Below are 54,345 nucleotides of genomic sequence, written 5' to 3'. Positions count from 1 at the left end.
GCTAGACGAGTTTCACGCCGTCGTGGGCGCGGACGGCCGGCGGGGACGCCGCGTCGAGTGCGTCAAGCACGCGGATCGCGTACGCCTCGTCGGCGAGTTCGATGACTTCTTCGCGGGTGGCCCAGCGCAACGCGTGGGTCTCGTCCCCCGTGGTGGGAGTGCCGTCGGCCGCCTGGCAGCGGAAGACGAGGGAGACGATCAGGCCCGTCATGTTCTTGTAGACGCCGGTCAGGGTTGCGGGAAGCTCGATCTTGATGCCGGTCTCTTCGAGGACTTCGCGCTGGAGGGCTTCGGGGATGGTCTCCTCGCGTTCGAGGACTCCGCCCGGGGGTTCCCAGTGGCCGTTGTCGCGGCGCTTGATCAGGAGGGCCCGGCCTTGGTCATCGACGATGACCCCGGCGACGCTCACGGAGTGCGGGCGTTCTGTGCTCACGTTCCTCGGCCCTCTCGGCTGACTAGGCTCTCCACCGTAGCAACAAGACTCGCCCACTCGTCTAGATACCTAAAGGAGTACGCATGGCGTCTCTACCGAGCATTCTCGGCGGCCTCGACCCGACCAGTGATCGCGCGGTCTTCCGGCAGATCGCCGACCAGCTGCGTGAGGCCATTGACCGTGGGCGATTCAAGGAAGGGGAGAAGCTGCCTTCCGAGGCCGAATTGGTCGAGCACTACGGAGTTTCCCGGATGACGGTCCGGAACTCCTTCTCGATCCTCCAGGGCGAGGGCCTGGTGCACGCCGAGCATGGCCGGGGTGTCTTCGTACGGCCCCGGCCTCCGGTGCGCCGCCTCGCCTCCGACCGGTTCGCCCGGCGCCATCGCGAGCAGGGGAAGTCAGCGTTCATCGTGGAGGCCGACGCTGCCGGCAGTCACCCCACCGTGGACAGTCTGGAGGTGAAGGAGGAGAAGGCCGGCCAGGACGTCTCCACCCGGCTCGGTTCCGTGCGGCGCGTGCTCGCCCGGCGTCGCCGGTACCTGCTCGACGGCCGGCCGGTCGAGTTCGCCACGTCCTACCTTCCGCTCGACATCGCCCGCGGGACGCAGATCGCCGAGCCCAACCCGGGCCCCGGCGGCATCTACGCCCGTCTCGAGGAACTGGGTCACCAGCTCGACCACTTCGAGGAGGAGATCCGGGCCCGGATGCCTTCGCCGTCCGAGGTGAAGACGCTGCAACTGGCCTCCGGTGTGCCGGTGATCCATCTGATTCGTACCGCCTTCGACATTGCGGGGCGGGCCGTGGAGGTCTGCGACACGGTGATGGCGGCGGACGCGTACGTCCTCTCCTACCAGCTTCCGGCGACCTGATCGGCGGTGCGCGAGGCCACTTCCCGGACTCGTACACACCGGCATGCATACTCGTATAGACGAGTGGGCAAGTTGTGTGGCAAGGTGATCCCGTTCCCGGCGTCGTCGGGTTCGAAGAATGCATCTTGTCTAGACGAGTAGATGGGAAGAAACCTTGCGCACCATCCGTGTGGAGACCTCGGCCGCGACGATCCTGCTGACCGAGGCGCCCGAGCCCAAGGTCCGCGACCGGCAGTCGGGCGAGATCGCGAAGGACGCCGTCAGCGGTGAGGCGCTGATGACGATCGGCGTCGTGTACATCGAGGAGGGGGAGTCGTCCCTGATCAAGGTGACCGTTCCGGAGAGCGGGGTGTCGGAAGGGCTCGCCCTCGGTGCCCCGGTCTCCCTGCCGGGCCTGGTCGCCCGGCCGTGGGAGAGCGTGTTCAACGGCCAGCAGCGGCACGGCATCGCCTTCCGGGCCGCCGCCGTCACTCCGGCCGCCTTCCCGGCCGCCGTGGGGGCGTCGGCCTGATGACCGACCTGGCAACGCTTCTGGAGGTGGGTGGTCCCGTCGCCGCGCTCGGCGGTGGGGCCGCCTACGCCCGGGCGCGACACCCGGGCGTCTACTGGTCCACGGTCGGCTTACCGGTGTCCATGGTCCGGCTGCTCGGCTCCTACGGCTCCGTCATGGAGGCGTGCGGGCTGACCGTGGCCCCCTCCCGGCTGCGGGTCCTGGCGGTCAAGGCCACCACTCGCCGTGAGGTCCATCCCGTACCGCCGCGCCGGGGGATCATCCGGCCGACCACGACGGGGCTGCGGGTCCGCCTGCGGCTCGCCCCGGGGCAGGAACCCGCCGACGTGGCCGCCTCCGCCGAACGACTGCGGCACGCCTGGGGCGTCCACGCCGTCTACGTGACCACGGTCAAGCCGGGCGTGGTCGAACTGCGGCTTGTCGGCTTCGATGTGCTGCGGCGGGTGCGTATGCCGCGCAAGCTCCGTCCGGATCTGCTCCGGGTGCCGGTTGCGCTGCGCGAGGATGCCACTCCGTTCGTGCGCGACTACCGCACCGTTCCGCACCAACTCACCCTCGGTGCCACGCTGTCCGGCAAGTCCATGTACCTGCGTCACCTCGTCGCCAGCCTCGCCCGCCAGCCCGTCGCCCTGGTCGGCATCGACTGCAAGCGGGGCGTGGAACTGGCGCCCTTCGCCCCGCGCCTGTCGGCACTTGCCACCGACCCGGAGCAAGCCGCCGAACTGCTACCCGCGCTGATCAGGGAAATGGAGGATCGGTACGACCTGATCAAGGCCCGGCAGGGCATCGCGCCGAGCACGCCGGACGAGGAGATCACCTCCGACATCTGGGGCCTGCCCGAGCACGAACGCCCGGTGCCCGTCGTGCTGTTCGTCGACGAGGTGGCCGAACTCTTCCTCGTCGCCACGAAGAAGGACGAGGAACGCCGGGACGAGATGGTCACCCAGCTCATCCGGCTCGCCCAGCTCGGCCGGGCCGCCGGCATCTACCTGGAGGTCTGCGGACAGCGCTTCGGCGCCGAACTGGGCAAGGGCGCGACCATGCTGCGGGCCCAGTTGACCGGCCGCGTCTGCCACCGCGTCAACGACGAAGCCTCCGCCAAGATGGCGCTCGGCGACATCGCCCCCGAAGCGGTCTCCGCCGCCTGCGCCATCGCCCCTGAACGGCCCGGCCTCGCCGTGGCCGGTGACACCTCCGGCGGCTGGTCCCGCATCCGCACGCCGTACCTCTCCCTCGGCGACGCCGCCGAGATCTGCCGCGAGTCGGCCCACCTGGTCCCCGACCTGCCCGCGCTCAAGCCCTTCCGGCCCGACGTGCCCGTAGGTCCGCCCGTCGAGACACCGGGCCCGGTCGTGCGGCCCCGCCCGGTGACCGACTGACCCGCGTCCGCGCTCACCCCCGGTCGGCGTGACCGCCTCACGCCATGTCCCTACCCCTCCCATGCCCGAACCCGGAAGGAGCCGCAGCATGCGCGCCCACCTGGCCCGTGTCGACGCGGTGCTCGTCCAAGCGGTCATCGCCGCCGCGCTGTCCTTCGCCCACCTGCACGACGTCGCCTCGGCGGCCGGACAGGACGGGTGGAAGGCGTGGGCCTATCCCGTCTCGGTCGACCTGCTGCTCGTCGCCGCCTGGCGCCGACTGCGGTCCGGCGAGGCGAAAGCGGCCGGGTGGTGCTGGTTCCTGATCGCCCTCGCCGCGTCCCTGGGCGCGAACGTCGCCACCGCCGGACTGCTCGACCTGGACCATGTGCCGGCCTGGCTCCGCATCCTCGTCGCGGGCTGGCCCGCGGTCGCCTTCCTCGGCGGAACCCTCCTCGTCCACTCGTCACCGACCACGCACAACGAGACCAGTAACGCCGTGGACCAGGAGACGCCCGAGGACATCGAGGACCAGGAGGACGCGCCCGATCCCGCACCGGAACCCCCGGCGCCTCCGGCAGTCGAGCCGGCACCGGCTCCGGCTCAGCCGCCGGTCACGGTCCCGGCCGCCCTGGTCGAGCACGCCCGCAAAGTCGCCGCCGAGCACCACGCCCGCACCGGAACGGCCATCGACACCCCGACCCAGCGCGCCCGCCTCGGCGTCCCACCGCCCATGGCCGACGCCATCGCCGCCCAGCTCACCTGACCGACAAAGGAGAACCATGCCTCTCTGCTTCAACACGGCCGCCGACTACCTCGAAGCGGCCCGCGAGATGGCCGTAAGCGGTCGGTCGGCGCTCGCTCGGCTCCTCGCCGAAGAAGCCGCCGACCGCACGTCGGACCCCGGGGAAGCCGCCCGGATCCTGCGCGAGTTCCCCGGCCCCAGCCTGCGACAGGAGAACTGACCATGCCCGCACCGAAGCGTTTCCGCAACGTCAGCCGCATCGGCCCCGTCCAGGTCGGCACGTCCTACGACGGGCGCGGCCGAGAGAAGCACACCGCCGCCTGCACGGCCCCGCGCTGCGGCTTCTCCGCCGACTACGACAGCCGCGCCGCCGCCGAGCTGGCCGCCCGTACCCACCGCTGCCCCGTCCGCTGAAAGGACCCGTACACCGTGACCGTCAGCCTGCCGCTCGTCGTCCTCCTCGGCTTCTTCGCCTGGGGAGCGGTCAAGTTCCTCGGCGTCCGCACCTGGATCGTCGTCCTGATCGCCCTCTTCGGCTTCTGGCTCTCGGACACCTTCATGGTTCCCGCCATCGAGTCCGGCACGCGCTCCGGCGTGGACATCGTCAACGGCTCACACGACTAGACGAGTAGATAAGGAGAGTTCCGCCGTGTTCCTGCCCAAATACCCCGACAGTCCGACACTGCCGCCCGCGCACCCCCACACTGTGGCCGACCAGGCTCCCGCTCGGAGGTCGGTCCCTCAGATCTCCGTCAGCACCGGAGCGGTCGCGGCCGTCCTCGTCGGCGGCGTCGTGCTGACCGCGCTCCTGGCCGCCGTCGCCGTCACGGCCGTCTCCGTGGCCGTCGCCGCCGTGGTCCTGCGCTCGCTGCTCCGCGACCAGCACCGCCGCTGACGCACCGGACCCCCGGGGCGGCCTCGATACCGCCAAGCATCCGCCGCCCCGGGGGCCGTCTCCCTCCAGCCGAACCAGAAGGAGAAAGCCATCATCACCCGCGCCACTCCGCCCCCGCTCCACGAACTCGGCGAACTGGCCGCCCTCGGCACCATGCCCGCACTCCTGCGCCAACTCGCCGGCCTCGGCGGCTGCACGCACCCGATCCGCCTCGATGGCCACCGCACTGAGTACGCCGTCGACACCCGCACCGGCGAGATCGGCACCGTCCTCCACCACCTCGACTCCGCCGGCCTCCCGGCCGGTCACCTCCTGGTCCGCTGCAACAACCGCCGCACCACCCGGTGCGCGGCCTGCGCCGAGGTGTACCGCCGCGACACCTTCCACCTGATCACCTCCGGACTGCGCGGCGGCAAGGGCGTCCCCGAACGCGTCGCCGCCCACCCGCGCGTCTTCGCCACCTTCACCGCCCCCGGCTTCGGCCCGGTCCACAACCGCCCCACCGGCCCGGCCGGCTCGGTCCGCCGCTGCCGCTGCGGCGCGCTCCACGACCAGGACGACCCCGCCCTCGGCACCCCGCTCGACCCGGACACCTACGACTACGAAGCGGCCGTCCTCTGGAACGCGCACGCCGGTCCGCTGTGGCGGCGCTTCTCCATCTACCTGCGCCGGGAAGTCGCCAAGCGCGCCGGACTCACACAGCGGGCCTTCCGCGAGCACGCCCGGGTGTCCTTCGCCAAGGTCGCCGAGTACCAGAAGCGCGGAGCCGTCCACTTTCACGCCGTCATCCGCATCGACGGCCCCGAGGGCGGCGACACCCCGCCTCCCGCCTGGGCCACCGCCGAGCTGCTGACCGACGCCATCCGGGCCGCCGCCACCGCCGCCCGCGTGGACGGCCCGGTCATCGACGGCCGGGCCCACACCTTCGCCTTCGGCCGTCAGCTCGACGTGCGCACCATCCGCTCGGCCGACTTCGACGGCGGCCAGGAACTGACCGAGCGGGCCGTCGCCGCGTACATCGCCAAGTACGCCACCAAGGGCGCCGAGACGGCGACGGGAGCTCTCGACCGGCCGCTGAGGTTCCTCGCCGAACTCGCCCAGCTCGACATCAGCGACCACGCCCGCCGGCTCATCCGCACCGCCTGGACTCTCGGCGCGCGTAAGGATCTCGAACACCTCCGCCTGCGGGCCTGGGCCCACATGCTCGGCTTCCGCGGCCACTTCTCCACCAAGTCCCGCCGCTACTCCACCACCCTCGGCGCCCTCCGCGACGCCCGCGCCGACTGGCGCCGCGCACAGGCCCTGACAGCGGCCGAGACCGACCCGGACACGACCCTCGTCCTCGCGCACTGGGTCTACGCCGGGACCGGCCTCACCGACGCCGAAGCCTGGCTCGCCGAAACCCTCGAACCCGCTCCCGGAACGGAAGGAGAACCCACCCATGGCTGACCGCTACCTGACCGTGGCGCAGGTGGCCGAACTCCTCGGCACCACGGAACGTTTCCCGCGCCGCCTGATCGCCGAGCGGCGCATCGTGTTCGTCAAGGTCGGCCGTCACGTCCGCATCCCGGAGAGCGCACTGAACGCCTTCATCGACGCCAACACGGTGCAGCCGATCGGCGACCGCCGTAGCTCCCTGCGGAGGGCTGCCTGATGGCCAACAAGAAGGGGAGGCGCCGGGACTTCGGCTCGGTCCGACAGCTTCCGTCCGGTCGTTGGCAGGTCCGCTACCGGGACCCGGAGACGGGGCAGCTGCGCCCGGCGGAGAAGACGTACGCGACTAAGACCGATGCCCAAGTTGCCCTGACGCACATCGAGTCGGACATCGCGCGCGGACAGTGGTCGGACCCGGACGCCGGAGCGGTGAACTTCGAGGAGTACGCCACCGCGTGGCTGCGGGACCGAAAGCTCGCCGACCGCACCCGTGAGCGGAACGAGTCGGTGATGCGGCTGCACATCCTGCCCACCTTCGGAACCGGGAGCGTGGCCGACGTGACGACGGCCCGGGTGCGAAGCTGGCGCGGCAAACTCCTCGCGGCCGGCGTCGGTGAGCCGTCGGTGGTCAAGGCGTACCAGCTGCTGCGCGCCCTGATGAACACGGCCGTGGACGACGAGCTGATCCGGCGCAATCCGTGCCGCATCAAGGGCGCGGACCGCTACGACGTGCCCGAGCGGCCGGTCCTCACGGTGGCGGAGGTCTTCGCCGTCGCCGACTCCATCGCGTCGCGCTTCCGGCTGCTCGTGCTCCTGGCGGCCTTCACCACCCTGCGGTTCGGGGAGCTGGCGGCCCTGCGGCGCCGGGACATCGACCTGGAGGGGCTGACCGTCACCGTGCGCCGTGCTCAGGCCGAGCTGCAGGACGGCCGGCTCTTCGACAAGGCGCCGAAATCCGCGGCCGGGGTGCGCTCCGTCTCCTTCCCCGCCGAACTGCTCGACGCGGTCACGCACCACCTGGAGCACTTCGCCGCTCCCGGCCGCGACGGACACGTCTTCGTCGGGCCGCAGGGCGGGCAGCTGCGGCGCAGCAACTTCCGAGACGACTGGGTCGAGGCCCGGAAGGCCGCGGGCGTCACGGCCGAGCTGCACTTCCACGACCTGCGGCACACGGGCAACACGCTGGCCTCGACGGCCGGGGCCAGCACGCGGGAGCTGATGACGCGGATGGGGCACAGCAGCTCCCGGGCCGCGTTGATCTACCAGCACATGACCAGCGACCGGGACCGGGCCATCGCCGACCGGCTCGGGGCCATGATCCGCGACGGCGGGGGAGGGGCCTCGGGGTAGAGGATGCGGCATCCGCGTGGCATTAGTGGCACGTGTGTGGCACGACCCCGGACACGACGAAGGGCCAACCCGGGAGGAAACCCCTCCTGAGCTGGCCCTTCTCGCTGTGCCCCCGGCAGGATTCGAACCTGCGACACCCGCTTTAGGAGAGCGGTGCTCTATCCCCTGAGCTACGAAGGCGGGGCCTGATCGTGAGACGGTGCCGGGCGGGTGTCTCTGTCAAGCCCTGAGCGCCTTGGGCCGGCGGTTGTGGTGCCTGCCAGGGCGCTCGATCCACAGGGTACCGGATCGGTGCTGCGGCGGGTGCTGGTGTGGGGGAAGGCGGGCCGGCCGGAGCGGCGCGGCCGGGTGGGGGCGGGGTGTTCGACCTCGTCGGCGTGCCCGCCGACTCGCGCCGGCCTCCCGTACCGCCGGGCGGTGCGTGGCTTCCGTCAGGCCTCGCCGAACAGCACCCAGAGTGCCATCAGGGTCAGGAATCCGGTCACCGCCAGTGCGGGGACCCCGAGGATCGCGGCGACCGTCCCCCATCGGGTCCGTCCCCTGGGCACCTCCGTCGTCCCGGGCTTCGGGGCGGCCGGCTGCGTCTCCGTCATGAAGCTCCCCTGTCGATGCGTGACTGTCGTACGGAGCATCTCAGTTGGAGCCGGTCCGGGGGCGCGGTCCGGTGATTGTCACCGGTCGTGTCGGGCCGTGTCGGATCGGGGCGGGTCGCGTCCTCTCCAGTGTCGGGGCGTCGGCGTCTAGGGGCCCGGCTTCCTCCGTGCCGGGGATCAGCCCGGTGACGTACGGGTCACCCGCACCCGGTACTCCTCCGCCTCCGCTGCCGTCACCGTCACCCGGACGCCCGCCCGGCGGTCCGCGAAGGTCTCGCCCGGTGCGAACGTCGCGTCCGAGAGCTCCGCGTGGACGTTGGGGGAGCGGGTGCAGCCGCCGCTGTCGCGGCGGGAGTCGTGGACGGTGACCGGGCCCATGCCGGTGTCCACGTTCGCGTCGACGCGGTAGACGAGGACGCCGGGGCGGCACACCGCCTCGTCGTTGCCGGCGCGGGTGCGCAGTTCGACGGCGTAGCCGGAGTGGCCGTTCAGGGGGATGAAGACGAGTTTCGGGCCGCCTGTCAGGGCGAGGGGGGTGAGGACGTACTCCCGCGTGCCCGGGGCCGCCGCGCAGCCGACCTGGGACGCGTCCAGCCAGCCCAGCTTCCACTTGTGCCAGGCGAGGAAGTCGTTGTTGGCGCCCCAGTCCTCGCTCATGATGTCCCAGTGGCCGACCGCGCCGCCGCCCTCGGCGGTGTAGAGGTCGGGCAGGCCGAAGACGTGGCCGTTCTCGTGCGGCAGCACGCGGTAGCCGGTGCGGTCGTAGGAGCCGGAGCCGTCGTCCTGGCGGGAGTAGACGAAGGACGCGTTGGCGACGGGGACGCCGTCCGCGCTCGGGGCCTCCTTGTTGCCGGCGAAGGTCACGGACAGGACCGTGTCGAGGGCGGCGGGGCCCGCGTTGGGGCTCACCAGCACGTTCAGCAGGTCGTACGACTGGAAGTCCACCTCGGGATCGGCCTCGGCCACGATGTCGCGGACCAGTTCGCGGTAACCGGGGTCGAAGGGGGCGCCGCGCTCTATGCCGTACGCGCGGAACGACTTGGGCATCCGGATCCAGTCGGGGACGGGGAGTTCGGGGCGGTAGTCGAGGCGGCCGTAGGAGCTGGTGGCGAACCACTGGCGGGTCTGGGGGAAGAACTCGCGGTAGCGGTCGAGGGCGTCGCCCTCGCCGGGCGCGTCGGAGAAGTCGATCATCAGGGTGAGGGCGCGGACGGTGCCGGTGGAGCGGGTGTAGCCGGGAGCCGTGGGGATGCCCTCGGACATCTGGGTCTCCCGGTCCGCGGTGATCGTGCAGGGGCCGTGCGCGGAGAGGGGGGACAGGGCGCTGGGGCCGGCACCGGCGGGGGAGGTGGCGGGGGAGAGGCGGCCGTTGCCGGCCGAGGTGCTGACCGCGAGGGTCAGGGCGGTCACCGATGCCAGGGCGGCCAGCCGGCGCGGAGATATCCGGCGTCGGCTCGGCTGCGGCTGCATGCGGGGACCTCCGCTCCACACGGCAGCCGCCGGTCTCCGGCTGCACCCTTGTGATCACCCTGCGTCGCCGGGTGTGCGGGCGCCTGCTGGGAAGTCCGATCGTGGGGCGGGCCGTAAGGCCCGAGTGGTGTGAGGCGGGTCACAGGAAAAGAGTCCGGGGGCGGGAAATAACCGGGGATCGTTTCCCCGTTTGAACCTGTGTCCGTGCGAAACGGGGATTCACTCCCCGGATTGCCGGGAGATGACGACAAGGCGAAGCCGCAACGACCTAGGAGTGCACCGTGCAGACCGCCACCCCCGTGCCGCGCAAGGCGCCCCGGCCCCGCGCCGACGCCCTGCGCAACCGGGAGCGGATCGTCACCGCCGCCCGGGAGATGTTCGTCGAGTTCGGGCCCGATGTGCCGCTCGACGACGTCGCCCGCCGGGCCGGCGTCGGCAACGCCACGGTGTACCGCAACTTCCCCGACCGCGACGCGCTGGTGCGCGAGGTCGTCTGCTCCGTGATGGACCGTACGGTGCGGGCGGCCGAGCAGGCGCTCAGCGAGAGCGGGGACGCCTTCGAGGCACTGGAGCGCTTCGCGCACACGGCCGCAGACGAGCGGATCAGCGCGCTGTGCCCGATGGTCTCCAGCACCTTCGACCAGCACCACCCCGACCTGGAGGACGCACGCCGGCGCGCCGAGAGCCTCGTCGCGCAGTTGATGGACCGCGCCAAGGCGGCCGGTCAGCTCCGCGCCGACGTGGAGTACGGCGATCTGATGGTGGGCGTCGCCCAGCTGAGCCGGCCCCCGGCCGGTACCGGCTGCGTCAGCGCCGACCGTTTCGTCCACCGCCATCTGCAGCTGTTCCTGGACGGGATGCGGGCCCCGGCCCCGACCGTTCTGCCGGGTACGGCAGTGACCGTGGAGGATCTGCGCTGCTGAGCGATCTCTGACGCGAGCAGGATTCCCGTACAGCGGCCGTCCCCGGGGCGAGTCGTTCCCTGACGACACCGATTTTTCATTACATCTTTCTTAATTTCCGTCACACACTTCCGAAGTGGGTACCCCCATGTCTCAGACAGCCTCGGCGGCCGGAAAGGCCCTGAGCGTCCCCGACGCCAACCGCTGGAAAGCGCTCGTCTTCATCGCGCTCGCCCAGCTGATGGTGGTCCTCGACGCCACCATCGTGAACATCGCCCTGCCCTCCGCCCAGCAGGACCTGGGCATCTCGGACGGCAACCGCCAGTGGGTGGTCACCGCCTACGCCCTCGCCTTCGGCGGACTGCTGCTGTTCGGCGGCCGGATAGCCGACCTGTGGGGACGCAAGCGGGCCTTCGTGCTCGGCCTGGCCGGGTTCGCCGTGGCCTCCGCGCTCGGCGGCGCGGCCACCAACGAGGCCATGATGTTCGGCGCCCGCGCCCTCCAGGGTGTCTTCGGCGCGCTGCTCGCGCCCGCCGCGCTGTCCCTGCTCGCGGTGATGTTCACCGACGGCAAGGAGCGCGCCAAGGCGTTCGGCATCTACGGCGCGATCGCCGGTGGCGGCGGTGCCGTGGGTCTGATCCTCGGCGGTTTCCTCACCGAGTACATGGACTGGCGCTGGACGTTCTTCGTGAACATCCCGTTCGCCGTGGTCGCCGCGGCCGGCGCGTACTTCGTCATCCGTGAGCCGGAGGGCGGCCGCAACCGCTCGCCGCTGGACATCCCCGGTGTGGTGCTGTCGACCGTGGGTCTGGTCGCGCTGGTCTACGGCTTCACCCGCGCGGAGTCCGAGGGCTGGAGCGACTCGCTGACGATCGGCATGTTCGTCGCCTCCGCCGTGCTGCTCGCCGCCTTCGTGGCCGTCGAGGCCAAGGTCAAGGCGCCGCTGCTGCCGCTGCGCGTGGTCACCGAGCGCAACCGTGGCGGGGTCTACCTCTCGCTGGGCCTGGCGATCATCGCGATGTTCGGCCTGTTCCTCTTCCTGACGTACTACCTGCAGGTCGTGAAGGGGTACTCGCCGGTCAAGACCGGCTTCGCCTTCCTGCCGATGATCGCGGGCATGATCACGGGCTCCACCCAGATCGGCACCCGGCTGATGACCCGGGTCGCGCCCCGGCTGCTGATGGGCCCCGGCTTCCTGGTCGCCGCGCTCGGCATGCTCTTCCTGACCCAGCTGGAGATCGACACCTCGTACGCGGGCGTCCTGCTGCCCGGCATGCTGCTGCTCGGTCTCGGCATGGGTACGGCGTTCATGCCGGCCATGTCGCTGTCCACGATGGGCGTCGAGCCGCGTGACTCCGGTGTCGCCTCCGCGATGGTCAACACCTCGCAGCAGGTGGGCGGCGCCATCGGCACGGCCCTGCTGAACACGATCGCGGCCTCGGCCACCACGTCCTACGTCACCGACCACATCGGCGGCGCCACGAGCCCGCCCCAGCAGCAGCTGGTCCAGCTCCAGGGGCAGGTGCAGGGCTACACCAGCGCGATCTGGTTCGCGGTCGGGATCCTGGTGGCGGCCGCGGCCATCGCCCTGGTCCTGATCAACGCCGGCAAGCCGGGCGGCACCGCGGTCGCCGGGTCCGCCGACGAGGCCGTCGGGGACGAGCTGGCGGTGCCGGTGGCCATGCACTGACGGCCACCCGCCGATCCCTCACTCCGTAGGGGAGAGGTCCTCACTCCGCACGGAAGAGGTCCTCACTTCATACGGAAGAGGTCCTCACCACCCGTACGGAAGAGGAGGGGACGCCTCCTCCGTACGGTTCCCCGGACCTGCCCCGGCTCCCGCCCGTCAGCGGAGCCAGGGCAGGTCCGCGCCCGCTCCGCTCGGCTGAAGTCCCTCGGCGACGATCCGCATGATCTCGCCGAGGGACTTCTGCTGCTCGGGGGTGAGCCGGTCGAAGACCGCCTGGCGTACGGCGTCCACGTGGCCGGGCGCGTGCCGGCGCAGCACCTCCAGGCCCTCGTCCGTCAGCACGGCGAACTGGCCCCGCTTGTCGGAGGGGCAGTCCTCGCGGCGTACCCAGCCGCTCTTCTCCAGGCGCGCGACGGCGTGCGAGAGGCGGGAGCGGGTGATCTTCGCGGACATCGCCAGTTCCGTCATCCGCAGCCGGCGGCGCGGGGACTCGGCGAGCTTGACCAGCAGGCCGTAGTAGACGTGCGGCATTCCCGCGTCGCGCTGGAGCTGGCGGTCGAGGTGGTCTTCCAGGAGGGTGGCGGCCTCGATGTACGAGCGCCAGACGCGCTGCTCCTCGTCGGTGAGCCAGCGGGGTTCCTCGGCGGATGCCGATGATGCTGCGGGTGCCGTGTTCATGTACTCCACTGTACGGCCGCTCTTCTTGAAGGTTAAACAAAATCGGCGTACAGTCGATGCTGGAAGTTGAGAGTTCAAGCAATGCTGGAAGCCCGCCGAAGGGAGCCGCCGTCATGACCGCCGCCACCCAGGAACGCATGCCCGCGCTCTACCTCAGCCACGGCGCCCCGCCCCTGGCCGACGACCCCGTCTGGCCCGGCGAACTGGCCGCCTGGTCGGCCGGGCTGCCCCGCCCGAAGGCGATCCTGGTCGTCTCCGCCCACTGGGAGGAGGCCCCGCTCGCCCTCGGCGCCACCGAGACCGTCCCCCTGGTCCACGACTTCTGGGGCTTCCCCGAGCACTACTACCGGGTCACCTACGGCGCCCCCGGCGCCCCCGCGCTCGCCGACTCGGTGCGGGGGCTGCTGCGCGCCCCCGGCACGCCCGTCCAGGACGTCCCCGACCGGGGCCTGGACCACGGGGCCTACGTCCCGCTGGTCGAGATGTACCCCGAGGCCGACATCCCGGTGCTCCAGGTCTCCATGCCCACCCTGGACCCGGTGCGGCTGATGGAGATCGGGCGCAGGCTCGCGCCGCTGCGCGACGAGGGCGTGCTGATCGTCGGCTCCGGGTTCTTCACCCACAACCTCGCCGCACTCCGGCAGGGCGGCATCCCCGCCTGGTCGGCGGAGTTCGACGCCTGGGGCCGGGAGGCCCTGGAGTCGGGCGACGTGGACGCACTGCTCGACTTCACCCGCAAGTCCCCGGCCGGCCTGCTCGCCCACCCGCGCACCGAACACTTCGCCCCGCTCTTCGTGACCATGGGTGCCGCGGACGCCGCCGGGGAACTCGGGGAACAGAAGTCCGTGATCGACGGGTTCTGGCTGGGGCTGGCCAAGCGGTCGGTGCAGTTCGGCTGACCCCTCCGGCGGCTACAGGGGCTTCTCGTACCAGGCCTCGTCCCACCAGCGGCTACAGGGGCTTCTCGTACCAGGCCACGTCCCACCAGCGGCCGAACTTCCGGCCCACCTCCCGGTACGTGCCGACGTGCCGGAAGCCGAAACGCTCGTGCAGCCGCGTCGAGGCGTCGTTCGGCTGGGCGACGCCGGCGTAGGCGCGGTGCAGGTCCTCGTCCGCCAGGGCCTCGAAGAGGGCCTTGTAGAGGAGGGTGCCGATGCCGCGCCGGCCGGAGTCCGGGGCGACGTAGACCGTCGTCTCCACCGAGGTCGCGTAGGCGGGCTTGGGGCGGAAGGGGCTGGAGGTGGCGTACCCCAGGATTCCCCGCGAACCGGCACCCGTGGCAACCATCAGGCGGTGCGGGCCGTCTACCGGGTGGGAGAGCAGCCAGGGGCGGCGCTCCTCCGGAGTGAAGGGGGCCGTGTCGAATGTGATCGCCGTCTCACGTACGTAGTGGTTGTACAGGTCGGTGAGGGCCGTCAGATCGCCCTCCGTGCCCGGTCTGACCTGGACCTCTTCATGCTCCGACGGCATCGCGCCTCCCCGCGTGGGCCGACAGGGTACTGCATGATCAGAAAATTCGGGGGACGGGTTGGGAATTCTGTCCTGATTCCAGTCGTTGTTTCCATCGGATGCAGGGCACTCGACCAGAGTCCGGAGGGACCTGAGAGACGTGTCAAGCGTCCGCAGGACCACCCGCTGACCTCATCATCGCAAGGGAGCACGCATGGCAACCCGCGCCGTCGCCCGTCGTCAGTCCGCCACCGGCGAGACGGCCGACTCGGCACGCAGTGTCCGCGCCCATGGCAGCGAGATCGCCGATCGCGACCTGGTGGGCATGTACCTGGACGAGATCGCGCGCACGCCGCTGCTCGACGCCGCCAAGGAGGTCGAGCTGTCCCAGATCATCGAAGCGGGTGTGTTCGCGCAGCAGATCCTCGACGGCCTCGAGGAGAACAAGGCCGGAGCCACCCCCGAGGAGCTCCGGGCCCTGGTCGACGCCAGCGAGCGGGCGAAGGACGTCTTCATCCGTTCCAACCTCCGTCTGGTCGTCGCCGTGGCCCGCCGCTACCCCAGGAGCGGCCTGCCGCTGCTCGACCTGATCCAGGAGGGCAACGCCGGTCTGGTCCGCGCGGTCGAGAAGTTCGACTACCGCAAGGGCTTCAAGTTCTCCACGTACGCGACCTGGTGGATCCGCCAGGCCATCACCCGCTCGATAGCCGACCAGTCGCGCACCATCCGCCTCCCCGTCCACCTGGTGGAGGAACTGGGCCGGATACGGCGCGTGCAGCGCGAGTTCAACCGTGAGCACGGCCGGGAGCCGGAGCCCGCGGAGATCGCCGCCGAGCTCGGCTCCACGCCGGAGCGCGTCATCGACGTGCTCGACTGGGCCCGTGACCCGGTCTCGCTGAACATGTCGGTGGACGACGAGGGCGAGACCCAGTTCGGCGACCTCCTGGAGGACACCTCGGCGGTGTCGCCGGAGCAGTCGGTGCTGACGCTGCTGCGCAGTGAGGAGCTGGACGACCTGATCGGCCGCCTCGACCAGCGCACGGCCTCCATCATCAAGATGCGGTACGGCATCGAGGACGGCCGCGAGCGCACGCTGACCGAGGTCGGCAAGGAGCACGGCCTGACCCGCGAGCGCATCCGCCAGATCGAGAAGCACGCACTGCTGGAGCTGAAGAAGCTGGCCCGCGACACCGGTTTCGACGCGGCGGCGTGACACCCGGCCGGAGCGCGGCTGCCGCGACGGCGGCGCGGCAGTCCGCCCCCGGTCCCCGGTGCGGCGGCGTGACGGCCGGAGGCTGACGCGACGGCGTGAGGGGACCCGGACGGCGCGGTAGCGTGACGGCCGGGCCGCCGGAGACGGACGCGGCGGTGCGGCCGCCGGGTCCGGCGCGGTGGCGCCGACGCCGCCGCGCGGGGTCCGGGGGAGCGACGGGGTCCGCACGGACCCCGGCCGCGTACGCCGGGTGGCGAAAGACCGCGCAAAACATGGCCGTTCCCCGCCGCTTCAACCCACCGGGCCCTGGGAACAAGAATTCCAGGCCGGGAGTTCGAACTTCGGGCCCCTGAGATCCTGGACCCACCGAGCCACGTCCCGACGCACAACCCCCCCGGCGCCGGGACTTCCCCAAGCCGGGTTCGGCGCCCTCCCCCCGGGCGCCGGGCCCGGCTTCCTCATGCGCGCCGCCGGCCGTCGGCCGGCGGGTCACCCCGGACCTGAACCCCGGGGTGGCCCGCCAGATGGCAGATTGTGTCACATGGGCATAGCCTGCCGGGCGTGAGCAGCACCACCCCGACGTCGCCCCCGCAGCCTCCCGCGGTCTCGCTGACCGAACGGCGCAAGGCCGAGACCCGTATGGAGATCGCCCGCGCGGCGGCCGGTCTCTTCGTCCGGCAGGGCCTGCGGGCCACCCGCGCCGAGGACATCGCCCAGGCGGCCGGCATCGCCCCGCGCACCTTCTACCGGTATTTCGCCAGCAAGGAAGAGGCCATCGGCCCGCTCTACGCCGTCGGCGCCCAGCGCTGGGTGGCGGCGGTGCGCGCCGCCCCCGCGGGGGTGCCCCTGCCACGGGTCCTGGAGGACGCCGTGCGCCACACGCTCACCCCCGGTCTCGGGGTGTCGGCGCCCTCCTGGGACTGGGTGCGCACCCTGATCCGGCTGGCCGAGGCGACCCCCGCCCTGCGCCGGGTGTGGGCGGAGGCGTGCCGGGAGTCGGAGCGGAGCCTGGCGGAGGCGCTGGCGGAGCGGCTGGCGGCCGCTCACGTCCCGTACCAGGCCGACAACGTTGCCGACCGCACCCGGCTGTGCTTCACCGCCGCCGTCGCGAGCGCGGCCGTGCGCACGGCGATGGAGAACTGGGCGGCCGGCGACGGCCCCTCCGAGGGCCCCGGGGGCCCGGCCGAACTGGCGGTCGCCAACCTCGCGGCGCTACGGGACTTCGCGTGGGCGGCCTGACGCCGGCCCGCGGCCGTTCCCGGAGGGCTCCGGCGCCGCGTCACTCCGCACCGCCCGCCGCCCGGCTCATCCGCGCCCCCAACTCCCGTACCACCTCCACCAGTTCCGCGGGCTCATGCACCGTAAACCCGTGCCCGAGCGTCGCCAGCCGTACCGCCACCCAGTCCTTGGCGCCGCTCACCGTCGCCCGCAGCCGGCAGGTTCCCGCGTCCAGCGGTTCGGGCGTGCCCAGCCAGCCCGGGAGGCGGGCGGCGACCGCCTCGGCCGGTGCGGCGAAGGTGACGACCAGTTCGTAGGACTCCTGCGCGCGGTACATCGACCGGCGCAGGAACTCCGCCGCGCTCCCGGTCGGCAGCTCGCGCGGGGTGAACCGCGCCCCGGTCGCGAAGGGTTCGCTCACCCGGTCGACGCGGAACGTCCGCCAGTCCGCGCGGTCGAGGTCGTACGCCACCAGGTACCAGCGCCGCCCGGTCGACACCAGCCGGTACGGCTCGGTCACCCGCCGGGACTCGGTGCCGTCGGCGGCCCGGTAGGCGAACCGCAGCCGCTCGTGCCCGGCCACCGTGGAGGCCATGACGGTGAGCGTCTCCGGCGCGATCGTCGCCCCGTCTCCGCTGGTCAGCGGGGTGGTCGCGGCCTGGAGCGTGCTGACGCGGTGGCGCAGCCTGGCGGGCAGCACCTGCTCCAGCTTGGCCAGCGCCCGCACGGAGGCCTCGTCCACGCCCTCCAGCGCGTGCCCGGCGCCGGCCCGCAGCCCGACCGCGATGGCCACGGCCTCCTCGTCGTCGAGCACCAGCGGCGGCATCGCCTTGCCGGCGACGAGCCGGTAGCCGCCGTCCGCGCCCAGGGTGGCCTGCACGGGATAGCCGAGCTCGCGCAGCCGGTCGATGTCCCGCCGGACCGTGCGCCGGGAGACCCCGAGCCGGTCGGCCAGTTCGCCGCCGGGCCATTCGCGGGGCGTCTGGAGGAGGGAGAGGAGGGTCAGGAGCCGGGCCGGGGTGTCCGTCGTCATGAGAACGAGGATGCCGCGGAACTAGGACCTGATCCGACCTACTTGGGAAATAGCTTCCGGGACATGAACTCCACCGACACCCCGCACGCACCGCGGCCCGCCGCGGGCGACCAGGGCGACCGCCGCCGCTGGTTCGCGCTGGCGATCGTGATGACCGCCGCCTTCATGGACCTCGTCGACGTCACGATCGTCAACATCGCGATCCCGTCGATCCAGCGCGACGAGGGCGCCACCTTCAGCCAGATCCAGTGGATCACCGCGGGTTACGCGCTGGCCTTCGCCGCCGGCCTGGTCACCGGCGGCCGGCTCGGCGACATCCACGGCCGCAAGCGGATCTTCCTCGTCGGCATCGGCGGCTTCACCGTCGCCTCCGCGCTGTGCGGTCTCGCCGTGAACCCGGAGATGCTGGTCGCCTCCCGCATCCTGCAGGGCGCCATGGCGGCGCTGATGGTGCCGCAGGTCCTGTCGATCGTGCACGCGACCTTCCCGGCGCACGAACGCGGCAAGGTGTTCGGGCTGTTCGGCGCGATCGTCGGCCTGGGCGCGGTGTCCGGGCCGCTGCTCGGCGCGCTGCTGACCGAGTGGAACCTGTTCGGCCTGGAATGGCGGCCGATCTTCCTGATCAACCTGCCGGTCGGCATCGCGGGCCTGGTCCTCGGCGGCCGCTTCATCACCGAGTCGAAGGCGCCGCGCGCCCTGAAGCTGGATCTTGTGGGCGTCGCGCTGGTGACGCTGGGGCTGCTGATGCTGATCTACCCGCTGACCCGCGGGCGTGAGCTGGGCTGGCCGCTGTGGGGGTACGTGTCGATGGCCGGCTCGCTGGTGGTCTTCGCGGCGCTGGTGGCGTACGAGCGGGTCAAGGGGGCGCGGGACGGCTCCCCGCTGATCGAGCTGTCGCTGTTCAAGGTGAAGAGCTTCGCGGCGGGCATCGCGGTGCAGACGGTGTTCGGGATCGGCCTCGGCGTCTTCTTCCTGGTCTGGACGCTGTACATGCAGGTCGGCCTGGGCTGGAGCGCGCTGCGGGCCGGACTGACCGGGGTGCCGTTCTCCGTCGCCGTCTCGGTGGCGGCCGGGATGTCGGTGCAGCTGCTGGTGCCGCGCTACGGGCGCAAGGTGCTCCAGGCGGGCGCGCTGGTGATGGCGGCGGGCGTCCTGCTCTACGTCTGGGAGTCCGAGCGCTACGGCATGGACATCACCTCCTGGCAGATGGCGCTCCCGCTGGCGGTCATGGGCGTCGGCATGGGGCTGATCGTGGCCCCGCTGACCGACGCGGTGCTGTCCGAGGTGCCGCGTGAGCACGCCGGGTCGGCGTCGGGGCTGATCAACACCGTGCAGCAGATGGGGAACGCGCTGGGGCTCGGCCTGGTGTCGGTGGTGTTCTTCGGGGTGATCGACGAGCGGCTCGCCCCGGCCGAGGTGGGCCCGGCCTTCGCGGACGGCTTCCAGCACGCGCTGGGTTATGTGGCCGCGGTGCTGGGCGTGATCTTCCTGCTGATGTTCGCCCTGCCCAAGCGTCCCGCCCAGCACGTGGAGGGCGCGGGAGAGGCTCCGGTGGCGGTGGAGAAGGAGCGGGAGCTCGTGGCCTGAGCGGGTCCGCGGAGAGGGCCCGGCGCCTCACGGGGTGCCGGGCCCTCGGCGTGTGTACGTACGGACATGAACGGAAGCCCGTTCGTGTCCGTACGTGCCCATGTCTGTTTACTTTCCGGACATCGGGGCGTACTCTGCGGGCGAAACCACACGTTCGGGCATGAACGGACTCGGAGGCAGGCCACCATGTACGCACCGGAACGCCAGCGGGAGATCCTGCGGCTCGCCCGCGACGGCGGCCGGGTGGACGTGGTCTCGCTGGCCGAGGAGTTCCAGGTGACCGCCGAGACCATCCGCCGGGACCTCAAGGCCCTCGACCGCGCCGGCCTGGTCCGCAGGGTGCACGGCGGGGCCATCCCGGCCGGACGCCTCGACTTCGAGCCGGACCTCGCCGAGCGGGAGACGACCGCGGCCGACGAGAAGGACCGCATCGCCAGGGCGGCCCTCGCCGAACTCCCGGCCGACGGCGCCGTGATCGTCGACGCCGGCTCGACGGCCGCGCTGCTCGCCGGCCTCCTGCCGGTGGAGCTCTCCCTCACCGTCGTCACCCACAGCCTGCCCATCGCGGCCCGCCTCGCCGACCACCCCGGCATCCAGCTCCATCTCGTCGGAGGGCGCGTACGGCACCGTACGCGCGCCGCCGTGGACGCCTGGGCGCTGCGCGCGTACGCCGAGATCCGCGCGGACGTCCTGTTCGTGGCCGCCAACGGGTTCTCCGCCGAACACGGGCTGACCACGCCCGACCTCGCCGAGGCCGCCGTGAAGCGCGCGGCCATGGCCGCCGCCCGCCGGGTGGTGCTGCTCGCCGACTCCTCCAAGCACGGCCAGGAGCACTTCGCCCGCTTCGGCGACCTGGGCGACGTGGACCTGCTGATCACCGACAGCGGGCTCAGCCCGGACGACGCCGCCGCGATCGAGCGCGGCGGCACGGAAGTGGTGCGCGCATGATCCTCACCGTCACCCCCAACCCGTCCCTGGACCGCACCTACGAGGTCCCCTCGCTGGACCGCGGCGAGGTCGTCCGGGCCACCGGCGAACGCGTCGACCCCGGCGGCAAGGGCGTCAACGTCTCCCGCGCCGTCACCGCGGCCGGCCGGCGCACGGTCGCCGTACTGCCCCTGGGCGGCGCACCGGGCGCCCTGGTCGCCGACCTGCTCGACGCGCAGGGCATCGAGGTCGCTCCGGTCCCGGTCGCCGGCGCCACCCGCTCCAACATCGCGCTCGCCGAGGCGGACGGCGTGCTCACGAAGATCAACGCGCCGGGCCCGGAACTGACGCCGGCCGAGCGGGAACTGCTCCTCGACACCGTGCGCCGGCAGTCCCCGGGCGCCGACTGGATCGCCTGCTGCGGCAGCCTGCCGCGCGGGCTCGCCCCCTCCTGGTACGCCGAACTGGTCGCCCGGGTGCACGCCGCCGGCGTACGCGTCGCGCTGGACACCTCAGGGCCCGCGCTGCTCGCGGCCCTGCGCGAGCGGCCCGACGTGGTGAAGCCGAACGCCGGGGAGCTCGCCGAGGCCGTGGGGCGGCCCCTGGCCACCGTGGGCGACGCGCTGAAGGCGGCGGAGGAGCTGCGGGGGATGGGCGCCCGGGCCGTCCTCGCGAGCCTCGGCGCCGACGGGCAGCTGCTCGTGGACGACGACGGCGCCTGGTTCGGCACCGCGGCGGTGGACGCCGTCCGCAGCAACGTGGGCGCCGGCGACTCCTCGCTGGCCGGGTTCCTCGTCGCCGGCGGGCGCGGCCCCGAGGCGCTCGCCTCCGCCGTCGCCCACGGCGCGGCAGCCGTCAAGCTCCCCGGCAGCGTGATGCCGACCCCGGCCGACCTGGACCCGGCCGCGGTGACCGTCACGGCCGAGGTACCCGCCGACCGCGCACTGCGGGAGCCGGTGTCATGAACCCTCCCCTCCCCCTCCTCACCCCCGTCCCCCCTTCCGCCCACCCCGCTGCACGGGCGATACGCGTGCGAAGGAGCCCGCGATGAGCGACATGATCACTGCGGAACTGGTCGATCTCGACCTGTCCGCCGACACCAAGGAGGCGGCGGCGCGCGCCCTCGCCGAGCGCATGGTGGCCCTGGGCCGGGTGACCGACCTGGACGGCTTCCTCGCCGACGTCGCCGCCCGCGAGGCGCAGATGCCGACCGGCCTCGACGGCGGCATCGGCATCCCGCACTGTCGCAGTGAACACGTCACCGAGCCCACGCTCGCCTTCGGGCGCAGTGCCACCGGGATCGACTTCGGCGCGGCGGACGGGCCCGCCGACCTGGTCTTCCTGATCGCCGCCCCGGCCGGTGCCGACGACGCCCATCTGACGATCCTGTCGTCGCTGGCCCGGCAGCTGATGAACACCGGGTTCACCGATGCCCTGCGGTCGGTGGGCGACGCGGGAGCGGCGGCCGCGCTCATCCGGGGCGAAGAGGCCGGCTCCGCGGCCGCCGGGGACTCCGCGGCCGCCGGGGACTCCGTGGCCGTCGAGGACTCCGTGGCCGTCGAGGACTCCGTGGCGGCGCCGGCGGCGGCCTCCGCCGGTGCCGCCACGGGCACCACCGCCCCCGAGGGCGACCGCCCGTTCCGGGTCGTCGCCGTCACCTCCTGCCCCACCGGCATCGCCCACACCTACATGGCCGCCGAGTCGCTGGAGAACGCCGGCCGGGAAGCCGGCATCGAGATCGTCGTCGAGACCCAGGGCTCCGCCGGTTTCACCCGGCTCGACCCGGCCGTGATCGCGGCGGCGGACGGCGTGATCTTCGCCCACGACGTGCCCGTACGGGAGAAGGACCGCTTCGCGGGCAAGCCGACCGTCGACACCGGCGTCAAGGCGGCCATCAACCGGCCCGCCGAGCTGATCACCGAGGTGAGAGGCAAGGCGGAGCGCGGCGAGGTCACCGCGGCGGCCACGTCCGGCGCGTCCGGCGGTACGCCCGTCGAGCGCGCCGGCGACGGCGGCGAGGGCTACGGCACCAAGCTGCGCACCTGGCTGATGTCCGGCGTCAGCTACATGGTGCCGTTCGTCGCGGCGGGCGGTCTGCTCATCGCCCTCGGCTTCGCGATCGGCGGCTACGAGATCAACGAGGCGCCGCCGGTGACGGACCACTTCGTGTGGACCCAGGCCGACAGCTGGGGCGCCCTGCTCTTCCAGATCGGCGGCGTCGCCTTCGGCTTCCTCGTCCCCGTCCTGGCCGGCTACATCGCCTACGGCATGGCCGACCGGCCCGGCCTGGTGCCGGGCTTCGTCGGCGGCGCGGTCTCGCTCACCGTCAACGCCGGATTCCTCGGCGGTCTCGCGGCCGGTCTGATCGCCGGCGGCGTGGTGATCGCGATCCAGAAGGCGCGCATACCGGCGGCCCTGCGCGGCATCATGCCGGTGGTGGTGATCCCGCTGATCTCCACGGCGGTCGTCGGCTTCCTGATGTTCGTCGTCATCGGCAAGCCCATCGCCGAGGCCCAGAAGGGCATGACCGACTGGCTGAACGGCCTGACCGGCACCAACGCCGTCCTGCTCGGCGCCCTCCTCGGCCTGATGATGTGCTTCGACCTCGGCGGGCCCGTCAACAAGGTCGCCTACACCTTCGCCACCGCCGGGATCGCCGTCGCGAGCCCCGGCGACTCCGCGATGAAGATCATGGCCGCGGTGATGGCCGCCGGCATGGTGCCGCCGCTGGCGATGGCCCTGGCGACCACGGTCCGCGGCAAGCTCTTCGACCGCACCGAACGCGAGAACGGCAAGGCCGCCTGGGTCCTGGGCGCCTCCTTCATCTCCGAGGGCGCGATCCCGTTCGCCGCCGCCGACCCGCTGCGGGTGATCCCCGCCTCGATGGCGGGCGGCGCGGTCACCGGTGCCCTGTCGATGGCCTTCGGCGCCACCCTGCGCGCCCCGCACGGCGGCGTCTTCGTCGTCCCGCTGATCGGCAACCCGTTCCTCTACCTGGTCGCCATCGCCGCGGGCGTCTGTGTCACGGCGGCCCTGGTGATCGTCCTCAAGGGCCTGCGCAAGCCGGCCCCGGTCACCACGGGCGCGGGCGGGGCCACATCGGTGCCGTCGGCGGAGACCAAGCAGCCGGTGGCCGCGTAGAGTTACGACGATGCGTCCGTTTGGGTAGGTGTGGGCGTTTCATTCCTACTGCGATATAGATCACCATCATCACGATCCGGGGCCGAAGCCCCGGATCGTGGTGTGTACTGGGCCGCATGCCTGAGTACACGACACTCTCGCGGACGACGGGCGCCACCGTCCTCACCCTGGTGGCCATGGCCTGCGCGGCGGGCCTGGCCGACGCCCTGCGGCGGCGCCGCGGGCGGACGCGCGGGCGCACCCGGGAGCACTCGGAGGCCACCTCGCGGCACACGCCCCACGGCACCCCGGTGATCCCGCGCCAGCAGCGGAGCGGCCCCCAGGTGGAAGCCGTACGGCTCACGCCGGCGGAACGCGACGCGTTCGCCGTGCTGGTACGGCGCTTCAGCGAGGGGGACTGAGCCGCGGCCCCGCCCGCCGCCTCAGGAGACCTGCGCCGCCCGGCGCTCCATCGCCTCCCGCGCCGCGTCCTCGCTGACGTACACCTCGCACATGTGCCGCCCGTCCGGCGTGACCGTGTGCTCGACCTCCCACACGGACAGCTCCGCACCGTCGCCCAGCAGGAACGCGTGCTCGTAGAGCGAGAAGGACAGCCCCGCCCGTCCCGCGCGGGACGGGCGGCCGAAGGCCTGCGTGATCCGGTGCGCGCACGCCGTGGCCAGCAGCGCGGCCGTCTCGGCGCCCGGCCGGTCCGTGTTCTCCGCCCGGCGCAGTAAGCGCCGCGCGTGATCCGCGGAACCGTCCGGGACGTACACGTTCCGCAGCGCGGGAGGCGGCAACAGCTGCACCGTCACCGGCAGTTCGAAGTCCGGCGCGTCCGGCGGCAACGGCAGCCGGGCCGTGGCCGTCCGCAGTTCCTCCTCGTCCACGTACACCTCGTGCTGCGGCTCGTCCCCCGGCGCCGTGTTGTGCACGAGCTCCCAGAGGGTCAGCGCCGAACCGTCGGCGAGCAGCCAGGTGTGGCGGTACGTCTCCCGGTGCAGCCCCGCGCTGTGGTGCGCGGAGTGCAGCGAACCGTCGTACGCCAGCGCGCAGTCCAGTCGCCGGATCGCCTCGTCGGGCAGCTCGAAGGAGTTCAGGGCGCGGCCGAGGAGGCGCGCGAGGTGCTCCTCCGGAGACTCGGGCGAGTCGGGTGGTTCGTACGCTGCCGTCTCGTACGGAACGCTCAAGGTTTCTCCCGGCGTTGCTGCATGTCACCTTGTGGGTGCATACCGTAGCCCCTCGGGTGGAATCGTGTCCGGGAACCGAGGAAACGTATGGCGAAAAACGAACGGAGCGCGCGAGAAATTCCCGGCACCGCCCGGACGTACGTCAACTGCTTCTGAGCAAAAGGTACTTCGGCAGCCGGTGGCCGGCCCCTCCTTTCAGCGCCCGCCGTACAACTCCCCGTACGACGGCCACGAACCGCCCGGACCGTCCACCGGGCCGGCGGCGCGGACGGCCCGTACGATCGCGCGGGTCACCAGGTCCGCGCCCGCCGCGAGGATCTCGTTCAGGGCCAGGGGGTCCGCCGCGTCGAGCGGGCGGGCGCCCGTGGCCAGGGCGAAGACGGTGTCGCCGTCGCTGAGCAGATGCACCGGCCGCACGGCCCGCGCGATGCCGTCGTGCGCGGTGCCGGCCAGTTTCTGCGCCTGCGCCTTGGACAGGACGGCGTCGGTGGCGACCACCGCGAGCGTGGTGTTCAGCGGTGGAGCCGCGTTCCGCCCGGCCACCTCCGCGAGCCGCCGCAGCGCGGCCCCGTGCACCTCCGGCTCCGGATAACGCACCCGGCCCCGGAACAACTCCCCGTACAGCACCCCCGTCTCCGGATCCACCGCCGACCCCGCCGCGTTGGCCACCACCAGCGCGGCCACCGTGATGCCCGAGTCCAGCACCGCGCTCGCGGTGCCGACCCCGCCCTTCACCTGCCCGACCACCGCGCCCGTACCGGCGCCCACGCACCCCTGCGGCACCGGTGCTCCCGGACCGCTCGCCGCCGCGGCCTCGACCGCGGCCCGGCCGGTGGCCGCGTCCGGCCGGGCCCGGAAGTCACCGCCCCGCCCCAGGTCGAAGACGCAGGCGGCCGGCACCACCGGCACCACGTGCGCGGGATCCGGCCCGACGCGCACTCCGCGCCCCCGCTCCTCCAGCCAGGCCATCACCCCGGACGCCGCGTCGAGCCCGTACGCGCTGCCCCCGGTCAGCACGACCGCCTCGACCGTCCGCACCAGGTTGCGCGGATCGAGCGCGTCGGTCTCCTTCGTGCCGGGGCCACCGCCGCGCACGTCCACCGCGGCCACGGCCCCGCCCTCGGGCGCGAGCACGACCGTGGTGCCCGTGAGCCATCCGCCGCCGGCACGCGTCGCGTGTCCCACGCGCACGCCGGCCACATCCGTCAGAGCGTCAGCTGTCATGGGGCCAGTACTGCCCGGTCAGGGGCGGCCGTACCCTGGGCACATGAGCACCGACCCCGATCCCCGCCCGAGCGGGCCCACGCCGGCGCTGGTCTTCGACGACCCGCTGGACCAGCAGTCCTCGGACGACACGGACCGCGGCTGGGGCGAGCGTCCGTCCGGCGACAGCGCGGCCGATCTCAAGCGCTTCCTCGACGAGAAGCCGCCCCACCACCTCTGACCCGGCGGAGCGCCTACCGCTCGTCCCGGCCCGTGCCGCGCTGCGCGACGAGGGTGTCGCGGATCTCCTTGAGCACCTCCAGCTCAGTGATCTCGACGACCTCGTGCGTGCCCTCCTTCGCCTTGCGGCGGGCCTCCACCCGGGCCAGGTACTTCGCCATGGGCAGCACCATCAGGAAGTAGACGACCGCCGCGGTGATCACGAACTGCAGCGTCGCCCCGAGGACCGAGCCCCACAGGATCCGCACGCCGGTCGCCGCGTCGCCGGCGCCCTCGCAGGGGCCCTTCAGGCACGAGCTGTAGCTGTCCAGGTTCTTGGTGCCGAAGGCGCCCACCAGCGGATTGATGACGCCCTTCACGACCGCGTTGACGATGTTGGTGAAGGCCGCGCCGATCACCACCGCCACGGCCAGATCGACGACGTTGCCCCGCATCAGGAAGGCCTTGAAGCCCTGCAGGACGCTCGTCTTCTCCTGGTGGCTCACTTCGAGGCCTCATTTCTCGTGCGTACGGTGCGGAAGAAAACGCTCCGCAACCTACGTCACCCCGGTGCCGGCCTGTCCAGCCGGGCCGCCCGGCGAAAGGGCCCCGCACGCGGACGAGGACCGGGGAAGCCCTGGTCACCACATCGTCACCGCCAGCCGTGCCGTGGCGCTCGCGCCGGCCAGGCCGGCCGCGGTGGAACGCGGCACCGACAGCACGACCAGCGCCCCGCCGTCGCCCGTCCCGTCCGCTCCGTCCGCCGGTTCCGGCACCTCGGTCACCCGCGCCCCGCGCGCGACCACACGGGCCTCGCCCCCGGACACCGTCTCCTCGGCGGCGATCACGTCCACCCGGTCGCCCGGCCGCAGCAGCCGTACCGTGGCCGCGTCGGCGATCCGCACCGCCGCCGTGACCACCGCGCCCGCGCCCCGCGCCCGTACGGCACGGTCTCCGGGGGACACCGAGGCGGAACGGGCCGCCGGGGCCCCGTCGGGACGGCCGCGGGACCGGTCCGCGTCCCGCGGCCCCGCCGCCACCAGCGCCGCCGCCGTGACCGCGAGGCCGAGCGCCATGGCCCGCCTCCGGTGCCGTACGAGCCCGGCAGGGAGGGGCAGGGCACCGCGCACCCGCACCGGGGCGAAGTGCGGCACCTCGCACGGGGGAGGGACCTCGAGGCCGGGCGGGTGGGGGAACGAGGCGTCGGGCGGGTGGGGGAACGAAGTGCCCGGCGGGTGGGGGAACGCGGTACCCGGCGGGCGGGGGAACGTGGTACCCGGCGGGCGCGGGACAGCGCGGGAGGGGGAGCGGAGCGAGGAGGGAAGACGGGACACGGGTACCACCACCTGCGACGAGGGACCGGCTTGCGACTCCCACGATGAGGCCTCGCGCCGCGCCCCGCCGGGCCCTGTGGACACACCACGGCCCTGTGGAGAACTCCTCCACCCGAACGGGACGCTCCACCCCCGCGAGTGGTTACGGCAGCGCAAACCCCGGGTCCATCCCGCCCAGCGCCGACGTGCACGGACAGTCCCGCTCCTCCGTCGCCGGCAACGCCGCCACCGCGTCGAAGAGCACGCCCCGCAGCCGGTCCACGTTGGCGGCGAACACCCGCAGCACCTCGTCGTGGGAGACGCCCTCACCGGTCTCGGCGCCGGCGTCCAGGTCGGTGACCAGGGTCAGGGAGGTGTAGCAGAGCTCCATCTCGCGGGCGAGCGCCGCCTCGGGGTGGCCGGTCATGCCCACCACCGACCAGCCCTGCGCCCGGTGCCACAGCGACTCGGAGCGGGTGGAGAAGCGCGGCCCCTCCACCACGACCAGCGTGCCGCCGTCCACCGGCTCCCAGTCCCGGCCCCGGGCCGCCTTCAGCGCGGCGGCCCGCCCGGTGGGGCAGTAGGGGTCGGCCAGCGACACGTGGACCACGTTCGGCACCGTGCCGTCGGGCAGCGGCAGCCCGTCGAAGTAGGTGCCCGCCCGGGACTTCGTACGGTCCACGAGCTGGTCCGGCACCAGCAGCGTGCCCGGTCCGTGCTCGGGCCGCAGGCCGCCGACCGCGCACGGCCCGAGGACCTGGCGCACGCCGACCGACCTCAGCGCCCACAGGTTGGCCCGGTAGTTGATGCGGTGCGGCGGCAGGTGGTGGCCCCGTCCGTGCCGGGGGAGGAAGGCGACCCGCCGGCCGGCCACCTCGCCGAGGAAGAGGGAGTCGCTGGGCGCCCCGTACGGGGTGTCCACCTGGACCTCGGTCACGTCGTCGAGGAAGGAGTAGAAACCGGAGCCGCCGATCACGCCGATCCCGGCCTTCGCCATGTTCGCCATGTCCCGCACCCTAACCGCACCCGGGGACGCCGAGGACCCCGTCGTCGGCGGACGACGGGGTTCCGTGAGGAAGCGGCCCTACGCGGCGGTGGTGCTGGTGGAGCTGCTCGAACCGGACGAGCTGGACGAGCTGGAGCTGGAACCCGAGTCCGAGGACGAGGAGGACGTCGAGGACGACGTGCTCGACGGCTTCGACGACGCCGGCGAGCTGCTCGACGAGGAGCCGCGGCTGTCGTTGCGGTAGAAGCCGGAGCCCTTGAAGACGATGCCCACCGCCGAGAACACCTTCTTCAGGCGGCCCTGGCAGTTGGGGCACTCGGTCAGCGCGTCGTCGGTGAACTTCTGCACCGCCTCGAGGCCCTCGCCGCACTCGGTGCACTGGTACTGGTAGGTCGGCACTTGTCTTCCTCCTGGCACTCTCACTCGATGAGTGCTAACGACGGTCCATCTTGACGTATTCCGCGGGTTCAGTCCACTGCGACGGACTCGCGGTGACCGACGCCACGTGCGACGGTGTGCCCGCGCGGGGGCGCGGCCAGCCGCGACCGCAGCGCCAGCAGCGTCGCGAGGGCCAGCACCGTACCGGCCATCGGGACCAGGAAGCCGGCGCCGCCCCACAGGCGGTCCTCCAGCTGTCCCGCGACCGTGACGGCCGCCGCCTGGCCGAGCGCGACGGCGCCGGTCAGCCAGGTGAAGGCCTCGGTGCGGGCACCCGCCGGGACCAGGTTCTCCACCAGTGTGTAGCCGGTGATCAGGGCCGGTGCGATGCACATGCCGACCAGGAGGCCGAGCCCGGCCAGCAGCAGTGCCGAGTGGGCGGTCCACAGGGCGGAGGCGGTCAGCGCGAGCGCCGTGTAGCCGATCACCAGGCGCCGCTGCGGGGCGGTCTTCCAGACGATCGCGCCGCAGGCGATGCCGGAGAGCATGTTGCCCGCGGCGAAGACGCCGTAGAGGACGCCGTTCAGTCCGGGCTCGCCGATCGACTCGGTGAACGCGGCCAGCGAGACCTGCATGCCGCCGAAGACGGAACCGATGCCCAGGAAGGTCACGATCAGCACGCGCACACCGGGGACGCGCAGTGCGGAGACGTGCTCCACGCGCGCGTGCCCGTCGCGGCCCGTCTCGGGCTGCGTGCCCTTCTGCGCGGCGAACAGCAGACCGCCGACCAGGGTCAGCGCGGCCTCGGTGAGCAGGCCCGCGGCCGGGTCGACGGCCGTGCACAGGGCCGTGGCCAGCAGCGGTCCGACGACGAAGGTGAACTCGTCGGTGACGGACTCGAAGGCCGCCGCGGTGGTCAGCAGCGGGGAGCCCTTGAGCCGCACGCCCCAGCGGGCCCGCACCATGGGCCCGATCTGCGGCACCGAGGCACCCGTGGGCACGGCGGCGGCGAACAGCGCCCACAGGGGCGCGTGGGTGAGCGCCAGCGCGGTGAGGGCCGCTCCGGCCGCCGTGTGGACGAGGACGCCGGGTACGAGGACGGCGCGCTGACCGTGGCGGTCGGCGAGACGGCCGCTGTAGGGGGCGAACAGCGCCATGGAGACGCCGGTGACGGCCGCGACGGCGCCGGCCGCGCCGTACGAGCCGGTGGTGTGCTGCACCAGCAGCACGATGGAGAGGGTGAGCATCGCGAACGGCTGGCGTGCCGCGAAGCCGGGGAGCAGGAACGTCCACGCGCCGCGCGTGCGCAGCAGCCGGCCGTATCCCGGTCGGGAGGTGGCCGCCGAGTCCTTCGACGTGGTGACCGTGGATGCCACGGCCCGTGCCTTTCCGCCACCTGGTAGCGGCCCGCGCGGGTCGTGCGGGGGCGCCGAGAGCTGTCCTCTTGCGCTGACTGCGGTAGATACCGGCGCCACAGCTCAGGGCGTTCCGGCCGCCATACGGTCGCGCCAGCTCTGCGTCAGGCAGAGTTGGTTCGATCTGGGGGTCGCCTGCATCGTACAGGGATCACCTGCGGCCCGCTGTGAAGCCGGGCACGCCGTCAGCGATCCACCGGCGTCCCGCCTGGGATCCGCCGACGCCCCGTCCCCGGTCCGCCGACGCCCCGTCTCCGGTCCGCCGACGCCCCGTCCCCGGTCCGTCAGTGTCCCGTCCCCGGTCCGTCGCCGCCCAGCCAGCCGGCCAGCTTGCCGCCCCGGCCGACCGCGCGCAGGCGCCGTTCGGCGGCGTCCCGTACCGGGTCCGTGGCGACGACGAGCAGTTCGTCCCCGCGGCGCAGCACCGTCGACGGCAGCGGCACGAACGAGTTCCCCTCGCGCACGACGAGGGTGACGGCGGCCCCGGCCGGCAGCCGCAGCTCGGCGACCTCCACGCCGTGCATCCTCGACCCGGCCGGGATGGCGACCGACAGCAGGTGTCCGCGCAGCCGCTCCAGGGGCGCCGACTCGATGCCGAGGTCGGCGGCGGAGTCCCCGCCCAGGTGCAGCTTGCGGGCCAGCCAGGGCAGGGTCGGCCCCTGGACGAGGGTGTAGACGACGACCAGGACGAAGACGATGTTGAAGATCCGCTCGCTCCCGGCGACACCCTGCACCATCGGGATCGTCGCCAGGATGATGGGCACGGCGCCGCGCAGTCCCGCCCATGACATCAGCGTCTGCTCCTGCCAGGCCACCCGGAACGGCAGCAGGCAGACGACGACGCTCAGCGGGCGGGCCACCATGGTGAGCGCCAGTCCGATGACCAGCGCGGGCACGATGTCGTCGCCCAGCTCGTGCGGGGTGACGAGCAGGCCGAGCAGGACGAACATGCCGATCTGGGCGATCCAGCCGAGCCCCTCGGCGAAGCCGCGCGTGGCGGGCCAGTGCGGCAGCTTGGCGTTGCCCAGCACCATCGAGGCGAGGTAGACGGCGAGGAAGCCGCTGCCGTGGGCGATCGCGCCGAACGCGTAGGCGGCGACCGCGATGGCCATGACGGCGATCGGGTAGAGGCCGGAGGCGGGCAGCGCCACGTGCCGCAGTCCCCAGGCGCCCAGCCAGCCCACCGCGAACCCGATGGCGGCGCCGATGGCCAGTTCCAGCACTATCTCGCCGACCAGGACGTACCAGTGCTCGACCGGTCCGGCCGAGGAGAAGGCGACGACCAGGATGACGACGGGCGCGTCGTTGAAGCCGGACTCCGCCTCCAGTGTGCCCGTCACCCGCGCGGGGAGCGGTATTTTCCGCAGCACCGAGAAGACGGCCGCCGCGTCGGTCGAGGAGACCACCGCGCCGATGATCAGCGACTGCCGCCATTCCAGCCCGACCAGGAAGTGCGCGGCCGACGCCGTGACGCCGACGCTCACCGCGACGCCGGCCAGCGCGAGCGCGGAGGCGGCGGGCAGGATCGGTCTCACCTCCGTCCACTTCGTGCCCAGACCGCCCTCGGCCAGGATCACGACCAGGGCCGCGTATCCGATGACCTGGGTCAGCTCGGCGTTGTCGAAGTGGATGTCGCCGATGCCGTCCTGGCCCATGGCGATGCCGATGCCCAGGTAGACGAGCAGGCTGGGGAGCCCGCTGCGCGAGGAGATCCGGACCGCTGCGACGGCGACGAGCAGGACGATCGAGCAGACGAGCAGGAGCTGGTTGAGGTGGTGGACAGTCAGCGGCCGTTCCCTTCCCTGACTCAGGCGCACCCGCGCGTGAGCTCACGTACATCGCATGCGATCCACCGCTTCCGCGGCAAACTACTTCGTTACCTTACCTAACTCTTGACGCGTTCTTGACGCTCGAGAGGGCAAGATCGAACGTCCGTCCGGGCTGGTTCCCCACTCCGCGTCAAGTGCCGCGGGGCCCTGCGCCTATCGTTGCTCCAGCGCTCAGTTAAAAGCACAGCCCGACCTGCCGCTCGCGTTAGGACAGCAAGGACAGCGATGCCCACCGACACCACCGCCTCCACGGGCCAGCAACCCGGCAAGTCCGGCAGGAAGAAGGGGCGCAGAGCCCGACTGATCGTGCTCGTCCTGGTGCTGGCCCTGATCGGCGGTGTCGCCTACGGGGGGTACTGGTCCGTCAGCACCGTGCGCGCCTCCTTCCCGCAGACCAAGGGCTCGATCACCCTCCAGGGCCTGACGGGAACCGTCGACGTCAAGCGGGACGGCTACGGCATCCCGCAGATCTACGCCTCCTCCGACGAGGACCTGTTCATGGCGCAGGGCTACGTCCAGGCGCAGGACCGGTTCTACGAGATGGACGTGCGCCGGCACATGACCGCCGGGCGTCTGTCGGAGATGTTCGGCGAGAGCCAGATCGACAACGACGAGTTCCTGCGCACCCTGGGCTGGGACCGGGTCGCCAAGGAGGAGTACGACAAGAAGCTCTCCCCCGCCACGAAGAAGTACCTCCAGGCGTACGCCAAGGGGGTCAACGCCTATCTGGAGGGCAAGGAGGGCAAGGAGATCTCCCTGGAGTACGCGGCCCTCGGCTTCGAGAACGACTACAAGCCGGGGGAGTGGACCCCGGTCGACTCCGTGGCCTGGCTGAAGGCGATGGCCTGGGACCTGCGCGGCAACATGCAGGACGAGATCGACCGCGCGCTGATGACCAGCCGCCTCGGCCCGAAGCAGATCGCCGACCTGTACCCGGCGTACCCGTACAGCCGGAACAAGCCGGTGGTCCAGGAGGGCCAGTACGACCAGCTCACCGGAGCGTACGAGCAGGGTGAGAGCACGGACGGCACGGGCACCGGTACCGGTATCGGCACGGAGACCGGTACCGGCACAGGGACCGGTACCGGCACCGGGACCGGCACCGGCACCGGGACCGGCACAGGGACTGAGACCGGTACAGGGACTGGGACCGGTACAGGGACTGGGACCGGCACCGGCACCGGCGGTTCCTCCCTGGAGAGCCAGCTGACCGGCCTCCAGGAGGTCCTGGAGGACCTCCCCACCGCCGTCGGCGTCAACGGCGACGGCATCGGCTCCAACTCCTGGGTGGTCGCGGGCGAGCACACCATCACCGGCAAGCCCCTGCTCGCCAACGACCCGCACCTGTCGGCCTCGCTGCCGTCCGTCTGGTACCAGATGGGCCTGCACTGCCGAGACGTCTCCGCCGAGTGCCAGTACGACGTCACCGGCTACACCTTCGCGGGCATGCCGGGCGTGATAATCGGCCACAACCAGGACATCGCCTGGGGCCTGACCAACTCCGGCGTCGACGTCACCGACCTCTACCTGGAGAAGATCACCGGCGACGGCTACCAGTACGACGGCAAGGTGGTGCCGTTCAAGACCCGCGAGGAGACCATCGAGGTCGCCGGCGGCAAGGCGCAGAAGATCGTCGTCCGCGAGACCAACAACGGCCCGCTGCTCTCCGACCGTTCCGACGACCTGGTGAAGACCGGCAGGAAGGCCACCGTCGACAGCGCCGCTCCCGACCGGGGCGACGGCTACGGCGTCGCGCTGCGCTGGACCGCCCTGGACGCCGGCCGCACCATGGACTCCATCTTCGCGATGAACCGCGCGAAGGACTGGGACGACTTCCGCGAGGCGGCCACCCTGTTCGAGGTGCCCTCGCAGAACCTGATCTACGCGGACACCGAGGGCAGCATCGGCTACACGCTCCCCGGGAAGATCCCCACCCGCGCGGAGAAGCACGACGGCTCCGTCCCCGCCCCCGGCTGGGACTCCGACTACGAGTGGGCCGGCTGGATCGAGCAGGACGCGCTGCCCTACGAGTACAACCCGGACCGCGGCTACATCGTCACCGCCAACCAGGCCGTCGTCGGCGAGGAGTACCCGTACACGCTGACCACCGACTGGGGTTACGGTGCCCGCAGCCAGCGGATCACCGAACTGATCAAGTCGAAGATCAAGGACGGCGGCAAGATCTCCACCGACGACATGCGGCAGATGCAGCTCGACAACTCCAGCTCCATCGCCAAGCTGCTGGTGCCGCACCTGCTCAAGATCGACACCGAGGACGCGGACGTCCGCGAGGCGCAGAAGCTGCTGGAGGGCTGGGACTACACCCAGGACGCCGACTCGGCGGCGGCCGCCTACTTCAACTCCGTGTGGCGCAACATCCTCAAGCTCGCCTTCGGCCACAAGCTGCCCAAGGAGCTGCGGGTCAAGGGCCAGTGCCTGTGGGTCGACCCGGTCAACACCACCGGGCCCGCCGACGAGGCGGGCAAGGTCCGCGAGTGCGGTCAGCGCGACGCCGACCAGGCACAGCCCGACGGCGGCGACCGCTGGTTCGAGGTGGTCCGCAAGCTGATGGACAAGGAGGACAGCGACTGGTGGAAGACCCCCAGGTCGGGCACCCGCCCCGACGCGGACAACCGTGACGAGCTGTTCAAGCGCGCCCTGATCGACGCCCGCTGGGAGCTGACCGCCAAGCTCGGCAAGGACATCGACACCTGGAGCTGGGGCCGGCTGCACCGCCTGTTCCTGAACAACCAGACCCTCGGCACCGAGGGCCCGGGCTTCCTGCAGTACCTCCTCAACCGCGGCCCGTGGAAGCTCGGCGGCGGCGAGGCCACCGTCAACGCGACCGGCTGGAACGCCGCCGGCGGCTACGACGTCGTATGGGTGCCATCCATGCGGATGGTGGTCAACCTCGGCGACCTCGACAAGTCCCGCTGGATCAACCTCACCGGCGCCTCCGGGCACGCCTACAACTCCCACTACGTCGACCAGACGGACAAGTGGGCCGAGGGCGAGCTGCTGGAGTGGTCGTACTCGGAGAAGGCGGTCGAGGACAGCACCAGCGACACCCTGCTGCTGAAGCCCTGACCCCGGTCCCCGCCGTCGGAAGCGGCCTCCCGCGCGCCCGCGGGAGGCCGCTTCCGCGTGTGCGGGGTGAGGGCTCAGCCGAACCGCCGGCCGAACCGGCGCACCCCGGACGGCGTCACCACCGCGTGCACCGGCCGGTCGTGCGGCTCGACGGGGACGCGGTCGACGACCTCCGCGTCGTACAGCAGCACCACCAGCGACGGACGCGCGCCCGCGCGGTCCAGCCGGGCGAGGACCCGGTCGTAGGAGCCGCCGCCGCGGCCCAGGCGCATTCCGCGCGTGTCGGCGGCCAGGCCCGGCAGCAGGACGACGTCCGCCTCCGTGACGGCGTCCGGTCCGAGACGCGGCCCCGCGGGCTCGAGGAGCGCCATGCGCGCGCCGTGTCGCACGCGAACGAGCGAACCCTCACCCTCGTACGTTCCCCAGTCCAGGTCGTTGTCGGGCAGCAGCACGGGCAGGATCACGCGTGCGCCCCGCGTGCGCAGCGCATCGAGCAGCGCGAGTGTGCCGGGTTCGCTCCCCACGGAGACGTACGCCGCGACCGTGCGCGCGTGCGCCAGTTTAGGCAGTCCGAGTGCCTGTCCGGCCAGCGCGACCGCGGATTCCCGCACGTCATCCGCCGTCAACCCGTTCCTCGCCGCGAGGACCTCCCGGCGCCATGCCCGCTTGTCAGGCTCGTTCGCGTCCTCTTCGTGTCTCAAGTCTGTTCCTGTACCGTTCTAATATGCTCATATGAGCGGTAATTGACCGGAGTCTCAGATTCCCTGCAAAGGGGCCCGATATGGTGTCGGGCATGTCTCAGTCACACCCTCGGATCAGCAAGGCTGTCATCCCCGCAGCCGGCCTCGGTACCCGGTTCCTGCCGGCCACCAAGGCCACTCCCAAGGAGATGCTGCCGGTCGTCGACAAGCCGGCGATCCAGTACGTGGTCGAAGAGGCCGTCTCCGCCGGTCTCGACGACGTCCTCATGGTGACGGGCCGCAACAAGCGCCCCCTGGAGGACCATTTCGACCGCAATTACGAGCTGGAGTCCGCCCTCCAGAAGAAGGGCGACGCCGGCCGCCTCGCCAAGGTCCAGGAGTCCAGCGACCTCGCCACCATGCACTACGTCCGCCAGGGCGACCCCAAGGGCCTCGGTCACGCCGTGCTGTGCGCCGCCCCGCACGTCGGTGACGAGCCCTTCGCCGTCCTCCTCGGCGACGACCTGATCGACCCGCGCGACCCCCTGCTCCAGCGCATGATCGACGTCCAGCAGCAGCACGGCGGCAGCGTCGTCGCGCTCATGGAGGTGGCCCCCGAGCAGATCCACCTCTACGGCTCCGCCGCCGTCGAGACCACCGCGGACGCCGACGTCGTCAAGGTCACCGGCCTGGTCGAGAAGCCCGCCCCCGAGGACGCGCCGTCCAACTACGCCATCATCGGCCGCTACGTCCTCGACCCGGCCGTGTTCGACATACTGCGCAAGACCGAGCCCGGCCGCGGCGGCGAGATCCAGCTCACCGACGCCCTCCAGCAGCTCGCCACGGACGAGCAGGTCGGCGGCCCGGTGCACGGCGTCGTCTTCAAGGGCCGCCGCTATGACACCGGCGACCGCGGCGACTACCTGCGTGCCATTGTCCGACTCGCGTGCGAACGTGAGGACCTGGGCCCGGACTTCCGGACCTGGCTCCAGCGATACGTCACCGAGGAGATGCAGCAACGTTGAGCACCGCCGCGCCCCGCACCGCAGGCCCTGACCACCTCTGGTCGGTGGACGAGCACCTGGACGACATCCTCGCGACCGTCCGGCCCCTCGAACCCATCGAGCTCCAGCTCCTCGACGCCCAGGGCTGCGTCCTGGTCGAGGACGTCACGGTGCCGGTCTCCCTGCCCCCGTTCGACAACAGCTCCATGGACGGGTACGCGGTGCGGGTCGCGGACGTCGCGGGCGCGAGCGAGCGGTACCCGGCGGCCCTCGAGGTCGTCGGGGACGTCGCCGCCGGCGCGGCCGGCCTCCTCCACGTCGGCCCCGGCCAGGCCGCCCGCATCATGACCGGCGCCCCGCTCCCGCCCGGCGCCGAGACCGTCGTCCCCGTCGAGTGGACCGACGGCGGGCTCGGCGAGGGCCCGGCCACCGGGATGCGCGCCCGCAGCCTCGCCCCCGAGGGCGCCACCGGGCAGGTGCACGTGTACCGCCCGGCCGGGGCACGCGCGCACGTGCGCGCCGAGGGCAGCGACGTCAGGGCCGGTGACCGCGCCCTGGCGGCCGGCACCGTCCTCGGCCCGCCGCAGATCTCCCTGCTGGCCGCCATCGGCCGCGGCACGGTCCGGGTGCGCCCGCGCCCGCGCGTGGTGGTGCTCTCCACCGGCAGCGAACTCGTCCAGCCCGACGGGGAACTGCGCCCGGGCCAGATCTACGACTCCAACAGCTTCGCCCTCACCGCCGCCGCGCGGGACGCCGGCGCGATCGCCTACCGCGTGGGCGCCGTCGCCGACGACGCCGCGACCCTGCGGGACACCATCGAGGACCAGCTGGTCCGCGCCGACCTGGTGGTCACCACCGGTGGCGTGAGCGTCGGGGCGTACGACGTCGTCAAGGAGGCGCTGTCGTACACGGCGGACGAGGACGAGCCCGGCAGCGGTGTCGAGTTCCGCAAGCTCGCCATGCAGCCGGGCAAACCCCAGGGCTTCGGCTCCATCGGCCCCGACCACACCCCGCTCCTCGCCCTGCCCGGCAACCCGGTCTCCAGTTACGTCTCCTTCGAGCTGTTCGTCCGTCCCGCCATCCGCACCCTGATGGGCCTGACGGACGTCCACCGGCCGAGGGTGCGCGCGAAGCTCACCGCGGACCGGGCGCTGACCTCGCCGGGGGGCCGCCGCCAGTTCCTGCGCGGCCGGTACGCCGACGGCACCGTGACGCCCGTCGGCGGCGCCGGCTCCCACCTCGTGGCGGCCCTCGCACAGGCCGACGCGCTGATCGTCGTTCCCGAGGACGCCGAGTCCGTCGCGCCCGGCACCGAGGTCGAGGTGGTCCTGCTCGGCTGAGCGCGACCGGTTGGCGGTACCGTGTCGCGCACAGCAGGCCCGTGCGCCGCACCGCGACGGGCCAGGACCGGGAGCGCCACACGATCATGACCGTGCCTTCCCGGGGGGAGACCCCCGGACCCTCCGAATCCTCCGGACCCGCCGAGCGGTCCCGTCTGACCCACCTCGACGCGGCGGGCGCCGCCCGCATGGTCGACGTGTCCGGCAAGGACGTCACCGCGCGCACCGCGCGGGCCACCGGCCGCGTCCTCGTCTCACCGCGCGTGATCGAGCTGCTGCGCGGCGAGGGCGTCCCCAAGGGCGACGCGCTGGCCACCGCGCGCATCGCGGGCATCATGGGCGCCAAACGCACCCCCGATCTGATCCCGCTGTGCCACCCGCTGTCGGTGTCCGGTGTGAAACTGGACCTGTCGGTCGCGGACGACGCCGTGGAGATCGCGGCGACCGTGAGGACGACGGACCGCACGGGCGTCGAGATGGAGGCGCTCACCGCGGTGTCGGTCGCCGCGCTCACCGTGATCGACATGGTCAAGGCGGTCGACAAGGAGGCGGTCATCACGGACGTGCGGGTCGAGGAGAAGACGGGCGGCAAGTCGGGCGACTGGAGCCGGGCATGACACTCGACACGACCGCCGGCGGCGCGCTGCTCGCCCCGTACAGCGCGCTCGTGGTCACGGCCTCCAACCGGGCCGCCGCCGGCGTCTACGAGGACAAGGGCGGCCCGCTGGTCGCGGAGGGACTGCGGCGCTTCGGGTTCGCGGTCGACGGTCCCCAGGTGGTCCCCGACGGCGACCCCGTGGAGGCGGTTCTCCGCGCGGGCGTCGACGCCGCCTACGACGTCATCGTCACCACCGGCGGCACCGGCGTCTCACCCACCGACCGCACCCCCGAGGCGACCCGCCGGGTCATCGACCACGAGGTCCCCGGCATCGCGGAGGCCATCCGGGCGTACGGCCGGGACAAGGTGCCCACGGCGGCGCTCTCCCGGGGCCTCGCGGGAGTCGCGGGCGGCCGGACGCTGATCGTCAACCTGCCGGGGTCCAGCGGCGGGGTGAAGGACGGTCTCGCCGTCCTGGAGCCGCTGCTGAAGCACGCCGTGGACCAGCTGCGCGGCGGGGACCACCCGAGGCCGGACGCCACCGGCGGGGGTGCGAGCTGAACAGCCCACACTGGCCGGTCGAGCTGATGGACGGCGACATCGTCCTCCGGCCGATAAAGCTGCGCGACCAGAAGGCCTGGCGTGAGATCAACCGGCGCAACCGCGACTGGCTGCGGCCCTGGGAGGCGACGATCCCGCCGCCCACGCCCAGCGGCCCGGTCACCCACCGGCCGACGTACCGTCAGATGGTCCGCCACCTGAGGTCGGAGGCGAACGCGGGCCGGATGCTGCCGTTCGTCATCGAGTACCAGGGCCGTCTCGTCGGCCAGTTGACGGTCGCCGGGATCACCTGGGGCTCGATGTGCTCGGGTCACATCGGCTACTGGGTGGACGAGGCGGTGGCCGGCCGCGGAGTGGTGCCGACGGCCGTGGCGATGGTCGTGGACCACTGTTTCCGCACCGTCGGACTGCACCGCATCGAGGTCTGCATTCGCCCCGAGAACGGGCCGAGCCGCAGGGTGGTGGAGAAACTCGGATTCCGCGAGGAGGGGCTGCGGCCCCGATATCTCCACATCGACGGGGCCTGGCGCGACCATCTCGTCTTCGCGCTCACGGCGGAAGAGGTGCCCGACGGTTTGCTCGCCCGGTGGCGCCGGGCACGCTCCGGGGGGCGGTCCGGCCACGAGCGGCGTAATCCGGGAATCCCGCACGGTCCCGGAAATTGAATAAACGTTCGAATTTGAGCGAGGGGTGACCGCCTTCCGGCGCGGAATTCCCGGTTCGGGTCGTCCCCCGATCGCGTCGGTCACAAGAAAAGTTCGAAATATCAGCCAGATCGTGCGACACACCGGTCCAATTGGCGGATGGCCCCGTGCAAACCCCTCTACCGTGTGAGACGTGAGCAGCAGCGGCCTCATCTACGCAGTCATCGTCGGGGCCTGGGCCGCCTACTTGGTGCCGATGTGGCTCCGTAGGCAGGACGAGCTGAACGAGGCCCGTCCGACGGAACGCTTCAGCACCGCCATCCGATTGCTGTCCGGACGGGCGGGCATGGAGCGCCGGTACGCCAAGGACCTGCGGGCGCGCTCCTCCGAGGAGGGGGAGCAGGGCGTCCACGACCCGGATGCGATCACCGACTCGGTGGACGTCCGGGCCTTCGCCGTGTCCCAGACCCGTCCGCAGACCCAGGCACCCGTACCGTCACTCCCCGCGGAGCAGCCGGAACCGGCACCCGGCCGGCCCCCGCGCGAAGGCGCGGAACGGCGGGCGCCCGAACCGGCCGCCGCGCGGGCGCGCGTCCCGGCCGCCCGCCGCGGACCGGACGCCCAGCGGGCCCGGGCGGCGCAGGCCGCCGCCGCGCGCGCCCAGCGCTCGAAGGCGCTCGCCCGCCGCCGGCGCACCACCACGATGCTCTTCGCCGCCTTCACGCTCGGCGCGATCGTCGCGGCGGTCGGCGGGCTCGCGTTCCTGTGGGCGCCCGGTGTACCGGCCGTGCTGCTGAGTGCGTACATCGCGTATCTGCGCTCCCAGGAGCGCCGCCGCTTCGCCTACCAGATGGACCGCCGCCAGGCCGAGGTCGCGGCGCAGCGGCTGCGCGAGCGGGAGCGCCAGCCGCGCCGCCGCCCGTCCGTCGAGGACGCCGACCCCGACGAACCGGAGGGGCCGGAAGCGGGAGTCGACGTCGACCCGGGGCTGACCGCGCTCGCCGCGGACCGGCGCGCGCTCGTCGAGCAGACCGACCACGCCGAGTGGGTCGACCAGCAGCGCGAGCGGCAGCGGCGGCCCGGCCAGGGCGGCGACAGCTGGGACCCGGTCCCGGTACCGCTCCCGACGTACGTGACCGCCCCGGTCGCCCCCCGCGCCACGGGCGACGTGGACCTCGGTGCCCCGGCCACCTGGAGCTCGGCCCGCTCCAGCGCCGTACCGGCGGACGAGGCGCAGGGTCCGGCCGACGAAGCGGACCCGGACCCGGCCGCCCCCGCGGACGACCGCAGCGACGCCCGCCGGGCGGCCTCGGCCCGCCGCTCCCGCGAACGCGGCCGCACCCCCCTCTTCGACCAGTACGAGGACGGGGAGCGTCCGAAGGCCGCCAACGAGTAGCGCCGGGCCAACGGATTTCCGAGCACCCCGATCGGGATGCTAAAGTTTCACTCGTTGCAAGGGCCTGTGGCGCAGTCCGGTAGCGCACCTCGTTCGCATCGAGGGGGCCAGGGGTTCAAATCCCCTCAGGTCCACGCAGCTCGAAGCCCCGGTCGGTATCACCGACCGGGGCTTCGGCATGTGGTGCCAACGCTCTGCTCGTACCGAGTACTTCGACAGAACGCCCCCGGTCCGGGATCGGTCCGGGGGCGTGCTCTCGGTGGGCCGTCGGGTCAGGCGACCGTCCACTTCTGGTTGGCGGCGCCGGTGCACGTCCAGATCTGCAAGGGTGTGCCGTCGGAGGAGGAGCCGCCCTTGGCGTCCAGGCACTTGTCCGCGCCGATGTTGGTCAGGTCGCGGGCGGAGGTGTAGGTCCACTGCTGGGCCTTGGTGCCGTTGCAGGTGTGGAGCTGCACGGGCGTCCCGTCCGCGGTGGAGGCGCCGCGGACGTCGAGGCACTTGCCGAGGGCGCGTACGGTGCCGTCGCTCCCCAGGGTCCACTTCTGCGCGTCGACGCCGGTGCAGTCGTGCAGCTGGATCGGGGTCCCGTCCGCGGGCGAGGCGCCGGCGACGTCGACGCACATGTCGCCGATGCCCTTGACGGCGCCGGTGCGGACGGTGCCGCCGTCCCCGGAGGAGCCGCCGGAGGCGGAGACGCGTACGTAGTCGATGGTCATCGTCTGCGGGAACGCGGTGCCGGCGTTCGGGCTGCCGGGCCAGTCGCCGCCGACGGCGAGGTTGAGGATGAGGAAGAACGGGTGGTCGTAGACCCACTTCTTGCCGCCCAGGTCGGCCGGGGTGCGGGTCTGGTAGGCCCGCCCGTCGACGGACCAGGTGATCTTCTCGGGGCTCCAGTCGACCGCGAAGACGTGGAATCCGTCGGCGAAGGACGCGCCGCCCGGGAGCGTGTACGCGGCGCCGATGCCGCCGCCACCGGAGTAGCCGGGGCCGTGGACGGTGCCGTGGACGACGCCGGGTTCGTAACCGACGTTCTCCATGATGTCGATCTCACCGCTGCCCGGCCATCCGACCGTGCCCAGGTCGTCACCGAGCATCCAGAACGCGGGCCACATGCCCTGACCGCGGGGCACCTTGATGCGCGCCTCGAAGTGACCGTAGGCCTGGGTGAAGGTCTTGGCGGTGTTGAGGCGGGCGGAGGTGTACTGGCAGGGGCCGTACCAGCACTGGAGCCCGGTGTCGGTGTTCTTGCGGGCGGTGATGACGAGGTTGCCGTTGCCGTCGAGGGCGGCGTTGTCCCTGCTGTCGCGGTAGTACTGCAGCTCGTGGTTGCCGTTGCCGCTGCCGCCGGTCTCCAGTGTCCACTTGCCGGGGTCCGGGGCGCTGCCGGCCGGGCCGTTGAACTCGTCGGACCAGGTCAGCGCGGTGGTGGCGGCGTCCGCCCGGTCGGCGGACGGTCCTGTGGTGAGGAAGGCGAAGGCGGCGACGACCGCGGTGGAGACCAGCAGGACGAGCCCGCCGAGCGACCACCGGCGTGCGCGGTGAGCGGCCATGACTGAACACACCTTGTCTGTGGGGAAGTTGCGTGGGGGAGCCCCGATGCTACGGACGATTGACGGTGCAACCAACTGCCCGGTTTGCGTCTCAACCAGCTCTGAGCTGGGGTTACTTACCGTCATAAGGCCTGCGTCTGATCGCTTAATGAGCGTTTAAGGGCGACTTAAGCGGGCGGAGGGGGAACGGGCCGACGGTGACCCGAGCCGGCAGGCCTTCTGCGTGATCCGTGAAGTGGGATGATCCCGTCCAAGGGGGGCGGCTGAACGCTTCTCGGGGGACCGCACGGGCGCGAACGGATGGCGGGGGAACGAGGGCCGCGTGGAACGCGTCGGACCGTATGCCGTCGAGCGCACACTCGGCGAGGGCGGCATGGGGGCCGTGTACCTGGCCCGGTCGCGCGGAGGGCGTGCCGTCGCCGTGAAGGTCGCGCGGGGCGAGCTCACCGCCGACCCCGACTTCCGCGCCCGGTTCCGTGCCGAGGTGACCGCGGCGCGCGCCGTCGGCGGCTTCCACACGGCGCCGGTCGTCGACGCGGACCCGGACGCGAACCCGCCCTGGCCGGCGACGGCGTACGTGCCGGGGTCGACGCTCGCCGAGCGCATCCGGTCCCAGGGCCCCATGGACGCAGGGGGACTGAAGGCGCTCGGCGCGGCGCTCGCGGAGGCCCTGGAAGCCCCATCCACGACTGCGGTCTGGTCCACTGCGACCTGAAGCCCGGCAACATCGTCATGGCCGAGGAGATGCAGTGAGCTATAGCGTCGGTCGTGTAAAGCCCCGGCGAGGTGGCCGGACCTCCCGGGGCGCGGCCAGCGCTGAATCGGAGGCGGCCATGTCTCGCGGCCGGCCGACGAGACGGAGGCGCGGCAGTTGGCCGTCGGCCTGGGGATGCTCGGCCGCGCTCGACGGGTGCTGGACGATCCCCTGTCCCCGAACGTCGAGGTGCGTTACACCGCCGTCCGGCTCACCGAGTGCCTGGCCGACGCACTGCGCGTCGCAGAGTCCCGGGGCCGACGCCTGCCCTCGCCGGACGCGCATGACACTGAAAGCGCCGTCAGCGGTGGTACCGGGGACCGTGCCCCGGGGGTGCGCTCATGAGTCCCCGGGCTGTGCGGTGGGCAGGTGACGAGCAGTCGGCTTTTACCGTCGTCTGGACGTGAGCACGCTACACAGCAGGAGGAGCGGAAACGGGCGTGGCCGCCGACCAGAATGCAGAGCGGACGTTCGGGTCCGGAATGGGACCCCTCACGCAGACAGAGGACTTGGTCACGCAAGGGACGGCCGCCTCGAAGAAAGCTTGACCACATCCACCGATGAGCACCGGCCAAGAGGCACATACTCCCTGAAAAGTGAGAGCACTTCGGCCTCTGGTGTGCGTACGCCGCTCATATGAGTACGTGAGTTGCATTCACCTGCCGGGTGCTCACGCTTCCAGCAGGACTGGTGTCATGAGCCCCCGCGAGATCGCGTCCCACCGGGTGGCGCAGCCGGTCCCGTACGTGGAAGGCACGGTTCGTCGTAAGAGCTTGAGGAACCCGGACAGTGACCGACGAGCCGAGGTTCGAGGCGAGCAGTCGGCATTTTACTGCTGGCTGGGCGCGAGCCCGTTATACAGGAGGAGGAGCGGAAACGGGCGTGGCTGCCGACCAGAATTCGGAGCGGGCGTTCGGATCCGGGAGGATTGCGCGGATCTCGTCAACTTCCCTCGGAGGGCGTGTCTGGGTCGTCGCGGAACCCGAGAGAACGGATGTCAACGTCATGAGTGCGGCTGTGGTGCGTACCCTGCTCAAGGGTTGCCTCGGTTCTTCCATCGGGGACAACGTCAGCCGCACATCGTCCGCGGCTGCTTCGGTGGTCCGCACGTGTGCTGTGTCCTGGACGAGAAACTCATGAGTTTCTGACCGATATCGCCACCAGTCCTTTATGGTGAGTGGGGTTCACTTGGATCGATAGCAGGCCGAAACGACTGTTACCTCGATGAGTGATGAGGCGTCGCCGTACTTGCTCTCGTCGAGCAGTCGCAGATCCACCGAGTATTCTTTCCCCTTGGACTCGGCGACGATTTGTGGGGTCTTCGCGGGACTGTCGTCCACGCCGTCCTTGACGATCTCCCAGCCGTCCCTGGGGAGGCGGTCACGAAGGCGGTCCATCGCCTCCGCCATGGCCGTCACGGGGACCTGATAGACGCTCCATGGGTGGCGTGCGCGGTAGACTTCCTCGTCCGATTCATAGTCCGTACATCGTACCGTCATGGCGCCGGCATCCGTCACCTTTCCCTTGAGGGCCATTATTTCAAGAATTCGACTGGATGCTTGCTCGACCTCTGTCTTGACGACTTCCCCGTCGCGCACCTGCATGTCGGTCGAGTCACCCCCTTGTGAGCATGCGGCCAGCAGTATGCAGGCTGCGGCTGTATACACAAAACTCATGATTTGCCTATTCAAGTTCAATCCTATGATATTTTCCGGTGATCGCGGCGGCCTGGTTGCGTAGGCTCAGGGATCCCTGATCCCAGAACCCGCCGTGTCCGTCCGAGTCACTCTTCATGACGTTCCCGCCGAACGATTCATCGGTGGGAATGACCAGATTGTCGCCGAGCCCCACGAGGCGACCGCCCTGGCGAACTACCTGGTCATCCCCAGGGCCGCCCATCACCCACACATGGTGCGCGCCTGCACCCAGGTCGGCCTCATAATCTGCCTGGACGCCGGGGCTACCAGCGAAGACATAGTCGGCAACGGCCTCAGGATCCTTCCAACTGCCGGACTGCGCCGAGACACCGACGACCGTGCTCCCGTAACTGTGCCCGATCACCGTGGTGTGGGCTGTGCTCCCGGAAGCGTTCTCATGGGCTTCCCTATTACCCTGGAGGAAGTCGTAGAGGCGCGGACCGCCCTCCTCCGCGTATTTGCCGCTACTTGCCTGCGGGACGATGCTGTCCGGAGCGTTGTAGTCGAGCCAGGTGATCGTGGAGACGTTCTGGCCAGGCGAAAGCTTGGTGCTCTCGGCCCACAGTCTCTCCGCGCGGCCGATGTCCCCATGATCTTCCCCTTCCCCGATTTTTCGAGGCCGGCGTGGGTGCCGGGCACATAGACAGCCACATGGTCCGCCTTGTCAGGATCACCGTTGGCGAGAACGACCCTTCCGTCACCCAGGCCCGCAGGGTCGAATCCAAGCAGATATGCCTTGGGCAGGCCTCCTGCACCAGTCCGGTCGAAACGGCCCTGAACGTGCTCCATGCCCTTGAGGGTCTGGTTCAGTTGCGCGTAGCGGTTCCCGTACTCCCTGTGCCAGTCCATCCACTCGTCGGTGTGCACCTTGGACGGGTACGGGCCTGAGGTGATCCACGCCCACTCGTTGGCAGGGGCCTTGGGGATCGAGTTCAGTTCCAGTTGAAGTTGTGCGCGTGTTTCGCTGAACACGATGCGGTTGGCTTCGTCCCGGACTGCGGACGGCAGCCCGTTGAGCCCACCTACGGCCCTCGGGTCGGCGGACATCCACGCAGCCTGTTCCTCGGGCCTGAGGGACTGCCACCATTCTGAGTTCTCCTGGGGGGTTCCGTCCTTGGGTGGCTGCGGGAGCGAGTCGAGGTACTTCTTGCCGGCCTCGCTCACGCCTTTCTTGCCGGCCTCGCTCACGCCCTTCGTGTCGGAGGAGGTGTCGGCCCAGTCCGTGTCGGAGACGGTGAGGTCGTCGTCCGCCTTCAGGGCCCGCAGCTTCGGTGCCCACTTCTCGTCGGCTTCCGTCGCGGCCTTGAGGGCGGCGGCGATCAGGTCGGCGCAGTCCTGTGCGAGGCGGTGGTTGGGGTTGGGGTCGGCCGCCTGGCGGCCGACCGCGGGGGCCGTGTCGTCCGTCAGTCCGCTCACCGTGCCGCCCGCGGGGGTCTTGCCGTCCTCGGACTTCTCCCCGCCCGCCGGGTAGGTGACCGAGCCGTCGGTGTTCACGGTGAGGTTCGCCGCCTTGGCGTTCTCAAGGGCGAGGTCGAGTTTCTTTCTGGCCGCTTCCAGCTCGTACGAGAACGCTTCGAGGGCGGTGCTGACGAGACCGCACTGGGTCTGGATGTAGTGGAAGTTCTGGCCGAGCAGCCTCATCTGCTTGTTCGCCGCTGTCGCGGCCTCGCCCTTCAGGCTGTTCTTCATGGCCACGGCAATCTGGTTCTCGACGCGGTCCTTGGCCTCACTCGCCATCTTCGCGGTGCTGCGGTAACCGTCGGCCGCTTCGGAGTACTCGGCCGGCTTGAGTGCTTTGAGCGTCGCGAGATCCATGGCGTCTCGTCACCGCCCCTTGGCCTGGCCGCCGACGGCCGGTGTGTCCGCGTACGTCACTTCAAGTGCGGTGACCTGGGCCTCGATCGACTTGTCCGTCTCGGACTGGTCCTTGCCCGCTTTCACCAGGAGGCCGGAGAGCTTTCCGCAGCGCCCGCTGACGTTCTTGACGTAGGTCTCCCAGAAGGCGTGGACGTCGTTCTGAGCCGCTGCGGTCAGACAGCCGGCGTCGCTGCCGAGGCCCGTCTGGCCGTCCTTCAGCTGCGCCGTCGCCTTGCCGATGTCCTCACGCAGCGAGCCGATGTCCGTACCGGCCTTCGTCCAGGCCGACCGGTTCGAGATGAGATCGGCAGCACCGCCGCCACCCCGGTCGGCGGGCAGCTGGTCGAGCTGCATCCGTGCGGTGTGCCGCTCGGCCGCTGCGGCCTTCAGCTGCTCCCATTCGTCCCACGCCATGCGTGGACCTCCCCCTGCCGTACGCCGCCGAGCTGATGCGAGCGTGCGATCGCCGTGCCGTCGTGATCGGTACGGACGGTAGCGGGTCGTCACCTTCCGCCTCCTCCGTATCGGCCACCAGGGCGTTTGAGTAGGCGTACTCAGACGGATCCGGTCACCGAGGGGGCGGGGTGCGGTGCCTGGCCCGGGGGCGGCCGAGCAGCGGATGCCGCGTCGTCCGGTACTCGGGTGGCCCTCGGTACTGTCGGAACGATCTATGAGTACGCGCGCTCATGATCGGGCGGAGGACCGGTCCCTACCGTGGCCCGCATGGAAACGCATCCGGTCCCCGCGAACCTCCCGGCCGTGAAGGAAACGGGGTGCTTCATCGGCTGCGCGGTCGCGCTGTTGCTCTTCCTCGTCCTGCTCGCCTGGGGCGCCTGGGCGCTGGACGAGTTCGAGAAGGGACTGGACGGGTCCGGGCAGTTGGAACAGACCGGGGCCTCCGGCGACAGGTGGGATCCGCTCGGCCCCGGTGCGACCGCCCGGTACGAGGACGGTCTGAAGGTCACGGTCGGTCCTCCGCGACGGGAGCCCGACGGCACGTACGGCTTGACGGTCACCTATGAGAACGACACCGACGAGGAGGTGTCGTTCGACGACGGGTGCGAGACGCTCGAGGTCCGGGAGGGCGAGCCCTCGGACGACGCCGTCGGCCACGACCTGACATGGCTGAACCGGAGGGAGTGCGACTCCGCCCTCGCCCGGCCCCTCGGCGTGGACGAGACGCGCAGCGTCCCGGTCCACGTCGAGCCGAGCGGACGGGGGGTCCCGGTCACCGTGGAGGTCGGCTGGCCCTACGGCACGTCTCGTGACGCGGCGTACTTCCTGCTCGGCCTGGACTGACCGGGTCGGCCGCTACAGCGTCTTCGCGTAGCAGCGGCTCTCCTCGTGGAAGCGGTAGTAGCCGAACTTCTCGCAGGGCTCGTAGCCGCTGGAGGCGTACAGGGCGATGGCCTCCGGCTGCTTCGTGCCGGTCTCCAGGACCATGCGGACGCGGCCGGCCGCGCGGGCGTCCTCCTCCAGGGCGGCCAGGACGCGGCGGGCCAGGCCCCGGCCGCGCATCTGCTCGATCACGTACATGCGCTTCAGCTCGGCGTCGCCGTCCCGGTTGCCCTCGCCGTTGGCGTCCTGGGCGCGCCAGCCGCCGGAGGCCACGGGGACGCCGGACTCGTCGTACGCGATCAGGTAGGTGCCGTTCGGGGGCCTGAAGTCCGCCGGGTCCATGGGGGTGGCGTCGCCGCCGTCGCCGTAGCGGACGTGGTACTCGGCCTGGACTTCGGCGTCCAGCTTCACGGCGTCGGGGTGGTCGTAGGGGACCCGGCGGATATCCATGCCGAATACCGTAAAACACGCCCGGACCTGGAGTGCCGTATCGTGCCCTGATGCTCACTGTGACCTCCGTCAACGTCAATGGACTGCGGGCCGCCGCCAAGAAGGGCTTCGTGGAGTGGCTGGCCGGGACCTCCGCCGATGTGCTGTGTCTGCAGGAGGTGCGGGCGGAGGCGAAGCAGCTGCCGGAGCAGGTGCGGGAGCCCGAGGGGTGGCATGTCGTGCACGCGCCCGCCGTCGCCAAGGGGCGCGCGGGGGTGTCCCTGTACTCCCGGCGTGAGCCCGAGCGCGTTCAGGTGGGGTTCGGGTCGGACGAGTTCGACGACAGCGGGCGGTACGTGGAGGTCGATCTGCCCGGTGTGACCGTCGCCTCCCTCTATCTGCCGTCCGGGGAGGTCGGGACCGAGCGGCAGGAGGAGAAGATCCGGTTCATGGACCAGTTCCTCGGCTATCTCCGAGGGCTGCGGGAGCGGGCCGCCGCGGGCGGGCGGGAGGTCGTCGTCTGCGGGGACTGGAACATCGCCCACGAGAAGACCGACCTGAAGAACTGGCGCGGGAACACCAAGAGCTCCGGGTTCCTGCCGGAGGAGCGGGAATGGCTGTCCCGGGTGCTCGATCCGGCGGACGGCGGGTACGTCGACGTCGTGCGGGCGCTGCATCCGGACGTGGACGGACCGTATTCGTGGTGGTCGTACCGGGGGCGGGCGTTCGACAACGACACCGGATGGAGGATCGACCTCGCCGTGGCGACGCCCGGGCTCGCGGGCCGCGCGGTCGAGGCGTACGTGGAGCGTGCCGCCACGCACGCCGAGCGCTGGTCGGACCACGCGCCGGTGACGGTGGTCTTCAAGGATGTCCCCGCCGGGGTGGGCTGACGTCGGCGTGCCGGGGACCGTACCGGAGCCGCCGGTGCGCGGGGCGGGGCACGGGCGGGGCCGGCCGGTGGATTGGCCCGTGATCCGGGCACCGGAATGAACTCCGCCGGGGGTCCTTCACGACCGTAGCGTCGTGGTCATGACGAACGAGAGCACCACCACCGACAGCGTCCGCGTCGACTTCGCCGAGGCGGCGCCCAAGGCGTTCAAGGCGCTCATCTCCTTCGACGCGGCGGCCCGCGAAGGCCTGGACCCGGCGCTCGTCGAGCTGGTCCAGATCCGGTCCTCGCAGCTCAACGGCTGTGCGTACTGCCTCCACATGCACACCTTTGACGCCCGCAAGGCGGGCGAGAGCGAGGAGCGGCTGCACATGGTCTCCGTGTGGCGGGAGGCGAGGAACTTCTTCACGGAGGCCGAGCAGGCCGCACTCGAACTCGCCGAAGCGGTCACCCTCGTCTCCGAGGGCGGGGTGCCCGACGCGGTCTACCGGCGTGCGGCCGCCCGGTTCGCCGATGACGAACTGGCCCGCCTGCTCGCCCTGATCCTCACCATCAACACCTGGAACCGCATTGCCCTGAGCACGGCCAAGGTACCGGGCACCGACCAGCGGGGAGCCCGCCGATGAGCACCGGTACGCGACCGGGTGCCGCCGGCGGGCCGCGGGAGGCCGGCCCGCGGATCGGCTCGGCCCCCGGCCTCACCGCCCAGGGCCGGTGACGGGTGGTGAGCGCGTACGCGGTGGGCTTCGGCGGGGCCCGCTGCACGATCGCCCTCGGCCTGGCCCCTTGTCGCGGGTCCGCCCGTCCTTCCCGCCCCCGCGGCCGTCAGTCCCCGACGGGCGGTGGGGGCAGGATGCGGCAGAGGGCGTCGAGTGCCGCTCCGAAAGCGTGGTCGGGGGGTGCGGCGTAGCCGACGACCAGGCCGTCCTGCGCGGGCATGGTGGCGGCCGGGTGCCGGAAGTCGGCCAGCCCGTCCACGGCGACGCGCTGCCAGGCCGCGGCCTTGGTCACCGACCGCTCGCTGCCGGGCGGAAGGCTCAGCACCGCGTGCAGCCCGGCGGCGATGCCGGTGGGCGCGATGTGCGGCGCCCGGCGGGCGAGAAGGCCGACCAGGCGGTCCCTGCGGTCCCGGTAGCGCTGCCGGGTCCGGCGGATGTGCCGGTCGTAGTGGCCCGACTCGATGAAATCGGCCAGGGTCAGCTGGTCCGTGACACCGGCCCACGCCTCGCGCTCGCCCTTGGCGCGCAGCACGGGCTCCACCAGGTGGTCCGGCAGCACCATCCACCCCAGCCTCAGCGCGGGGGAGAGGCTCTTGCTGAGCGAGCCGAGGTACACGACCCGCTGCGGATCGAGCCCCTGGAGGGCGCCCACCGGCTCCCGGTCGTAGCGGAACTCCCCGTCGTAGTCGTCCTCCAGCAGCACGCCCCCGCTCCCGCGCGCCCAGTCCACCGCGGCGGCCCGCCGCTCGGGGCGGAGCGGCCCCCCGGTGGGGAACTGGTGGGCGGGGGTGAGCAGCGCCGCCCGCACGGTCTTCAGCGCGAACAGCTCCGTGGTGCGCGCCCCGTGCTCGTCCAGCGTCAGGGGCACGGTCCGCACCCGCGCGGCCTCCAGGAGCGACCGGTGGAACGGCAGCCCGTAGGACTCCACGGCCAGGGGACCGCGCAGTGCCTTCCCCTCGAAGAGCAGCCTCAGGGCGTGCGCGAAACCGGAGCACACGACGATCGTCTCGGGGCTGGTGCGCACGCCCCGCACACGGGACAGGTACGCGGCGAGGGCGCGTCGCAGCTCGGGCCGGCCGCGGGGATCGCCGGGGCCGAACGCCTCGTTGGGTGCCGCGTTCAGTGCCCGTCGCGCGGCGGCCAGCCAGGCCGTACGGGGGAAGGAGGCGGCGTCCGGCAGGCCTTGCCGCAGATTGTGGGCGGGCGGCTCCGGGCGGGCCGGCACCGGCTTGGGCACGCGCGGGGAAGCGGCCGGCCTCGCCCTGGGCGCCACCCGGGTCCCCGACCCCTGGCGGGCGATCAGCCAGCCCTCGGCGACGAGTTCGGCGTAGGTCTCGGCGACGGTGTTGCGGGCCAGCCCGAGGTCGGCGGCGAGCGACCGGTAAGGAGGGAGCCGGGTGCCCGGTGCCAGCCGCCCCTCCGCTATCGCCTCGCGCAGCGCGCGACCGAGTACGGCGCGGCGACTGCCGCCCTTGGCGGTGTCCAGGTCCAAGTGGAGGTCGCTGCCGACGCGTTCGGCCGGATTGACCCATGAATCAGCCATGGGAATGCACCCTACGCGGGGTCTTTCGCGTACATAGCGTGGTGGTCACGAGGAACGGGGACCGGCGCGGGGCCGGGGCCGGAGACGGCCCGGGGCAACCCGTGCGGGTCCGCTCCTCGCCGTCGCACCGAACCGACCTGACCACGTCCGAGGAGAACCCCGTGAACGCGTCCACCCACCCCGTTCTCGTCCGTGCCGATTCCGCCGAGACGCTGCAGGACGGAGCCACCAGCCTCATCACCCTGCTCGCCGACTCCGATCGGACCCAGGGGGCGCTGACGGCCAACCGGGCCACCCTGCGCGAGGGTTCCCCGGGTGCTCCCGCGCACTTCCACACCAGGGCGACCGAGATGTTCTTCGTGCTCGGCGGCAGCCTGCGAGTGCTGCTCGGCGACCGGATCGTCACCCTGGAGCAGGGCGACTTCGTGACGGTGCCGCCGCGGCTGCCGCACGCCTTCGCCCCGGCCCGGGGCGAGGAGGCCGACGTCCTGGTCGCCTTCACCCCCGGTATGGACCGCTTCGACTACTACCGTCTGCTGGAGCGCGTGTACCGGGGGGAGGCCACCGTCGAGGACATCAAGGCCTGCTCCGAGCGGTACGACAACCACTACTGCGCCAGCCCCCTCTGGCAGGCGGAGCTCGCCGAGGGCTGACCGGCCGCGGGGGCGGGCCTGTCCGCGCCCGCGGCAGGACGCGCCGTCGGCAGGACGCGCCACCGGCAGGACGCGCCGTCGGCAGAGCGCGTCGACGAGCGGTGCGGGCGTGACTCCCCGGCCGCCGGCGGCGGTCAGTCCCGCTTGCGCAGGCGCCGGTCCAGGGCCAGGGACAGTTCCGCGTCCACCACGCTGCGGGCCAGCGGGCGCAGGCGGTGGAGGGCCTCCTCCGGGGCGTGACGGAGGATCAGGCCGGCGAAGAGGTCGGCCAGCGCGTCGGCGTGGACGCGGGCCTCCGCGCCGGTGCGGAGCACCTCCCCGAGCGGGATGCCCTCGCGGACCAGGGCCGACGACACGTCCAGCAGGCGCCGGCTGATGTGGACGATCTCCTCGCCGTCGACGCCGAGGTAGCCGAGGTCCAGTGCGGCGGCCAGGTTCTCCGGGGTGACCTCCCCGGAGAAGTGGTCGGCGAGTTCCTCGGGGGTGAGGCGGACCGGGGTCTCCTCGGTGGGGGTGTCCATGCCGAGGAGTTCGCCGACGTCGCGGCCGTGGTCGAAGGCCTCGGCGAGTTCCGCTATGCCGTTCAGGGTGTGGCCGCGTTCCAGGAGCGCCGTGATCGTGCGCAGCCGGGCCAGGTGGTGGTCGTCGTACCAGGCGATGCGGCCCTCGCGGCGCGGTGGCGGGATCAGCTTGCGCTCGCGGTAGAAGCGCAGCGTGCGCACCGTGATGCCGGCCAGCCGGGCCAGCTCGTCCATGCGGTACTCGCGCCGCTCACCGGGTACTTCGCTGTCTTCCGCCACGTCTGAAGCCTAGGACGTACCGGCGGTAACTTTCCTCGCGCGCCCCCTACCCATCAGTAGGGAGCTGCTCTACGCTCCCCATTGCGCCAGTGTTCACTGGCGGAGTTCTGAGCGATGCGTGGAGGCTTCGGGATGGCCGAGCACGAGCACGAACACGAGCACGAACATGTACGAGTGGCGGTGGTCGGGTCCGGATTCGGCGGGCTCGGGGCCGCCGTGCGGCTGCGGCGCGAGGGGATCACCGACTTCGTCGTCCTGGAGCGGGCGAGCAGTGTCGGCGGCACCTGGCGAGACAACAGCTATCCCGGGTGCGCGTGCGACGTGCCGTCGCACCTGTACTCGTTCTCCTTCGCGCCCAATCCCGACTGGCCCCGCTCCTTCTCCGGGCAGCGGCACATCCGCGCCTACCTGGAGCACGTCACCGACGTCTTCGGCCTGCGGCCCCACATCCGCTTCGACTCGGAGGTGAAGCGGATGGCGTGGGACGGCGAGCGGATGCGGTGGGAGATCGAGACCAGCAGCGGGAATCTCAGCGCGGACGTGGTCGTCTCCGCCACCGGGCCGTTGTCCGAGCCCAGGCTCCCGGACGTCCCCGGACTCGACACCTTCCCCGGCAAGGTGTTCCACTCCGCCCGGTGGGACCACGACTACGACCTGCGCGGCAAGCGGGTCGCCGTGGTCGGCACCGGCGCCTCGGCGATCCAGATCGTGCCGGCCGTCCAGCCGCTCGTCTCGCGGCTCACCCTCTTCCAGCGCACCCCCGCCTGGGTCCTGC

The 54,345-nt window shown here is 71.8% G+C and carries 56 protein-coding genes, 2 tRNA genes and 1 pseudogene (1 of these 59 running past the window's edge); 36 read left to right on the top strand and 23 right to left on the bottom strand.

Going from position 1 to position 54,345, the window contains the following annotated elements; genetic code table 11:
• Nucleotide 1 precedes the first annotated feature (1 nt).
• Nucleotides 2-409: an NUDIX hydrolase gene (locus AB0A94_RS13080; protein ID WP_086739627.1), complete on the bottom strand. Its 408-nt coding sequence runs from the start codon at nt 407-409 to the stop codon at nt 2-4.
• Between the two features lie 107 nt (nt 410-516).
• Here AB0A94_RS13080 and AB0A94_RS13075 point away from each other — a divergent pair, with 107 nt between their 5' ends.
• From AB0A94_RS13075 to AB0A94_RS13025, 11 genes are all read left to right on the top strand, one after another.
• On the top strand, nt 517-1,302 hold the full coding sequence (locus AB0A94_RS13075) for a GntR family transcriptional regulator (RefSeq protein WP_361743165.1): 786 nt from the start codon (nt 517-519) through the stop codon (nt 1,300-1,302).
• 154 nt (nt 1,303-1,456) lie between these two features.
• The gene (locus AB0A94_RS13070) at nt 1,457-1,813 is read left to right on the top strand and encodes a hypothetical protein (protein ID WP_004986804.1); all 357 of its coding nucleotides are present in this window, start codon (nt 1,457-1,459) and stop codon (nt 1,811-1,813) included.
• Entirely contained in the window at nt 1,813-3,192 is a 1,380-nt protein-coding gene (locus AB0A94_RS13065; RefSeq protein ID WP_361743162.1) for an FtsK/SpoIIIE domain-containing protein, read from the top strand. Before AB0A94_RS13070 ends, AB0A94_RS13065 begins: the two co-directional genes overlap by 1 nt.
• 88 nt (nt 3,193-3,280) lie before the next feature.
• On the top strand, nt 3,281-3,937 hold the full coding sequence (locus tag AB0A94_RS13060; protein ID WP_361743159.1) for a DUF2637 domain-containing protein: 657 nt from the start codon (nt 3,281-3,283) through the stop codon (nt 3,935-3,937).
• A 16-nt stretch (nt 3,938-3,953) separates the two neighbouring features.
• Nucleotides 3,954-4,136: a hypothetical protein gene (locus tag AB0A94_RS13055; protein WP_361743156.1), complete on the top strand. Its 183-nt coding sequence runs from the start codon at nt 3,954-3,956 to the stop codon at nt 4,134-4,136.
• Nucleotides 4,137-4,138: 2 nt separating this feature from the next.
• A complete protein-coding gene (locus AB0A94_RS13050; RefSeq protein ID WP_085478225.1) occupies nt 4,139-4,330 on the top strand; it encodes a mobile element transfer protein in 192 nt (63 codons plus the stop codon).
• A 15-nt stretch (nt 4,331-4,345) separates the two neighbouring features.
• Nucleotides 4,346-4,540, top strand: coding sequence for a hypothetical protein (locus tag AB0A94_RS13045; RefSeq protein ID WP_361743153.1), 195 nt, complete (start codon nt 4,346-4,348; stop codon nt 4,538-4,540).
• A gap of 25 nt (nt 4,541-4,565) precedes the next feature.
• On the top strand, nt 4,566-4,811 hold the full coding sequence (locus AB0A94_RS13040; RefSeq protein WP_361743150.1) for a SpdD protein: 246 nt from the start codon (nt 4,566-4,568) through the stop codon (nt 4,809-4,811).
• A gap of 153 nt (nt 4,812-4,964) precedes the next feature.
• The gene (locus tag AB0A94_RS13035; RefSeq protein WP_361743147.1) at nt 4,965-6,260 is read left to right on the top strand and encodes a replication initiator; all 1,296 of its coding nucleotides are present in this window, start codon (nt 4,965-4,967) and stop codon (nt 6,258-6,260) included.
• Complete coding sequence (locus AB0A94_RS13030) at nt 6,253-6,465, top strand: helix-turn-helix domain-containing protein (RefSeq protein ID WP_037640101.1); 213 nt, start codon at nt 6,253-6,255, stop codon at nt 6,463-6,465. The genes AB0A94_RS13035 and AB0A94_RS13030 overlap by 8 nt, the downstream gene beginning before the upstream one ends.
• Complete coding sequence (locus tag AB0A94_RS13025) at nt 6,465-7,595, top strand: tyrosine-type recombinase/integrase (RefSeq protein ID WP_361743144.1); 1,131 nt, start codon at nt 6,465-6,467, stop codon at nt 7,593-7,595. The genes AB0A94_RS13030 and AB0A94_RS13025 overlap by 1 nt, the downstream gene beginning before the upstream one ends.
• A 107-nt stretch (nt 7,596-7,702) precedes the next feature.
• Here the strand turns inward: AB0A94_RS13025 and AB0A94_RS13020 are convergent.
• The 3 genes from AB0A94_RS13020 to AB0A94_RS13010 all read right to left on the bottom strand — a co-directional run bounded on the left by AB0A94_RS13020 (nt 7,703) and on the right by AB0A94_RS13010 (nt 9,658).
• Nucleotides 7,703-7,775 (bottom strand) — tRNA-Arg (locus AB0A94_RS13020).
• A gap of 251 nt (nt 7,776-8,026) precedes the next feature.
• Complete coding sequence (locus AB0A94_RS13015; RefSeq protein ID WP_361743141.1) at nt 8,027-8,188, bottom strand: hypothetical protein; 162 nt, start codon at nt 8,186-8,188, stop codon at nt 8,027-8,029.
• 177 nt (nt 8,189-8,365) lie between these two features.
• Complete coding sequence (locus AB0A94_RS13010) at nt 8,366-9,658, bottom strand: M6 family metalloprotease domain-containing protein (protein ID WP_361743138.1); 1,293 nt, start codon at nt 9,656-9,658, stop codon at nt 8,366-8,368.
• A gap of 281 nt (nt 9,659-9,939) precedes the next feature.
• Between AB0A94_RS13010 and AB0A94_RS13005 the strand changes: the two genes are divergently transcribed.
• Together AB0A94_RS13005 and AB0A94_RS13000 are read left to right on the top strand one after the other, a co-directional pair.
• A complete protein-coding gene (locus AB0A94_RS13005; RefSeq protein ID WP_361743135.1) occupies nt 9,940-10,581 on the top strand; it encodes a TetR/AcrR family transcriptional regulator in 642 nt (213 codons plus the stop codon).
• A gap of 127 nt (nt 10,582-10,708) precedes the next feature.
• Nucleotides 10,709-12,250 carry an MFS transporter gene (locus AB0A94_RS13000; protein ID WP_361743132.1) on the top strand — a complete coding sequence of 514 codons (1,542 nt, stop codon included), beginning with the start codon at nt 10,709-10,711 and terminating at the stop codon, nt 12,248-12,250.
• A gap of 156 nt (nt 12,251-12,406) precedes the next feature.
• Here the strand turns inward: AB0A94_RS13000 and AB0A94_RS12995 are convergent, their stop codons facing one another.
• Nucleotides 12,407-12,928, bottom strand: coding sequence for a MarR family transcriptional regulator (locus AB0A94_RS12995; RefSeq protein WP_361743129.1), 522 nt, complete (start codon nt 12,926-12,928; stop codon nt 12,407-12,409).
• A 137-nt stretch (nt 12,929-13,065) separates the two neighbouring features.
• Between AB0A94_RS12995 and AB0A94_RS12990 the strand changes: the two genes are divergently transcribed.
• Nucleotides 13,066-13,827 (top strand): class III extradiol ring-cleavage dioxygenase, encoded by a 762-nt coding sequence (locus tag AB0A94_RS12990; RefSeq protein WP_361743240.1) that lies wholly within the window; start codon nt 13,066-13,068, stop codon nt 13,825-13,827.
• Between the two features lie 52 nt (nt 13,828-13,879).
• Here the strand turns inward: AB0A94_RS12990 and AB0A94_RS12985 are convergent, their stop codons facing one another.
• A complete protein-coding gene (locus tag AB0A94_RS12985) occupies nt 13,880-14,398 on the bottom strand; it encodes an N-acetyltransferase family protein (protein WP_361743127.1) in 519 nt (172 codons plus the stop codon).
• 193 nt (nt 14,399-14,591) lie between these two features.
• Between AB0A94_RS12985 and AB0A94_RS12980 the strand changes: the two genes are divergently transcribed.
• Together AB0A94_RS12980 and AB0A94_RS12975 are read left to right on the top strand one after the other, a co-directional pair.
• Nucleotides 14,592-15,590, top strand: coding sequence for a sigma-70 family RNA polymerase sigma factor (locus AB0A94_RS12980; RefSeq protein WP_361743124.1), 999 nt, complete (start codon nt 14,592-14,594; stop codon nt 15,588-15,590).
• 561 nt (nt 15,591-16,151) lie between these two features.
• A complete protein-coding gene (locus AB0A94_RS12975; RefSeq protein ID WP_361743121.1) occupies nt 16,152-16,829 on the top strand; it encodes a TetR family transcriptional regulator in 678 nt (225 codons plus the stop codon).
• A 40-nt stretch (nt 16,830-16,869) separates the two neighbouring features.
• On the opposite strand, the gene AB0A94_RS12970 is transcribed toward AB0A94_RS12975, so the two are convergent.
• On the bottom strand, nt 16,870-17,841 hold the full coding sequence (locus AB0A94_RS12970; protein WP_361743118.1) for a YafY family protein: 972 nt from the start codon (nt 17,839-17,841) through the stop codon (nt 16,870-16,872).
• Between the two features lie 63 nt (nt 17,842-17,904).
• Here AB0A94_RS12970 and AB0A94_RS12965 point away from each other — a divergent pair, with 63 nt between their 5' ends.
• From AB0A94_RS12965 to AB0A94_RS12945, 5 genes are all read left to right on the top strand, one after another.
• Nucleotides 17,905-19,428: an MFS transporter gene (locus AB0A94_RS12965; protein ID WP_361743115.1), complete on the top strand. Its 1,524-nt coding sequence runs from the start codon at nt 17,905-17,907 to the stop codon at nt 19,426-19,428.
• A gap of 186 nt (nt 19,429-19,614) precedes the next feature.
• Nucleotides 19,615-20,376 (top strand): DeoR/GlpR family DNA-binding transcription regulator, encoded by a 762-nt coding sequence (locus AB0A94_RS12960; RefSeq protein WP_361743112.1) that lies wholly within the window; start codon nt 19,615-19,617, stop codon nt 20,374-20,376.
• The gene (gene pfkB, locus AB0A94_RS12955; RefSeq protein WP_361743109.1) at nt 20,373-21,320 is read left to right on the top strand and encodes a 1-phosphofructokinase; all 948 of its coding nucleotides are present in this window, start codon (nt 20,373-20,375) and stop codon (nt 21,318-21,320) included. Before AB0A94_RS12960 ends, pfkB begins: the two co-directional genes overlap by 4 nt.
• A gap of 82 nt (nt 21,321-21,402) precedes the next feature.
• Nucleotides 21,403-23,496 (top strand): fructose-specific PTS transporter subunit EIIC, encoded by a 2,094-nt coding sequence (locus AB0A94_RS12950; protein ID WP_361743106.1) that lies wholly within the window; start codon nt 21,403-21,405, stop codon nt 23,494-23,496.
• Nucleotides 23,497-23,612: 116 nt separating this feature from the next.
• Nucleotides 23,613-23,897, top strand: coding sequence for a hypothetical protein (locus AB0A94_RS12945; protein WP_361743103.1), 285 nt, complete (start codon nt 23,613-23,615; stop codon nt 23,895-23,897).
• Between the two features lie 21 nt (nt 23,898-23,918).
• On the opposite strand, the gene AB0A94_RS12940 is transcribed toward AB0A94_RS12945, so the two are convergent.
• Both AB0A94_RS12940 and AB0A94_RS12935 read right to left on the bottom strand, forming a co-directional pair.
• Nucleotides 23,919-24,665 (bottom strand): DUF6227 family protein, encoded by a 747-nt coding sequence (locus AB0A94_RS12940; protein WP_361743100.1) that lies wholly within the window; start codon nt 24,663-24,665, stop codon nt 23,919-23,921.
• Between the two features lie 195 nt (nt 24,666-24,860).
• Nucleotides 24,861-25,889 carry a P1 family peptidase gene (locus AB0A94_RS12935; protein WP_361743097.1) on the bottom strand — a complete coding sequence of 343 codons (1,029 nt, stop codon included), beginning with the start codon at nt 25,887-25,889 and terminating at the stop codon, nt 24,861-24,863.
• 43 nt (nt 25,890-25,932) lie between these two features.
• On the opposite strand from AB0A94_RS12935, the gene AB0A94_RS12930 reads away from it, so the two are divergent.
• Nucleotides 25,933-26,109, top strand: a complete 177-nt coding sequence (locus AB0A94_RS12930) for a hypothetical protein (RefSeq protein ID WP_217129718.1) — start codon at nt 25,933-25,935, stop codon at nt 26,107-26,109.
• A 13-nt stretch (nt 26,110-26,122) separates the two neighbouring features.
• Here AB0A94_RS12930 and mscL read toward each other — a convergent pair whose 3' ends face one another.
• The 6 genes from mscL to AB0A94_RS12900 form a co-directional block, all read right to left on the bottom strand.
• The gene (gene mscL, locus AB0A94_RS12925; RefSeq protein WP_361743094.1) at nt 26,123-26,593 is read right to left on the bottom strand and encodes a large conductance mechanosensitive channel protein MscL; all 471 of its coding nucleotides are present in this window, start codon (nt 26,591-26,593) and stop codon (nt 26,123-26,125) included.
• Nucleotides 26,594-26,728: 135 nt separating this feature from the next.
• Nucleotides 26,729-27,241, bottom strand: a complete 513-nt coding sequence (locus AB0A94_RS12920) for a hypothetical protein (RefSeq protein ID WP_361743091.1) — start codon at nt 27,239-27,241, stop codon at nt 26,729-26,731.
• 322 nt (nt 27,242-27,563) lie between these two features.
• Nucleotides 27,564-28,406, bottom strand: coding sequence for an S-methyl-5'-thioadenosine phosphorylase (locus AB0A94_RS12915; RefSeq protein WP_361743088.1), 843 nt, complete (start codon nt 28,404-28,406; stop codon nt 27,564-27,566).
• A 78-nt stretch (nt 28,407-28,484) separates the two neighbouring features.
• Nucleotides 28,485-28,805, bottom strand: coding sequence for an FmdB family zinc ribbon protein (locus AB0A94_RS12910; protein ID WP_361743085.1), 321 nt, complete (start codon nt 28,803-28,805; stop codon nt 28,485-28,487).
• 68 nt (nt 28,806-28,873) lie between these two features.
• Entirely contained in the window at nt 28,874-30,160 is a 1,287-nt protein-coding gene (locus tag AB0A94_RS12905) for an MFS transporter (RefSeq protein WP_361743082.1), read from the bottom strand.
• Nucleotides 30,161-30,483: 323 nt separating this feature from the next.
• On the bottom strand, nt 30,484-32,016 hold the full coding sequence (locus AB0A94_RS12900; RefSeq protein WP_361743079.1) for a potassium/proton antiporter: 1,533 nt from the start codon (nt 32,014-32,016) through the stop codon (nt 30,484-30,486).
• A gap of 237 nt (nt 32,017-32,253) precedes the next feature.
• On the opposite strand from AB0A94_RS12900, the gene AB0A94_RS12895 reads away from it, so the two are divergent.
• On the top strand, nt 32,254-35,115 hold the full coding sequence (locus AB0A94_RS12895) for a penicillin acylase family protein (RefSeq protein ID WP_361743076.1): 2,862 nt from the start codon (nt 32,254-32,256) through the stop codon (nt 35,113-35,115).
• Between the two features lie 74 nt (nt 35,116-35,189).
• On the opposite strand, the gene AB0A94_RS12890 is transcribed toward AB0A94_RS12895, so the two are convergent.
• On the bottom strand, nt 35,190-35,816 hold the full coding sequence (locus AB0A94_RS12890) for a 5-formyltetrahydrofolate cyclo-ligase (RefSeq protein ID WP_361743073.1): 627 nt from the start codon (nt 35,814-35,816) through the stop codon (nt 35,190-35,192).
• A gap of 92 nt (nt 35,817-35,908) precedes the next feature.
• Between AB0A94_RS12890 and galU the strand changes: the two genes are divergently transcribed.
• The 7 genes from galU (at nt 35,909) to AB0A94_RS12855 (ending at nt 41,472) form a co-directional block, all read left to right on the top strand.
• A complete protein-coding gene (gene galU, locus AB0A94_RS12885) occupies nt 35,909-36,820 on the top strand; it encodes a UTP--glucose-1-phosphate uridylyltransferase GalU (protein WP_361743070.1) in 912 nt (303 codons plus the stop codon).
• Nucleotides 36,817-38,139, top strand: a complete 1,323-nt coding sequence (gene glp, locus AB0A94_RS12880) for a gephyrin-like molybdotransferase Glp (protein WP_361743067.1) — start codon at nt 36,817-36,819, stop codon at nt 38,137-38,139. The genes galU and glp overlap by 4 nt, the downstream gene beginning before the upstream one ends.
• Nucleotides 38,140-38,225: 86 nt before the next feature.
• The gene (gene moaC / locus AB0A94_RS12875; protein ID WP_361743064.1) at nt 38,226-38,756 is read left to right on the top strand and encodes a cyclic pyranopterin monophosphate synthase MoaC; all 531 of its coding nucleotides are present in this window, start codon (nt 38,226-38,228) and stop codon (nt 38,754-38,756) included.
• Nucleotides 38,753-39,298, top strand: a complete 546-nt coding sequence (locus AB0A94_RS12870; RefSeq protein WP_361743062.1) for a MogA/MoaB family molybdenum cofactor biosynthesis protein — start codon at nt 38,753-38,755, stop codon at nt 39,296-39,298. Before moaC ends, AB0A94_RS12870 begins: the two co-directional genes overlap by 4 nt.
• A gap of 26 nt (nt 39,299-39,324) precedes the next feature.
• Complete coding sequence (locus AB0A94_RS12865; protein ID WP_361743059.1) at nt 39,325-39,963, top strand: GNAT family protein; 639 nt, start codon at nt 39,325-39,327, stop codon at nt 39,961-39,963.
• Between the two features lie 172 nt (nt 39,964-40,135).
• Nucleotides 40,136-41,338 carry a gephyrin-like molybdotransferase receptor GlpR gene (glpR, locus tag AB0A94_RS12860; RefSeq protein WP_361743056.1) on the top strand — a complete coding sequence of 401 codons (1,203 nt, stop codon included), beginning with the start codon at nt 40,136-40,138 and terminating at the stop codon, nt 41,336-41,338.
• A gap of 60 nt (nt 41,339-41,398) precedes the next feature.
• Nucleotides 41,399-41,472: transfer RNA gene (locus AB0A94_RS12855), tRNA-Ala, on the top strand.
• Nucleotides 41,473-41,610: 138 nt separating this feature from the next.
• On the opposite strand, the gene AB0A94_RS12850 is transcribed toward AB0A94_RS12855, so the two are convergent.
• A complete protein-coding gene (locus AB0A94_RS12850; RefSeq protein ID WP_361743053.1) occupies nt 41,611-42,888 on the bottom strand; it encodes a family 16 glycosylhydrolase in 1,278 nt (425 codons plus the stop codon).
• A 373-nt stretch (nt 42,889-43,261) separates the two neighbouring features.
• Here AB0A94_RS12850 and AB0A94_RS12845 point away from each other — a divergent pair.
• Nucleotides 43,262-43,632, top strand: a pseudogene (locus AB0A94_RS12845) (serine/threonine protein kinase); the annotation flags it as partial.
• A 1,194-nt stretch (nt 43,633-44,826) separates the two neighbouring features.
• Here the strand turns inward: AB0A94_RS12845 and AB0A94_RS12840 are convergent.
• The 3 genes from AB0A94_RS12840 to AB0A94_RS12830 form a co-directional block, all read right to left on the bottom strand.
• Entirely contained in the window at nt 44,827-45,246 is a 420-nt protein-coding gene (locus AB0A94_RS12840) for a hypothetical protein (RefSeq protein WP_361743050.1), read from the bottom strand.
• Between the two features lie 79 nt (nt 45,247-45,325).
• Complete coding sequence (locus AB0A94_RS12835) at nt 45,326-45,856, bottom strand: alpha/beta hydrolase (protein ID WP_361743237.1); 531 nt, start codon at nt 45,854-45,856, stop codon at nt 45,326-45,328.
• Nucleotides 45,857-47,163: 1,307 nt separating this feature from the next.
• Entirely contained in the window at nt 47,164-47,610 is a 447-nt protein-coding gene (locus AB0A94_RS12830) for a hypothetical protein (RefSeq protein WP_361743047.1), read from the bottom strand.
• Nucleotides 47,611-47,919: 309 nt separating this feature from the next.
• On the opposite strand from AB0A94_RS12830, the gene AB0A94_RS12825 reads away from it, so the two are divergent.
• On the top strand, nt 47,920-48,495 hold the full coding sequence (locus tag AB0A94_RS12825) for a hypothetical protein (protein WP_361743045.1): 576 nt from the start codon (nt 47,920-47,922) through the stop codon (nt 48,493-48,495).
• A gap of 12 nt (nt 48,496-48,507) precedes the next feature.
• On the opposite strand, the gene AB0A94_RS12820 is transcribed toward AB0A94_RS12825, so the two are convergent.
• Nucleotides 48,508-48,984: a GNAT family N-acetyltransferase gene (locus AB0A94_RS12820; protein WP_361743042.1), complete on the bottom strand. Its 477-nt coding sequence runs from the start codon at nt 48,982-48,984 to the stop codon at nt 48,508-48,510.
• Between the two features lie 50 nt (nt 48,985-49,034).
• Between AB0A94_RS12820 and AB0A94_RS12815 the strand changes: the two genes are divergently transcribed.
• Nucleotides 49,035-49,856: an exodeoxyribonuclease III gene (locus tag AB0A94_RS12815; protein WP_361743040.1), complete on the top strand. Its 822-nt coding sequence runs from the start codon at nt 49,035-49,037 to the stop codon at nt 49,854-49,856.
• Nucleotides 49,857-49,995: 139 nt separating this feature from the next.
• Complete coding sequence (locus AB0A94_RS12810) at nt 49,996-50,481, top strand: carboxymuconolactone decarboxylase family protein (protein WP_361743037.1); 486 nt, start codon at nt 49,996-49,998, stop codon at nt 50,479-50,481.
• A 199-nt stretch (nt 50,482-50,680) separates the two neighbouring features.
• On the opposite strand, the gene AB0A94_RS12805 is transcribed toward AB0A94_RS12810, so the two are convergent.
• Nucleotides 50,681-52,117: a PLP-dependent aminotransferase family protein gene (locus AB0A94_RS12805; RefSeq protein WP_361743034.1), complete on the bottom strand. Its 1,437-nt coding sequence runs from the start codon at nt 52,115-52,117 to the stop codon at nt 50,681-50,683.
• Between the two features lie 161 nt (nt 52,118-52,278).
• Here AB0A94_RS12805 and AB0A94_RS12800 point away from each other — a divergent pair, with 161 nt between their 5' ends.
• Nucleotides 52,279-52,770 (top strand): cupin domain-containing protein, encoded by a 492-nt coding sequence (locus AB0A94_RS12800; RefSeq protein WP_361743031.1) that lies wholly within the window; start codon nt 52,279-52,281, stop codon nt 52,768-52,770.
• 134 nt (nt 52,771-52,904) lie between these two features.
• Here AB0A94_RS12800 and AB0A94_RS12795 read toward each other — a convergent pair whose 3' ends face one another.
• Nucleotides 52,905-53,525: a MerR family transcriptional regulator gene (locus AB0A94_RS12795; RefSeq protein ID WP_217129886.1), complete on the bottom strand. Its 621-nt coding sequence runs from the start codon at nt 53,523-53,525 to the stop codon at nt 52,905-52,907.
• Between the two features lie 177 nt (nt 53,526-53,702).
• Here AB0A94_RS12795 and AB0A94_RS12790 point away from each other — a divergent pair, with 177 nt between their 5' ends.
• Nucleotides 53,703-54,345, top strand: the beginning of a protein-coding gene (locus AB0A94_RS12790) for an NAD(P)/FAD-dependent oxidoreductase (protein ID WP_361743028.1). Its footprint extends 893 nt past the window's final position; the window shows 643 of its 1,536 coding nt (coding positions 1-643); its start codon is at nt 53,703-53,705; the stop codon falls past the right edge of the window.

It is taken from the genome of Streptomyces sp. NPDC044984 (assembly GCF_040646935.1).
In the GTDB taxonomy this organism is placed as follows: domain Bacteria; phylum Actinomycetota; class Actinomycetes; order Streptomycetales; family Streptomycetaceae; genus Streptomyces.
The sequence above is the reverse complement of the archived record's forward strand: the minus strand, read 5'-3'. Positions and strand labels throughout refer to the sequence as shown.

What these genes read in the sequence shown, in the direction of transcription:
- AB0A94_RS13075 (WP_361743165.1), top strand. Translation starts at nt 517, where the DNA reads ATGGCGTCTCTACCGAGCATTCTCGGCGGCCTCGACCCGACCAGTGAT.
- AB0A94_RS13065 (WP_361743162.1), top strand. Translation starts at nt 1,813, where the DNA reads ATGACCGACCTGGCAACGCTTCTGGAGGTGGGTGGTCCCGTCGCCGCG.
- AB0A94_RS13060 (WP_361743159.1), top strand. Translation starts at nt 3,281, where the DNA reads ATGCGCGCCCACCTGGCCCGTGTCGACGCGGTGCTCGTCCAAGCGGTC.
- AB0A94_RS13055 (WP_361743156.1), top strand. Translation starts at nt 3,954, where the DNA reads ATGCCTCTCTGCTTCAACACGGCCGCCGACTACCTCGAAGCGGCCCGC.
- AB0A94_RS13050 (WP_085478225.1), top strand. Translation starts at nt 4,139, where the DNA reads ATGCCCGCACCGAAGCGTTTCCGCAACGTCAGCCGCATCGGCCCCGTC.
- AB0A94_RS13035 (WP_361743147.1), top strand. Translation starts at nt 4,965, where the DNA reads ATGCCCGCACTCCTGCGCCAACTCGCCGGCCTCGGCGGCTGCACGCAC.
- AB0A94_RS13030 (WP_037640101.1), top strand. Translation starts at nt 6,253, where the DNA reads ATGGCTGACCGCTACCTGACCGTGGCGCAGGTGGCCGAACTCCTCGGC.
- AB0A94_RS13025 (WP_361743144.1), top strand. Translation starts at nt 6,465, where the DNA reads ATGGCCAACAAGAAGGGGAGGCGCCGGGACTTCGGCTCGGTCCGACAG.
- AB0A94_RS13015 (WP_361743141.1), bottom strand. Translation starts at nt 8,188, where the DNA reads ATGACGGAGACGCAGCCGGCCGCCCCGAAGCCCGGGACGACGGAGGTG.
- AB0A94_RS13010 (WP_361743138.1), bottom strand. Translation starts at nt 9,658, where the DNA reads ATGCAGCCGCAGCCGAGCCGACGCCGGATATCTCCGCGCCGGCTGGCC.
- AB0A94_RS13000 (WP_361743132.1), top strand. Translation starts at nt 10,709, where the DNA reads ATGTCTCAGACAGCCTCGGCGGCCGGAAAGGCCCTGAGCGTCCCCGAC.
- AB0A94_RS12995 (WP_361743129.1), bottom strand. Translation starts at nt 12,928, where the DNA reads ATGAACACGGCACCCGCAGCATCATCGGCATCCGCCGAGGAACCCCGC.
- AB0A94_RS12990 (WP_361743240.1), top strand. Translation starts at nt 13,066, where the DNA reads ATGCCCGCGCTCTACCTCAGCCACGGCGCCCCGCCCCTGGCCGACGAC.
- AB0A94_RS12985 (WP_361743127.1), bottom strand. Translation starts at nt 14,398, where the DNA reads ATGCCGTCGGAGCATGAAGAGGTCCAGGTCAGACCGGGCACGGAGGGC.
- AB0A94_RS12980 (WP_361743124.1), top strand. Translation starts at nt 14,592, where the DNA reads ATGGCAACCCGCGCCGTCGCCCGTCGTCAGTCCGCCACCGGCGAGACG.
- AB0A94_RS12970 (WP_361743118.1), bottom strand. Translation starts at nt 17,841, where the DNA reads ATGACGACGGACACCCCGGCCCGGCTCCTGACCCTCCTCTCCCTCCTC.
- AB0A94_RS12965 (WP_361743115.1), top strand. Translation starts at nt 17,905, where the DNA reads ATGAACTCCACCGACACCCCGCACGCACCGCGGCCCGCCGCGGGCGAC.
- AB0A94_RS12960 (WP_361743112.1), top strand. Translation starts at nt 19,615, where the DNA reads ATGTACGCACCGGAACGCCAGCGGGAGATCCTGCGGCTCGCCCGCGAC.
- pfkB (WP_361743109.1), top strand. Translation starts at nt 20,373, where the DNA reads ATGATCCTCACCGTCACCCCCAACCCGTCCCTGGACCGCACCTACGAG.
- AB0A94_RS12950 (WP_361743106.1), top strand. Translation starts at nt 21,403, where the DNA reads ATGAGCGACATGATCACTGCGGAACTGGTCGATCTCGACCTGTCCGCC.
- AB0A94_RS12945 (WP_361743103.1), top strand. Translation starts at nt 23,613, where the DNA reads ATGCCTGAGTACACGACACTCTCGCGGACGACGGGCGCCACCGTCCTC.
- AB0A94_RS12935 (WP_361743097.1), bottom strand. Translation starts at nt 25,889, where the DNA reads ATGACAGCTGACGCTCTGACGGATGTGGCCGGCGTGCGCGTGGGACAC.
- AB0A94_RS12930 (WP_217129718.1), top strand. Translation starts at nt 25,933, where the DNA reads ATGAGCACCGACCCCGATCCCCGCCCGAGCGGGCCCACGCCGGCGCTG.
- AB0A94_RS12915 (WP_361743088.1), bottom strand. Translation starts at nt 28,406, where the DNA reads ATGGCGAACATGGCGAAGGCCGGGATCGGCGTGATCGGCGGCTCCGGT.
- AB0A94_RS12895 (WP_361743076.1), top strand. Translation starts at nt 32,254, where the DNA reads ATGCCCACCGACACCACCGCCTCCACGGGCCAGCAACCCGGCAAGTCC.
- galU (WP_361743070.1), top strand. Translation starts at nt 35,909, where the DNA reads ATGTCTCAGTCACACCCTCGGATCAGCAAGGCTGTCATCCCCGCAGCC.
- moaC (WP_361743064.1), top strand. Translation starts at nt 38,226, where the DNA reads ATGACCGTGCCTTCCCGGGGGGAGACCCCCGGACCCTCCGAATCCTCC.
- AB0A94_RS12870 (WP_361743062.1), top strand. Translation starts at nt 38,753, where the DNA reads ATGACACTCGACACGACCGCCGGCGGCGCGCTGCTCGCCCCGTACAGC.
- AB0A94_RS12865 (WP_361743059.1), top strand. Translation starts at nt 39,325, where the DNA reads ATGGACGGCGACATCGTCCTCCGGCCGATAAAGCTGCGCGACCAGAAG.
- AB0A94_RS12850 (WP_361743053.1), bottom strand. Translation starts at nt 42,888, where the DNA reads ATGGCCGCTCACCGCGCACGCCGGTGGTCGCTCGGCGGGCTCGTCCTG.
- AB0A94_RS12840 (WP_361743050.1), bottom strand. Translation starts at nt 45,246, where the DNA reads ATGCAGGTGCGCGACGGGGAAGTCGTCAAGACAGAGGTCGAGCAAGCA.
- AB0A94_RS12830 (WP_361743047.1), bottom strand. Translation starts at nt 47,610, where the DNA reads ATGGCGTGGGACGAATGGGAGCAGCTGAAGGCCGCAGCGGCCGAGCGG.
- AB0A94_RS12825 (WP_361743045.1), top strand. Translation starts at nt 47,920, where the DNA reads ATGGAAACGCATCCGGTCCCCGCGAACCTCCCGGCCGTGAAGGAAACG.
- AB0A94_RS12820 (WP_361743042.1), bottom strand. Translation starts at nt 48,984, where the DNA reads ATGGATATCCGCCGGGTCCCCTACGACCACCCCGACGCCGTGAAGCTG.
- AB0A94_RS12815 (WP_361743040.1), top strand. Translation starts at nt 49,035, where the DNA reads ATGCTCACTGTGACCTCCGTCAACGTCAATGGACTGCGGGCCGCCGCC.
- AB0A94_RS12810 (WP_361743037.1), top strand. Translation starts at nt 49,996, where the DNA reads ATGACGAACGAGAGCACCACCACCGACAGCGTCCGCGTCGACTTCGCC.
- AB0A94_RS12805 (WP_361743034.1), bottom strand. Translation starts at nt 52,117, where the DNA reads ATGGCTGATTCATGGGTCAATCCGGCCGAACGCGTCGGCAGCGACCTC.
- AB0A94_RS12795 (WP_217129886.1), bottom strand. Translation starts at nt 53,525, where the DNA reads ATGGACGAGCTGGCCCGGCTGGCCGGCATCACGGTGCGCACGCTGCGC.